Genomic DNA, 47,629 nt, shown 5'->3' on the forward strand with positions numbered 1-47,629 from the left:
GTCGGGCAAGGCCACGATGGCGTTCTCCGGCACGACGGCGAAGCGGGCGTGCATGCGCGGGCCGTCCAGCACGGGGGAATAGCCGACCACTCGTTGGCCCGCGCGAATGCGCCGTCCGTCGTTGGCCGCCCGGCCGGCGAAGTCGAAGCCGGTCAGCACGGGCCCCGCGCGGCGGAACTGCGCCACCTGCTTCGCCCAGCCGCCCGCCCGCACCTGGACGTCCATCTCGTTGACGCCGGCGACACTCACCTCGATGAGGATCTGGCCCCGCCCGGGCTTGGGGATCGGCGCCTCGACAACCCGCGAGGTCCGGGTCGCAGGATCGACAGCCAGGGCTCGCATGCTGCTCACGCGCCCGCCTCCACGGTCACGCCCAAGCTCTGCAGCCGAGCCATGGCCCGGAGCGGGTCCAGCACGCCTTCCGGAAACCAGAGGCCTGCAGCCGGCGGCGGCGCGCCGTCCAGGCCCAGCACCCGCTCGACGCCGAGGAGCACTCCCAGCGCCGTCAGATGCGCCTGGCCGTGCGGGTCGCTGACGACGATACGGCGGGACATGGATGCGCCCGCGGCGTCGCGGCCGGTGAGCTCGATGTAGAGGTCGTGCGAGGCCGCGCCGCCGGCCGCCGTCCCGCGGGATACGCCCGTCCCCAGGTCGAAGCGCGCATCGCGCGCGCCGGTCATGGCCGCCAGGGCCGGCGTGTCCAGCACGCCCATCGGCAAGGCGTCGAACGCCGGCTGGCCGGCTCGCGACACGGACCGACCGTTCTCCGAGGCCGGCACGCTCTCCCAGGCGCCGCTGCGCCGGATCAGCGCCGCGCCGACGAAGCCGCCTGCGTCGTTCGCGGTCATGGGGCCGATGGGGTCGGCGTAGTCGTAAAGCGCGGCCATGGCGACGCCGTCCACGCACGCGAAGTCTCGGGCTGTCGCCAGCGCCGCCAGGGTCAGCACGCCGGCCTGCCAGTGGCCCAGCATCAGCGCCGGCCGCTGGGCCAGCGCCGCCGCGGCGATGGCTGACGACGCCATGCTCTCGGCCGTCCGAACGATGCCGATGTGGCCTGCGCCGCTCCGGAGCGCCGCCATCAGCAGGTTGTCGCCGGGGTCCTGCAACGCGGCGACCACCAGGTCGACGGGCCCGAGGGCTGCGAGGTCCGGGGCGGGATCGGCGACGTCCAGCTTCGCCGTCGTGGCGCCGAGCTCTGCAGCCAGCGCCGCGCCCGCGTCGGGGTTGCGGCCAGCCAGCACCAGTTCGAGATCGTGGCCGGCCTCGCGCAGCCGCCGCGCGATCTGGCCGCCCACCAGGCCGTAGCCCCCCGCGATCAGCACCCTCACAGCGTCACCGCCATGCGGTACTCGGACGGGAAGCCGTGGTCGCGCGAGAGCTCGGGCGAGCGGATCTCGGCCAGGACCTGCAGGCCCATCGCCTGGTAGAACTGAACCGCCGGGTTGCCGGCCAGCACGTCGAGCTGCAGCTCGCGGTAGCCGGCGGCCCGGGCCCGCCCGATCGCCCTTTGCAGGAGGGCCTTGCCGATGCCCTTGCCGCGATGCTGCGGGAACGCCGACAGGGCATGGAGGTAGTAGACGTCGTCGGGTACGTGGGCGTTGAGGTAGCTGGCCTTGCCGGCCCGCACCGTCAGCCCCACCAGTTCGTCGTAGGTCACCTCGCCCCGCGCGATGAGGCCGGGCGCCAGGGCGGCGAGGTTCTTCTTGAAGGCGTCGAAGTTCGGGCCCGCGAAGCCGATCTCGATCCCCAGCAACTCGTCGCCGGCCGTCGCCGCGGTCGTGCAGGCCGCGCAGAACAGGGTGTCGGGCACGGTCCACGACGCGGCCACCAGCCGCTCCAGCAGGCCGCCGGTCCCGAACTGGTAGTCGTAGCTGACCGGCCCGGTGGCGCGGACCAGCCCCGCGACCAAGGGCGCGAAGCGGGCGGCCTGGCTTTCGTCCACCGGCGCCAGTTGAACGGCCTCGACGGTCATGCTTCCTTCCTTCCTGATGTTACGTTCTGTAAGTTACGATTAGTAAGTTACGGATCGTAGGTTTGGAGTCAAGCGTGTGACCGGACGGCGCATGCCGCGCGACCAGCGGCGTATCCAGCTCCTGGAGACCGCGGCAGCCATCGTGCGCGCCGAGGGGACCGACGCGCTGACCCTCGCCCGCGTCGCCGAACAGGCGGGCGTCACCAAGCCCATCGCCTACGAGCACTTCGAGACCCGCGCTGGCCTGCTGGTGGCCCTCTACCGCCACTTCGACGCCCGCCAGGCCGAGGCGGCGCGCGAAGCGCTGCGAAACGAGGCACGCACCCTGGACGACGCCGTGGCGATCCTTTCGGCGGCCTACGTCGACTGCACGCTGCAGGCCGGCAAGGAATTCGGCGCCATCGCCGCAGCGCTCTCGGCGACCGAGGAGATGGACGACTTCCGCCACGCCATGCGCGAGGAGTACGTCGAGCTCTACCGCGGGGCGCTGGCGCGCTTCGCGACCCTGCCGGCCAAGGGCGCCAAGACCCTGCTGCTGGGCGTCATCGGCGCCGCCGACACCCTCTCCCAGGCCGCCGCCGCCGGCCGCCTGACCCGCAAGGACGCCGTTGAGGCGCTGCGCCGGATCATGCTGGGCGCGCTGAGGTCCTAGGCCGCGGCGGTCGCTTCTGTCAGGCCGCCGGCGCGGCGCTCGGCGGCGGCGGCGATTTCGGCGACCAGGGCGGCGGGCGAGATGGGCTTGCCGACCACGCCGTCCATGCCGGCGTCGAGGTACGAAGCGCGCTGGTGGGCCAGCACGTTGGCGGTCAGCGCCACGATCAGGGTCTGCGCGGCGGCGCCGCCCAGGGCGCGGACGCGGCGGGTCGCTTCGACCCCGTCGATGCCCGGCATCTGGATGTCCATCAGGATCAGGTCGAATCCGCCGCGCTCGGCCGCCTCGACGCCCGCATAGCCGTCGGCCGCGGTCTCGACGTCGGCGCCCAGGTTCTCGAGCAGCTTGGTGGCGATCAGCCGGTTGGTTGCGTTGTCCTCGACGACGAGGACCCGCACGCCCTCCAGCACGGCGGACGTACTCTCGATCGTTTCGACCGGCGCCTGCGCTACGTCGGCGCGCACCTCGATCCAGAACGTCGAGCCCTGGCCCTCGCGCGACGTGAAGCCCACGTCGCCATGCATCAGCTCGGCGAGGCGGCGCGTGATCGCGAGGCCCAGGCCCGAGCCGCCGAACCGCCGGGTGGTCGAGACGTCGGCTTGGTTGAACCGCTCGAAGAGCCGCGCCTGGGCGGGCTTGGGGATGCCGACGCCGGTGTCCTCTATCTCGAACCGCAGCCGGCCGGGCGCGGGTTGCATCGTGCGCACCAGCACGTGGCCCGTCTCAGTGAACTTCACGGCGTTGCCGACCAGGTTGAACAGCGCCTGGCGCAGGCGGACAGGATCGGAGCGCACCCAGCCGACGCTCGGATCGCACTGGAAGATGATCCGCAGGTCCTTGGCGCGCGCCTGCGGCTCCAGCAGCCGCACGACACCCGACACCAGTGCGGCCGGATCGACCGGCTCGTCGACCAGTTCCAGGCGGCCGGCCTCGATCTTCGAGAAATCGATGACGTCGTTCAGCAACTCGGCCAGCATGGCGCCGCACGACAGCGCCTCGCCGAGCAGCGCGCGGCCGTCGTCCGTCAGGTTCTCGTTCTTGAGCAGGTGCAGCACGCCCATCACGCCGTTCATGGGCGTGCGGATCTCGTGGCTCATGTTGGCCAGGAACGCGGCCTTGGCCTCGGCGCCGGCCTCGGCCGCCCGCTGGGCCTCCTTCAGCGCCAGCTCCTGGCGCTTCAGCACGTCGCAGTCCTGGACCAGGCCCACGGCCTTCAGCCAGCGCCCGTTCCTGGTGACCAGCAGGTGGTGGAAGACGCGCACCCAGCGCTCGGTCCCGTCCGGGCGGACGATGCGCGCCTCGAAGCTCTCGCCCGACTGCTTGTCGCCCCGGTGCAGCGCGCGGAACGAGGCGCGGACGTGCGGCAGGTCGTCGACGTGGAAGCCCGGATAGCGGAGGTCGATCGCCTCGTTGTAGTCCGAGTTCTTCTGGCCGGTGATCCGCTCGAACTCGGGCGAGCACCAGAAGCTCTTCTTGATGTGGTCGATCTCGTAGACACCGGCCTCGGCCGCCTCGAGAGCCACGTTCAGGCGCGCGGCGTTCGACGCCACCTGGCGTTGCGCCTTCTTCATCTGCCGCTCACCCCGGCGGGCGGCGTCGCGGGCGGCTGCCAACTCGGTGATGTCCTCCGAGATGCCCGTGAGCGCATGCACGCCCTCGGCGACCTTCTCGGTGCGCACCGTCACCCGCATCGTCAGCCAGCCGTCGCGGCCGCGGATGCGGTGCTCGGTCCTCAGGGACTCGCCGCTCTGGACGCAACGCGCGAGCTCGGCGCGCAGGCGGTCGCGGTCGGTCGGGTGGACGAAGTCGTGGAAGCGGTCAGGGGTCCAGGCGTCGTCGTCGTCGAAGCCGATCAAGTCGCGGATCTCGTCCGACCACCAGATGGCGTTGGCAAGCGGGTCGAAGGTCCACATGCCGAGGCCGGCCTGGGCGCCCAGCAGCTTGCGGGTGCGCCGCGCCTCCTCGATCTCGTCGCGACGGGCGCGGTCGGCGGTGGCGTCGCGCAGCGACACGATGAAGGCCCCGTTCGCCATCCTGTGGCTGCGGGCGATGAACCATTGCCAGTCGCCGTCCGCGCGGCGGACGCGGATCTCGCTCTCGGACGATTCGCCCGACTGCATCGCGGTCACGCGCTGGCGGATGCTGGCGTGGTCGTCCGGATGATAGAAGTCCAGCAGGGGGCGGCCGACGAACTCGTCCTCGGTCAGGCCGGTCAGCTCGCACCAGGCGGGATTGACCAACTGGAAGACGCCGTCTCTTGCGACATGCATGAGGTCGCGGCTGTTCTGGAACAGCCACTGGATCATCTCGGCCTTGTCGGCGGCGCGTGTCGCGCTCTTCCGGGCCATTGAACCTCCCCCGAGGCTTGGTCCGGCATAACCGGACTCAAGGCGGCGAAGGCTTTACCGTCACAAACGTAAATTTTGAGTTGTATGTGAAAAACGCGCGACCTCAGGCCGCGCGCCTTCAGAACGCGCTCTCGCCCGTGATCGCCCGGCCCAGGATCAGCGCGTGCACGTCGTGGGCGCCCTCGTAGGTGTTCACCGTCTCGAGGTTCGCCGCGTGGCGCATCACGTGGTACTCGCCGGAAATCCCGTTGCCGCCGTGCATGTCGCGGGCGACGCGGGCGATATCCAGCGCCTTGCCGCAGTTGTTGCGCTTCAGCATCGAGATGGCTTCCGGCACCCACGCGCCCTCGTCGATCAGCCGGCCCAGGGCCAGCGCGCCCTCGAAGCCCAGCGCGATCTCGGTGGACATGTCGGCCAGTTTCTTCTGCACCAGCTGGCGCGAGGCCAGGGTGCGGCCGAACAGGCTGCGGCTCGACACGTAGTCCCGGCTAGCGTGCAGGCAGAACTCGGCCGCGCCCATGGCGCCCCAGGCGATGCCGTAGCGCGCCTTGTTCAGGCACGAGAACGGCCCCCGCAAGCCCTCCACGCCGGGCAGCATGGCGTCTGCTGGCACGTGCACGTCGCTCAGCGCGATCTCGCCGGTCACCGAGGCCCGCAGGCTGAGCTTGTTCAGGATCTTCGGCGTCTCGAAACCCTTGGTCCCGCGCTCGACCAGGAAGCCGCGGATCTTGCCGTCCAGCTTGGCCCACACCAGCGCCACGTCGCTGATCGGCGAGTTCGTGATCCACATCTTCGCGCCGTTCAGGACGTAGCCGTCCGAGACCTTCTTCGCGGTCGTGCGCATCGAGGCCGGGTCCGAGCCGCCGTCGGGCTCGGTCAGGCCGAAGCAGCCGATGATGCGGCCGGCGGCCATGCCGGGCAGGTACTTGCGCTTCTGCTCCTCCGAGCCGAACGCATAGATCGGGTACATGACGAGCGAGCTCTGCACGCTCATCGCCGAGCGGTAGCCCGAGTCGATCGCCTCGATCTCGCGGGCGATCAACCCGTACGCCACGTGGTTCACGCCGGCGCAACCGTACTCCTCGGGCAGCGTCGGGCCGAGGAAGCCCAACTCGCCCATCTCGGTCATGATCTCGCGGTCGAACCGCTCGTCGGCGAACGCCGAGACCACCCGCGGCAGCAGTTTCTCGCGGGCGTACTGGCGCGCCGCGTCCCAGACCATCCGCTCCTCTTCCGAGAGGCGCGAGGAAAGGTCGAGGGGATCGTCCCAGCGGTAGGTCTTCTGGGGCGCGCCGGCGTCGAGGGGCATGGTGGTCTCCTTCGTTGGCGGCGGGATATCGGGTTTTCAATCGCCCGTGTAGACGCCTTTACGCTTCTCGCGGAACGCGGCCTGGGATTCCTTCACGTCGTTGCGCGCGCGGCGCGCGAACTCCAGCCCGAGGCTCTCGTAGCGCAGGGCGTCCTCCAGGCCGGCGTCCTGGTTGTGCTGCAGCACCCGCTTGGACATCCGCAGAGCCAGGGGCGGCCAGCCGGCCATCTCGCCCGCGTAGGCGACGGCGGCGTCCAGCAGCTCGTCGGCGGCGACGACGCGGTTCAGGAGCCCGATCCGCAGCGCCTCCTCGGCGCCCACGGCGCGGCTGGTGAAGATCATGTCGGCGGCGGCCGCATAGCCCACCACGCGCGGCAGGTAGAAGCTCAAGCCCGAGTCCGGCGACAGGTTGCGCTCGATGAACACGCTCTTGAACCGGGCGTGCTCGGAGCCGATGCGCACGTCGCAGGCCATGGCGGTGGAGAGCCCTGCGCCGGCCGCCACGCCGTTGATGGCCCCGATCACCGGCTTGTCGAAGCGGGCCCACATCGAGGCCCAGCGGCCCACCCAGCCCATCTCGTCGATGCGCTCGTTCTGGTCCTTCCGCACGAGGCCGCCCTCGGCCATCACCGCCGCGCCGGCCTGCAGGTCGGCGCCCGAGCAGAAGCCGCGGCCCGCGCCCGTCAGCACCAGGCAGCGCAGCTCGTCGTCGGCGCGAGCGGCGTCCAGCACGGCGGCCACCTCGTCGCGCATGGCCACGGACAGCGCGTTCAGCCGGTCGGGCTTGTTGAGCGTCAGCACGCCCACCTGGCCGCGGCGTTCCCAGAGGATGTGCTCGAACACCTGCGTCCCGTCGGCCATGGCGTCCTCCCGCTTGCCTGCCCGCGACAGTCGCGCCGAACGGCGGGCAAGTCGAATCGGAGAAACAACCAACAAGCGTGACCGTGACAACCCCAAGATGAACCTAACCTGAAACCTGGCTTCAGGCAGATGGCAGCGGCGACATGCGAGCCCTTCGCCAACGCCGCACGTCGAGGGGACGCGCGGCCCGGACCCGGAGGGACGAGATGACGACCTGGCGCAAGATGCTGATGGTGGCCGCCGGCTTGGCGACGGCGGCGACCGTGATCCCGACGGCGGCCTTGGCCGACGGATATGGGCGGGGCCACCGCAAGCACCACCATCACCACCACCGCTACCATGAGCGGGTCTACGTGGAAGAGCGGCCCGTCTACTACCGCGAGCGCGTCTACGTGGAGGAGCGGCCGGTCTACCGCGAGCGCTACTACGAGCCTGCGCCGCGCTACTACCGTGAAGCCCCGCGCCGTCACTATCGCTCGAGCTGCCGTTCGGGCGGCACGACCGGTCTCATCGTCGGCGGCGCGGCGGGCGCCCTGCTGGGTCGCGAGATCGACGGCGGCCGCGACCGGACCGCCGGCACGATCATCGGCGCGGGCGCCGGCGCGCTGCTCGGCCGCGAGATCGACCGCACGGACCGCTGCTGACGGCGACACGGCCGGGCTCCGGAAGCCCGGCCGCAGTCAGCCTCAGAAATCGGCGCGCAGCGACACCCGGACTGCGCGCGGGGCGCCCGGCAGGATGTTGTTGTCGCCGTGGCTGGTCGGGAAGTAGCGCTTGTCGAACAGGTTCTCGATGTTCACCTGCGCTCGAACCTGGTCGGTCAGCCGCACGAACACGGCCGCGTCCACGCGCGTGAAGCCCGGCAGCGTCACGGCGTTCGAGATCGAGGCGAACATCTTGGTCTGATGGACGACGCCCAGGCCGAGGCCGAACCGATCGCTCAGATCATACTTGTTCCAGAGCGAGAACGTGTGCTCGGGCACGAGCGGGACCTCTCGCCCGGCGGGCGCAGCCGACGTGGTGCTGGTGATCTCGGCGTCTTGCCAGGCGTAGCCCGCGACCACCTCCCAGACGGCGGTGATGCGGCCGGCGAGGCCCGCTTCGAAGCCTTCGGTCCGCTGGGCGCCGGTCAGAACGACCTGTCCAGGCCGCGTCGGATCGGGTGCGGTCGTATTCTCCCGGTCGAGGCGGTAGAGCGCGGCGGTCAGGAACAGGTCGGGCGTGATCTCCCACTTCAGCCCCAGCTCCAGGTTCTCGAACTCCTCGGGCTCGAGCGTCTCACTGGTGGCGTTGAGGGATGAGAACTGGTCGCCCGAGCTCGGCAGGTAGGAGACGCTGTAGCTGGCGTAGAGCGAGACCGGCTCGATCGGCTTGAAGACGAGGCCAAGGCGCGGCGACCAGAGATCGTCCCGGCGCGAGAAGTCACGGCGGCCCGTCACCGAGGCGCGGCGATCGAAGAATTCCACGTCGAAGCTGTCGTAGCGTAGGCCGGCGATCAGTTGCAGCTGCGGTGTGATCTCGACCTGATCCTGGACGTAGGCGGCGGCGACCGTGGCCTTGACCCGATTGTTGGCATCGCCGCCGGTAGTGGTGAAGAAGATGGGCAGGCCGCGGCGCGTCGGGTCGCTGAACGGCTGGCCGGCCAAGGTGGTCGGGCCCGTCACCGTATTGAAGTGGCCGGTGCGGCGCAGGTTGGAGGTCTTCTGGCGGCCGAACTCCGCGCCGGCCAGGACGGTGTGTCCCATGCCGCCGAACTCGGTCTTCCAGACGATGTCGGTCTGGTTGAACAGGTTCTCGCGCGGGCCGTCGTTCTGGTAGGCCTGCAGCGGATAGGTGGCGGGCTGGCCGTCCGCTCCGGCCATGGCCGCGTTGCCCGGGAAGATGTTGGCGTAGAACTTGTCGTAGTCGCCGTAGACGGTGCGGTTGCGGATTTCCAGCGTGTCCGAGACCTCGTACTCGACGCTCAGGTTCACGAGGTCGACGTTGGTGCGGGCGTAGCTGCGCTCAGGATCGCCGAAGAAGGCGCCGCGCGGCGCGGGCGACGGCCTGCCCAGGAAGGACGGGACGCCGCGGTCGGTGGTGCGGTCGTCCTCGAAGTGCTCGTAGGCGAGAGACACCGTCAGCCCCTGGCCGTTGCGCCAGCCGACCGACGGGTTCACGCCCCAGCGCTCCAGGTTGACGAAGTCGCGGAAGCTCTCCGAGCGCTCGTACATGGCCACGACGCGGCCGGCGAAGCTGTCGCTGAGCGGCTGGCCGACGTCGACAGACGCACGGCGATGGTCCCAGGAGCCCAGTTCGAGATTGAGCGACCGCGCGTCGGACCAATCGGCCTTCTTGGTCACGCGATTGATCACGCCGCCCCCGCCGCCGCGGCCGAAGATCATGGCGTTGGGGCCTTTCAGCACCTCCACCCGCTCCACGTTGTAGAGGTCGCGGAAGTATTGGACGTCGTCGCGCACACCATCGACGAAGAAGTCCGCCGTGGTGGCGTTGCCGCGGATTGTGGGAGCGTCGCGGTGCCCCTCTCCCTGGCCCATGGTGATGCCCGGCACGTAGCGGAGCACGTCGGCCATGGTCTGCATCGCCTGATCGCGGATCAGCTCGTCGGTGACGACCGTGATCGCTTGCGGCGTATCGCGCAGCGCGGTGTCGGTCTTGGTCGCGGTGACCGTACGCTGGGCCCGGTAGGTATCGTCGCGCGGTGCGATCACCGTGACGCCGCTGACCTCGGCAGCGTCGCCGGCCTCGGCGGCATGCGCGGATGCTGAGCCCGAGGCAAACACCAGCGGCGCGAGTGCGATGACGACGGCGTGGCGACGGACTCTCACGGAAGACCTCGGAACGGATGAGATTGAAAGTAAGAAGCGTTCTTAAGAGCCGCGCTCTGCCTTGGCAATGAGAATTGGTTGCAACTAGACGAGGGGTGCGGCCAGGCCGTGCCGGATGGCCCTGCGACGCGCGCGTCGGCGCAGCCACATGACGACGCCGGTGATCCCCAGCACAGCAGGGGCCAGACCGCCCAGGAAGATCACCGTCTGCCAGACGATACCCATGCCGGCGCCGTCGTGGATCTTGCGCATCAGCGGGGAGATTTTGTCCTCGCCGCCGCTTCCCGGGCCCCCCGGGCCGCCAGGCCCGCCAGGCCCGCCGCGGCCGGCCTTCACCTCGCCCGTGGCGTCGACGACCTGCACGGTCTTCGCCCGCTCGGCGCCGGGCGCTTTCAGGCCCACGCGCCAGGCCGGGTCCTTGCCGCGGGTGGGGACGTTGACCTCGGTGACAGCCGCGCCGGGCGCCTCGGCCTGGGCGGCGGCGACCGCCTGGGCGAGCGTCAGCTTCGTCTGCGGCAGCGGCGGGGCGAAGCGGTTCGGCCCAGCGTTGCGCGGCGGCTGTTGCGGCAGCCCGAACAGTGCGCGGCTGGTCTGCGGGAAAGAGATGTAGACGCCGGTCAGCGACAGCACCGCCAGCGGCAGGCAGATCCAGAAGCCGATCGTGTGGTGCAGGTTGAAGAGGGTCGAAGCGCCCCGATGCCAGCGCAGGCCCTTCGCGAACCCGGCGTGCCGCGGCCACCACAGCCACAGGCCCGTGGCGCAGGACACGAACATCGCCCAGCCCAGCCAGCCCACCACCTTGCGCCCGATCTCGGGGATCAGCAGCGAGCCGTGCAGGCGGTGCGTCACCATGGTGAAGCCCTTGGCCACTTCGGCGGTGTCGAGGACCTTCGCCGTCGGCGGGTCGATCCAGGCGTTCAGTGTGCGGGGCCGCCCGCCGGGCCCGGGCGGCCCCGCCAGACGGCCTACGGCCACCACGGGATCGCCAGCTTCCTGCGGCAAACGGACCTGAGTCAGCGTGGCGCGGTCGCCGAACGCGGCCTGCGCGGCTTGCGCATAGTCAATGATGTGACGTGAAGCCGATGGTCCTGTTGTTGCGTACCTGTCGGCATACAGGGCCCGGTCGAGGGCATCATGCCAAACGAGGATGGAACCGGTGACGCTCAACGGAACAAGCGCGATCAAGAGTCCCGCGCCGATCCAGAGGTGCACGTCGAGCCAGAGCCGGCGCAGCCTCGCAAGCACGGTCATGGGAAGGCAACTCTCCAAGCGCGACCGCACGGCCGCCCTTCCTGCTAATGCGACGAATTCTCAAAAACAAGGGGAAGCGGGACAGCAACCCCTTCCGGAGGCGTCCGTTGACTATCCGGTAACCGGCGCAAACCAAGCTTCACCGCAGAACATGGATATCCTGAAGCCCTACCTGCTCCTGGCCTGTGTGGCCTTCACCATCGGGTTCGTGGGCTACTGGGCGCTGGGCCGCGCACTGACCCCGGCCTACGCGGCGGCTCCGGATGAATACCATGGCCCGATCACCACCTCCGCCCCCGACGCGCCCCTGGCCGACGCCAGGCGGATCTGATCCTCAAAATGAGCGTCATCCCGCGCCTTGTTCGCGGGATGACGAGCTTGAAGGGGTTCAGCCACCCCGCGCCACGAACCAGCCGTTCCTGAACCCCTCGTCGGCCTTGCCGTAGGCGAAGGGCCGGCCTTCCGGGGTCAGCACCGTGCCGCCCGCCGCTTCCAGGACCGCGTGGCCGGCGGCGATGTCCCATTCCATGGTGGGTCCGTGCCGCGGATAGATATCGCAGGATCCCTCGGCGATGCGGCAGAACTTGATCGACGAGTCCATCGGCTCGCGCAGGTCGAAGCCGTACTCCTGGGCCAGCTTGACGGCGGTCTCTTCCTTCATGGTGTGGCTGACCAGCGCGATGGCCTTGCCCGCCGGCCAGGCGCGGACGCGCACCGGTACGGCCGGACCGCCGTTGATCCGCTTCATTGCCTGGCCGTTGCTCGTGAACCACGTCTCGCCGGTGGGCGGGGCGCTGACGGCGCCGGCGACCGGGCGGCCGTCCTCGATCAGGGCGATGTTGACCGTGAAGTTCGGGTCGCCGCGGACGAAGGCCTTGGTGCCGTCCAGCGGGTCGACCAGGAAGAAGCGCGGGCCGATGGCGTCCGGCGTGCCGAACTCGCTGGCGTCCTCTTCCGAGATCACCGGCACGCCGGGGAACCTCTCAGCCAGGTGCTCCAGGATCAGCTTCTCGCCACGCTGGTCGGCCTCGGTGACCGGGCTCTCGTCGGCCTTGGTCAGCACCTCCACGCCCGACTTCCAGAGCGGCAGGATCAGGGCCGCGGCGGCCTCGCAGATCTCGGCCAGGACCAGGCCGACGTCGTTCTCGTTGCTCAATTCACCCTCGGGGATCGTCGCCCACGAACACCAGGGTCACGACGGCCACGTCGATCGTCTGCTTGCCCGCATTCTCGAAGTTCACGGTCACCTTGCGCCCGGCGACGGACTGGACCTGGCCCAGCCCCCAGTCGGCCTCCGTGGGGTGACGCACCAGGACGCCCGGCTCCAGGAACGGATCCCACGTCTCCATGCGCGGTGTCTTAGAGAGAGTGTCCCTACGGCGCAAAGCCGATTCCACTTTGACGGGTCTTGCTCTAGTCATTCCCGCCATGACCGAGACCGCCACGGCTGCGCCCGTTCGCCCCGCTGAGATCGCCGCCTATCTGGCCGCCCGGATGTGCCACGACTTCATCAGCCCCGCGAGCGCGATATCGTCGGGCCTGGACCTGCTGGACGACCCCTCGGCGCACGACATGCGCGACGAGGCGATGGGCCTGATCACGTCCTCGGCGCGCAAGCTGGCCGACCTGCTGTCATTTTGCCGCGTGGCGTTCGGGGCCTCGGCCTCGGCTGAGACCTTCGACGTGCGCGACCTCGACAAGCTGGCCAGCGGCGTCTTCGAGCACATGCGCGCCACCCTCGAGTGGGCGGTCGATACGCCTGCGGTGAACAAGCCCGCCGCCCGGGCCCTGCTCAATCTGGCCCAGATGGCCGGCGCGGCCCTGCCGACCGGCGGCGTGGCCAAGGTGCGCGCGGTGCAGGAGGGGAGTTCGCTGGCGATCGCCGTCGAGGCCACCGGTCCGCGTGCGCGGCTGCGCCCTGAGGTGCTGGCGGGCTTGCAAGGCCAGCCGCTTGGCGAGGGCCTGCACGGCCACTGGGTCCAGGCCTACTACACCCACCTCTTCGTCACCGACGCCGGCGGCCGCGTCTTCGCCGACGTCCAGGAAGAGCGGGTCATCTTCGCCGCGACCATCCCGGCGTAACGCGCCGCAGGCGCAATCATTGAAACGCGGAAAAGCGCGGAAGAGGCCTTGCCTGCTGACCTTCTGCGTTTTCCGCGGTTGATTCTATTCGGCGCTGGCGCGCCGGGGCGGCCGAAAAGCTTGCGCCGCCGTATCTCCGGGTGTTGCGATTGCAAGATGGGGCCTCGGGCCTAAGCTCAAGCTGATGTTCAAGTTCGCGAGGTGTGCGGCCGCCCTGGCCGCTGGGATCGTCCTGATGGCGGGCGGCGCCGAAGCGCGGCCCTTCACGGCCAAGGACCTCGCCCTGCTGGACAGGGTGGGCGACCCGCAGCTGTCGCCCGACGGCCGTTTCCTCGCCTACACGCTGCGCGCCACCGACTGGGCCAACAACCGCGGCGTCGGCACGGTCTGGGTGCTGGACCGCAGGAGCCCGCGGCTCCCGCGCGTGCTGGCGATCTCGGACAAGGCGGCCACGGCGCCGCGCTGGTCCTCCGACGGCCGCACCCTTTACTTCCTCTCGGCCCGCACCGGCCTGCAGCAGGTGTGGCGGACCGATTCCGACGGCGCAGCGGCGGTCCAGGTGACCAACCTGCCCGTGAACGTGGCCAGCTACCGCGTCTCGCCCGACGGCGGGACCCTGGTGGTGGCCGCCCACGTCTTCGCCGACTGCGACACGCTCGCCTGCAGCAGGCAGCAGGCCGAGACGCGGCGCAGCAATCCGGTGACGGCCCAGGTCTACGACCGGCTGCCGATGTTCATCTGGGACGACTGGCAGGACGGCGAGCGCTCGCAGTTGTTCGCCCTGAAGCTGGACGCCAACGGCGCCGCCTCGGCAGAGCCCGTGCGCCTGATGAAGGGCTTCGACGCCGAGGCTCCCGACAAGCCGTTCGGCGACGACCGCGACTATGCGGTCTCGAACCGCGAGGTGGTCTTCTCGGCGCTGGAGCCGGGCGCCCCGTGGGGGGTGGCCGCGCACTACAAGCTGTTCACCGCCCCGCTGGACGGTTCGGCCGCGCCCCGCGCCCTCGACGCCGGCGACACCGCCTCGTCCACCAAGCCCACGCTCTCGGCCGACGGGACCCGGCTGGCCTTCCTGCGCCGCAAGGAGGCGCGCGAGGACCTGCGTCCGGCGATCATGGTCCGTGACCTCCGCACCGGCGCTAGCTTCGAGGCCGCGCCGGGTTTCGATCGCTCGGCCGACGCCATCCGCTGGAGCCCCGACGGCAAGACGATCTACGCCACCATGGCCGACCGCGGCCGCACCCGCCTGTTCGGCATAGACGTGGCGCAGCGCCGGGTCACCGGCCTCACGGGCAGCGGCAGTGTGACCGCCTTCACCGCCGCCGGCGAGCGGCTGGTGGCGGTGCGCGACAGCCTGACCGGCCCGGGCCAGCTGTACGAGATCGGCCGCAATGGCTCGGAAGCGCTGCTCGCCCGCCACAACGCCGCGTCGATGAAGGAGTTCGAGCTGCCCCCCGCCGAGCAGTTCACCTTCAAGGGCTGGAACGACGAGACGGTCCACGGTTACGTCCTGCCGCCCCAGGGCTTCCAGCCCGGGAAGAAATACCCCGTCGCCTTCCTGATCCACGGCGGCCCGCACGGCAGCTTCGGCGATGCCTGGAGCTACCGCTGGAACCCACAGGTGTGGACCGGCATGGGCTTCGCGGTGGTGATGATCGATTTCCACGGCTCCAACGGCTACGGCGAGGCCTTCGCCAACTCGATCGTCAACCACTGGGGCGACCGGCCGCTGGAGGACCTGCAGAAGGGGTGGGCCGCGGCGCTCGCCAAGCATTCCTACCTCGACGGAGCCCGCGCCTGCGCGCTGGGCGGCTCGTACGGCGGCTACATGGTGGCCTGGATCGCTGGCGTCTGGAACGAGCCCTGGAAGTGCCTGGTGAACCACGCCGGCGTCATGGAGACCCGCACCATGGCGCTCACCACCGACATCCCGAGCTTCTCCGAGTACGAGAACGGCGGCCTCGTCTGGGACCGCAACGAGGACTTCGAGCGCTTCAACCCGCTGAACAAGGTCGCGAACTGGAAGGTCCCGATGCTGGTCGTGCATGGCGGGCGCGACTACCGTGTGCCGGCGTCCCAGGGCCTCGCCGCCTTCACCGCCGCCCAGCGCAAGGGCGTGCCCTCGCGGCTGCTCTACTACCCGGACGAGAACCACTGGGTGCTCAAGCCGCAGAACTCCGTGGAGTGGTATCGCAACGTCGAGGTCTGGATGCGTCGGTGGCTCGAGGAACCTCCGCCGAAGTAGGCCTGCGTTGGCCGGGCGTTAACCAACTGGGCGCGACATAGACGGGCGTAGTCCTGGAGCGCCCGTGAAGACCTGCCTCGTCGTCGACGACAGCCGCGTGATCCGCAAGGTGTCGCGCCGCATCCTCGAGGACCTCGGCTTCGAGGTGGCCGAGGCGGGCGACGGCGTGGAGGCGATGGCCTGGTGCACGGCCGTCATGCCGGACGTGATCCTGCTCGACTGGCAGATGCCGGTGATGGACGGCCTGCAGTTCCTGAAGCGCCTGCGCAGCGAGCCGGGCGGCGACGGGCCGAAGGTCGTGTTCTGCTCCGTCGAGAACGATCTCGACAAGATCCGCGAGGCGCTGGACGCGGGGGCCGACGAATACATCATGAAGCCTTTCGACGGCTCGATCGTGGCCGGCAAGCTCGAGTACCTGGGGCTGGCCGCGTGATCTCGGCCGCCGACCGCGCCTTCATCTCCGACCTCTGCCGGACCCGCGCCGGCCTGCAGGTCGACCCGGAGAAGGGCTACCTTATCGACAGCCGCCTGGGGCCGGTGGCCCGGCGCGAGGGCTACGCCACGCCCGAGGTGTTCATCGAATTCCTGCGCGCCGGGGCCGACGAGCGTATGGCTTGGGCGGCCGTCGAGGCCATGGCGCTGCCCGAAACCGAATTCTTCCGCGACCGCGCCGTGTTCAGCCACCTCGTGGAGGACGTCATTCCCGAGCTGGCGCGCGCCCGTGAAGGCCAGCCGGTGCGGGTCTGGAGCACGGCCTGCGGCACGGGGCAGGAGGTCTATTCGCTGGCCATGCTGCTGGCCGACAAGCCGGGGTTCGCGGGCAAGGTCGAGATCTACGCCTCCGACCTGTCGGAACGCAGCCTGGAGAAGGCGCAGTCGGGGCTCTACTCGCAGTTCGAGGTGCAGCGCGGCCTGCCGGCGCGCATGCTGGTGCGCCACTTCGAAAAGCGCGGAGAGTCCTTCGCCCTCTCGCCGAGGATCCGCCAGATGGTGCGCTGGCGCCGTGTGAACCTCGTCGACGACCTCGCCCGCTACGGCCAGTTCGAACTGGTGCTGTGTCGCAACATCCTGGGGCAGCTCGCCGACGCGGCGCGCCTCAAGGTTCACGATCAGCTGAAGTCGGCGCTCGCGCCCGGCGGCCGGCTGGTGCTGGGCCTCAAGGACGAGGCGGTCGACCTCGCGCCGGTGACGCCCGCGACCGGCGTCTTCGCGGCCGCGGCCTGAGGCGGCAAAGAGAAGGGCCCCGCCGAGACGAGGCCCCGTTCAAGCAACGCTCTGGATTTACTTCTTGGCGTCTTCCGCCGTGTCGGTGACCGCCTGGCCGGCGGACTCGACGTCCTTGCCGGCGCCGGAGACGGTGTTGCAGGCGGCCGTGGCCATGCTGGCGGCGAGGACCGCCATCAGAAAGATCTTACGCATCGGAGAGTCTCCCGGGGTTCAGCTTGGGTCCCGTGGCAACGGTTCAGGCGGCGGCGCGGTTCCCCCGGGCGGGCGGGGCGGCGCGCTCGGCTGACGGGGTGGGGAAGATGAGGCGGGCGGTGATCCCGCCCTCGGCGTTGCGGGCGAGCTCGGCCCGGCCGCGAAGCTGACGGGCGAAGGCTGTCATCAGCGTCCGGCCCACGCCGGTGGACACCAGCGCGTCCTCGCCGGCGTCGCCGTCGTCCGAGATCTCCAGCTCGGCCTCCTGGCCACGGACGGTGAAGTTCAGCTTCAGCACCCCGCCGCGCGCGGCGAAGGCGTGCTTCTGGGCGTTGGTGATGGCCTCGACGGCGAACAGGGCCAGCGGCGCCAGCCTGTCGGGGTCGATGACCAGCGGGTCGACCTTCAGTTCGGTGCGGACCGCCAGGCCGTGCGACAGCTCGCCGTTCACCAACTGGGCGGTGAGCTCCTCGAGGAACGGCCGCAGGTCGACGCGCTTGAGGTCCGGGCCCTGGTATAGCGCGCGGTAGATGAGCGCCAGGGCGGTGATCCGCTGGCGGGTGTCGCTCATGGCCGAGCGGGCCGCCGGGTCGGCCAGCGAGCGCTGCTGCATGTTCAGCAGGCTGGAGATGACCTGCAGGTTGTTCTTCACCCGGTGGTGGATCTCGCGCATCAGCGCGTCCTTCTGGGCGAGGCTGTCGCGTAGGCTCGCGTCGCGGCCCACGATGGCGTCGGCCATGTCCTCCAGCGTCTCGGCCAGCTCGCGGATCTCGGGCGGCATCTGCTCGGCCTGCACCGGCCGCACGCTGAGCCGGCCGCGCGCATAGAGCGCCGCGATCCGCTGCAGGTAGGCGATCCAGCGGATCACCACCCGTTCGGCCACCACCGACACCGCGATCAGCGCCAGGAGGAAGGTCAGCAGCGGGAAGACGATGCCGGTCAGCGGGTTCAGGCGCGCCCACGAGAGGATGCCGGGCGACTGGGCCGAGAGCACCACATAGACCTCGTCGCCGACCACCGGGGCTGCGGAATAGACCCGACGGCGGTCCTTGCCGTCGCGGCCGTACCAGACGAGCGTGCCGCGCGCCTCGACCTTGGCGCGCCAGTCGGTCGGCAGGCGCGGAAAGGCGCCGGGATCGGTGGTGGTGATGTAGCGGCCCGTCTTCTCGACCAGGCCCACCTCGGCGCCCTTGGGCAGGGTCGGGTCGGTCACCGGCGGCTGGAGGCTGGAGAGCGCGATCACCGCGGTGAAGGCGCCGTCGAACGCCCCGTCTGCGGCGGTGGCGCGCGCGGCGGTCAGCACAGTCGGCTCGTTGGCGTAGGCGAGGTTCGTCTCGCGAGTGACCGCGAAGTTGCGACCGCCCGCCAGTTCCTGGAACCACGGCCGCTGCGCGCGCTGGGGGTCCGCGGGCACCGAGCCCGCCGCGCAGATGACGCGCCCCAGCCGGTCGAAGCGGACGAGGTTCAGGTAGCCGGGGATGCGCGCCACCACGTCGCCCAGCCGCTCGGTGCACTGGTAGCCGACCGCGCCGGGGGCCAGTGTCTGCAGGAGGATGTCGGCGCTCTCCATGCGCGCCCGGGCGGTCGCGGCGCTGCGCTCGGCCGCGAACCCCAGGTTCTGCCGCAGAACCTGGCCCTCGCGCTGGAAGCCGATCGCCGACTGCAGCGCGCCCAGGAGCAGCACGGGAAGCAGCGCGGCCGCGAGGGCCGCGATCAGGCGCACCCGGATCGTGCTCAGAGAACTTCCGGGCAACCGGTCCTCCTGGCTAGCGGACGCTGCTTAGGCGCTCCGCGTCGGCCAGGATAGACCGCATGGCGTCGCCTGCGGAGGCGCCATCGCGCGCATAGGCGCCGTCCTCCAGGATGGCGTGCAGTGCGCGCCGCGCCCGGCTGACCCGACTCTTGACCGTGCCGACCGCACAACCGCAGATCTCGGCGGCCTCCTCGTAGGCGAAACCGCCCGCGCCCACGAGGATCAAGGCCTCGCGCTGCTCGGCCGGCAGCATGGCCAGGCCCTGGCGCAGCTCGTCCAGCGCCACGGGCGCCTCCGGATCGTCCACGGCCACCAGCGTGCGCTCGGCCGCTTCCTGGTCCAGCTGGCTCTGCCGCCAGGACCGGCGCTTCTCGGAATAGAACTGATTGCGCAGGATCATGAAGGTCCAGGCCTTCATGTTCGTGCCCATCTGGAAGCTGGCGCGCGCGTCCCAGGCCTTCATCATGGCGTCCTGCGCCAGGTCGTCGGCCGCGGTGGGATCGCCGCAGAGGGTGCGGGCGAAGGCGCGCAGGTGCGGGATCAGCTGCACCAGCTCGCGTTTGAACGTCGCGTCCTCCTCGGGTGTGCGGGGCGCGCGGGATGTAGCGGGGGCAGCTTCCATCAAGCCTTCTCCGAGCCGCGCTCGTCGGCCCGCCGCAATATCTCCAGGAACTCGTCCGGGACGTCCTCGTTGACGACCTCATCGAACATCTGGCGCAGGCGCACACCGATGGCCTGCTGGCGCAGGCGGGCTTCATCCAGGGCTGCGGATGCCTTGCGGCGCTCCGGTGACGGACGCTGTTCGATCATGTCCTCGGCGCTCCGCTCACGCGGAGTCCGCCCCCTCTCGTGGTCCTCGTCGCCGCTCAACGCCTTCGCCCTGCTCCGGGTTCCATCAACCTTGACCATCAGGATGCTGAAATCCGGGCATAATTGGAACCGGTTCCCTGAGGCGGCGTTTTCGGAGCATCATAGGGAAGCTGCCAGGGAGCGTCTTGCCCTGTGGGCTGCCCGGCATGTTGCAACACGGGAGGGGTCACCCTTGAGTCTTCTAGCCCGACTGGCGCCGCATCTTCCCTACGTGCGCCGCTATGCGCGCGCGCTCACCGGCGATCAGTCCACGGGCGACCACTACGTCCGGGTCGCGCTCGAAGCGCTGGCCGCCGGCGAGCGGACGCTCGCGGACAACATGACGCCACGTGTCGCGCTCTACCACGTCTTCCACGCCATCTGGTGCACCTCGGGCGCCCAGCTGGAGGGGCCGGCCGAGGACGACCTCACGGTCGACGACGCCACCCGCCGGCTGATGCGGATCGCGCCGCGTTCGCGCCAGGCGTTCCTGCTCACCGCCCTCGAAGGCTTCACGCCCACCGAGGCGGCCCAGATCCTGGGCGCCGACTTCCCCGAGGTCGAGCGGCTGATCGCCGAGGCCCAGGCCGAGATCGACGCCGAACTCGCCACCGACGTGCTGATCATCGAGGACGAACCTGTGATCGCCGCCGACATCGAGGCCCTGGTCACCGAACTCGGCCACAGCGTCGTCGACATCGCCGCGACCCGCACCGAGGCGGTGGACGCGGTGGCCCGCAAGACGCCGGGCCTGGTGCTCGCCGACATCCAGCTGGCCGACGGCAGCTCGGGTATCGATGCGGTGAAGGACATCCTGCAGCGCTACGACGTGCCGGTGATCTTCATCACCGCCTTCCCCGAGCGGCTGCTGACCGGCGAGCGGCCCGAGCCCACCTTCCTGATCACCAAGCCCTTCCAGCCGGAGACGGTGAAGGCGGCGATCGGCCAGGCGCTGTTCTTCCATCCGCGCAAGGCGAGCCGCCAGGCGGCCTAGTCCGGCGTACGGATTCAAGAAGGGCGCCGCTCTCCGGAGCGGCGCCCTTTCTGTTGGATGGCCGGATCCTAGGGCTTCTTCTGCGGGGTCGCCGGCGGAGGTTCGGGCGTGTCGAACGTCTGGGCTTGTTGCTGCGCCTCGAGCTTGGTGGGCTCGGTGGCCGCGAGCTCCGGCCCGCGCCAGGTCCAGGCTGCGAACAGGCCCAGCGCCGCGAGCAGGGTGCCGAACACAAGCACCCAGAAGACATGGCGGCCCCAGCGCCCCTGCCGCGCGCGCGTGGCGTTCAGGGTCGGCCGTTGGCTGTCGCGCGAAAACGTCATGGGACTCTCCTACTGGGACGGGAAGTAACTGAACGGACCGGTCCGGGGTTCGTTCACGCCGGCCGGCGTGGTGAGGTAGCCGATCAGCCCGCTGGCCAGCGCCAGGCTTGCGATCGCGCCCACCACGGTCCAGCGGCGCCGCGCGGCGTCGCGACGGACGCTGGGTCCGCGCACCAGCCGGAGGCCCTTGGTGGCGACGAGGGAACTGCGCATGGCAGACGCCCTTTCCTTCCGCTCGCGCCGCCCGGAGGCGGTGCGGCCCACGTCGCTAACGCGCATGGCGAAGCCGGCGTTCCGGCGCCGAGGCGGGGCGAAAAAACATGCCGAAAAAAGTGAACGGCGGTCGGAACGCTTACGGGGCGTGTGTGTTCTATGTCTGCGGAGGCGGCGACGCCCCCCCCGACTTGAGGCTGGCGAGCATGCCAGTCTGCCGTCTCCGCAACCCTTTTCTCGATGATGCACACCTGGGCGGGTCCTGAGGGACCCGCCCATTTTCTATGGGCCAATGCCTCGGGCGAGTCGCGGCGAAGCCGCACCTGTCAACCGCAGAGATCGCGGAGATACGCAGAGAGTTCCGGAGCGAACCGGTCCTCTGCGATCTATGCGGTTAGGATCGACGCGCCTGCGGCGCTACTTCGGCTTCGACAGCTTCAGCGTGACGTCGGCGCGGCGGCGGACGGGGGCCTGCTCGCCGTCCTTGTTCACTGCGCCCGCCTGGCCGGCGGCGGCGACCTCGAACTCTGCGGCCGGGAGCCCGGCCTTCTCGACGGCGTCTGCCACCGAGGCCGCCCGCTTCTTCGACAGCTCGAGGTTGCTCAGCGGGTCGCCGGCGGCGTCGGCCAGCCCCAGCACCCGCACGGCGTCCACCTTGCAGCCCTTGGCCTGGGCGGCGCTGGCGGAGATGACCCGGCGGCCCTCGCGGGTGATCTCGGCGTCGTTCGGTTCGAAATAGACCGGCACGGTCAGGTCCTGGCAGACCTTGGGTGCGCGGACGATCCGGTCGCGGGCGCTCTTCATGCTGGCGCAGCCGCTCAAGCCCATCGCCAGCACCCCCATCGCCAGCATGGGTCCGGCCACGATCGCGCTCTTGGTCATGAATCCCTCCAGCGAAAAGGGCGGCCGGATACCTCCGACCGCCCTTGTCTTACGCCTTAAGTCCGCCCGGCGTCAGCGGGGCGTGCCGTTCTCCCAGTAGTACCGGCCGGTGCCCGGGTCGTAGTAGTAATAGCGACCCGCGCGCTCGTCGTAGTACTGCCTGCGATTGGGCGAGGAGGCGCCGCAGCCGCCGTCTTCACGGCAGCCCTTCACGGCGCCCGCGACCGCGCCGACGCCGGCGCCGACTGCGGCGCCCGTGCCGACGCCCACGTCGCCCGAAACCGCGCCGATGGCTGCGCCGGTCAGCGCGCCAAGGGCGGCCCCGCCGACCGCGTTGCGTTCGGTGTTGCCGGTTGTGGTGCAGGCCGCGGCCAGAAGGCCGGCGCCCGCAATGGCGATAATAGGCTTCAACATGCCGAAGGCTCTCCTTTGGGGTGTCCCCTGAGCCGCACAACGCGCCGCCCTACGGCGCAGTTCCTATCTGGAACCAAGCCCCTCGGGCGCCGTTGCACCGGCGGCACATCATCCGGAGACCCGAGCCGTGACTTCCTACAGCGAACACGACCATGAGCGCAGGGACCTGCGCCAGGCTTACGAGCTGGGCCGCCGGGACGCCCGGCGGGCACGAAAGCGCCACCCCGTTCTGATGACTTTCACCATCGTCGCGGCCCTCATCGGCCTGCTCGTTCTGGCGCTGGCCGCCGTGAACGGCTCGTTCGGCAGCGCCGGCGTGGTGGTCGACCAGAACCTCGCAACCGCCGCCGACCGGGCCGAACCGGTGGTCCGCGGCGCCGCCGCCGGCGCCGGCGAGGCCGTTCGCGACGTGACCGCCACCGATCGGACCGAAGCGCCTGCCACCCGGTAAGCCGACCACGGGGGCCGCCCTCACCGAAGAACGTCCCCGCCTCGGCAAGGTCGAGGTGGTGATCAACGTCGCGTCCGGCGGCGTCGGCCCCGACGCGCCGGCCGAGATGGCGCGCCTGCTGGCCGAGTTGGGGATCCGGGCCGACATCCACGCCTGTGCCCCGAGCGAGCTGCGGAGCCAGCTGCGGGCCAGCCTGGACGCCGGTCCGGACCTCCTCGTCACGCTCGCCGGGGACGGCACGGTGCGCGCGGCGGCCGAGCTCGTCGGGCCCGACGGACCACTGATCGCGCCGCTGCCGGGCGGGACCATGAACATGCTGCCAAACGCCGTCTACGGCGGCCGGCCCTGGCCCGAGGCCCTGCGGCTGGCTCTGGAGGCCGGGCGCGAGCGCGACCTGGGCGGCGGTTGCATCGAGGGCCACCGCTTCCTCTGCGCCGCCATCCTGGGCTCCCCGGCGCGCCTCGCCCCTGCCCGCGAGGCGGCGCGCGAGGGCGAGTTCGGCGCGGCCTTCCGCCAGGTCCGCAGCGCCGTTGAGCGGGCGTTCACCGGCCGGCTGCGCTACCAGCTCGACGGCAGGCCGCGCGCCAAGGCCGAGGCCCTGGTGCTGATCTGCCCGATCGCCTCGAAGGTGATGCGCGCCGAGGAGCCGGTGCTGGAAGCCGCCGCCCTCAACGTCCGCGGCGCCGGCGAGCTCATTCGCCTGGGTCTGAACGCCCTGGTCCGCGACTGGCGCATCGATCCGGCGGTCGACGACCAGTTCTGCCGCGAGGCCCGGGTCTGGTCGGCCCATCGCATCCCTGCGATTCTCGACGGCGAGACGGTGACCCTGCCCAGCCTCTCCGAGATCCGCTTCGACCCCAAGGTCTGCCGGGTCCTGACCCCGCCGAAGGAGGACCGATGAAGGTCCGCCTCGCGCACCTGTCGGATATCCACTTCGGCGGCGAGAACGTCGGCGCGGTGGCGGGGGCGGCAGAGCGGATCCGGGCCGGGGGCTTCGACCTCACCATCGTCTCGGGCGACCTCACCCGCTTCGCCGAGAAGCCGGAGTTCGAACTGGCGGCCGCCTGGCTGGCCGACCTGCCCGGGCCGCGGCTGGTCACGCCGGGCAACCACGATGCGCCCTACCTGGCCTGGGCCGAGCGCATCGTCGCCCCCTTCCGCCGCTACGAGCGCTATATCGGCCCGGCGCCGGCCCAGGCCTGGCGGGCGCCGGGGGTAGCGGTGCGCGGCGTCAACACCGCCCGCGGCGCGCAGCCCCGACTGAACTGGTCCAAGGGGCAGATCTCGGTCCGTCAGGCCCGCGCCGCGGCCGCCTGGTTCGAGCCCGGCGACGGCCTGCGCATCGTCGTCGTCCACCATCCCCTGATCGAGATGATCGGCGGGCCGATGACGTCCAGGGTCTGGGGCGGGGAGGCGGCGGCGGCGGTGTTCGCGGAAGCGAAGGTGGACCTGGTGCTTTCGGGGCATATCCACGCCCCCTTCACCTGGCCCTATCCGCACGGCGACCGGCGGACCTATGCCGTGGGCGCCGGCACCCTGTCGGTGCGCGAGCGCGGTGTGCCGCCCGGTTTCAATGAGGTCGAGGTCGAGGACGGCTGCATTCGCGTCACCGCCCTCGCCTGGACGGGCTCGCACTACGAGCCCTATCGGAGCTGGGCGCTCGACAAGCGCCCAGCCTAGTTAAAGGGGTCCGGGCCCCACGCCGCGGCCGCGCACCAGGTGCAGGACCAGCGAGACGACGAACAGGACCAGGAAGACGAAGAACAGGATCTTGGCGATCCCCATCGCGGCGCCGGCCACCGAGGTGAAGCCAAGCACGCCGGCGATCAGGGCGACCACCAGGAAGGTCAAAGCCCAACCGAGCATGTCACAATCTCCGTTCACAGCCTTAAGCAGCTGCGGCTAAGGCAACGCTCGGAGGGGGCCGCCGTTCCGCGGCTATTTCGGAGGCTTGCTCGCGTTGCCGGCCACGAAGGCGCTGACCACGGCGGTGACGATGGCCGGATTGCGGATCAGTACGAAGGCGGCGGCCGCGCCCACGCCCAGCGCCGCGAGCGGATGCGATCTGGCGAGGTCGATCACCTGCTCGACAGGCGTCGGCGGCGGCGCGGTCGTCGACGCCTTCGGGACCACCTTGCGGGTCGCGAGCCACGCGGCGACCAGGGCCACCACGGCGAACGCCACCGCCACCGCCGCCGCGGCGCCGGCGGGCGACAGCCACTGCTCCGCCACCGCGTAGACGGCGTAGGACGCCGCCACGACGCAGACGGCCACAGCCGCCGCCACCGCGGCGACCGCGGCGGTCAGGTTCAGGACGCGGTTGATCAACGCCGCGAGGCGATCAGCATGCCGATCAGCACGCCGATGCCCAGCGCCGCCCCGGTGGCGGCGAGCGGGCGGGCGCGGATCTGTTCGCTGGCGATGCGGGCGGCTTCGTCGACCTGTTCGCCGGCCACGTCGGCATAGACGCGGCTTTGGGCGCGCAGCTGCTCCAGGCCCTGCTGGACGGTGGCTTCAATGCGCTTGGCGGCGTCGGCGATGGCCTTCTGCGCTTCGGCGGCGATCTTGGCGGCGCTGTCGGCGGCCGCGTCTTCGGTCGTCACTTGGCCGGCCTTGGCGGGCATGGGTCGTCTCCGGACTGGGAATGCTCCCGGATTGAGGAGCTGGACTAGAGGCTGCGCAACATAGGGCCTTGAACGTCCCGCCGCAAAGAGGCCCGCTAGAAGCCACGGAAGATTGCCTTTCTTGCCGGTCGCGTCACCGAAAGCATTTTTCTATGTTGGCTGCATGACTCGCGAATTGGGCGACCGTACCCGCCTTGGACTCGCCCTGCAGGCCGCAGGCCTCGGCGAGTTCGAGTGGGACTTCGCGCGCAACGTCTTCATCGTCAGCGAGCGCATGGCCGCGATCACGGGGATCCCGGCCGGCGAGCGCCCCGCGCTGGACGGCGCGGCGCTGGACGAATACGTCCATCCCGACGACCTCGAGGCGTTCCGCGAGCGCCGCGTGGCCGATTCGATGTCGGCCGACAGCTTCACCAACACCTTCCGCAACATCCGGCCCGACGACGGGCGCACCATCTGGGTGCGCGTCAGCGGCGTCATCGAGCGGGGGGCGAACGGCCATCCCATCACGCTGATGGGCATCGTCCAGGACGTCACCCAGCTGCGCCGCGAGGAGGAAGAGCGCCAGAACCTGATGGCCGAGCTGGACCACCGGGTGAAGAACGTGCTGGCCGCCGTGCAGGCGCTGGCCCAGCAGACCGCCAAGCGCACCACCTCGCTGGACTCGTTCCTCACCACGTTCGGCGGCCGCCTGAAGTCGATGGCCTCGGCGAACGAGCTCCTCACCGCGGCCCGCTGGCGCGGGGCCGCCATCGACCACCTGACCGCAGCTGAGCTGGGCGCCATCGCGCCCGGCCAGACGCGCTGGGAAGGTCCCGAGCTCTTCCTCACCCCGCGCGCCGCCAACGCGCTCTCGCTGGCCCTGCACGAGCTGGCCACCAACGCGGTGAAGTTCGGCGCGCTCTCGGTCGAGACCGGCCACGTCGACGTGCGCTGGACGGCGCGCCGCAACGGCGGCTTCGAGCTCACCTGGACCGAGTCCGGCGGCCCCACGGTCACGCCACCCATCCGTCGCGGGTTCGGCGCCACCCTCCTGGACCAGGTCACGCCCCGCGAGCTGAACGGCGACATCCGCGTCGAGTACCGCCCCGCCGGCGTCACCGTCCGGATCGAGGCGGGCCCCCAGGCGGTGGCCGAGCGGCCCGACGTGGTGCCCGAGGTCACGACGGCCCGCGTCACCGAGACCGTCCCCACCTCGCGCGGGCCCACCAGCCTCAAGGGCGCCCGGGTGCTGATCGTCGAGGACGCGGTGCTGCTGGCGCTGGAGCTGGAGACTGGGCTCTCCGAAGCCGGCGCCCAGGTCGTCGGCCCGGCCTACGAGCTGGAAGAGGCCATGGCGCTGCTGGGCCAGCCGATCGACGCCGCCGTGCTCGACGCCAACCTCAACGGCCGCTCGGTGACGCCGGTCGCGGAGGTCCTGCACCAGCGGAAGATCCCGTTCGTGTTCGCCACCGGCTATGGCGAGACCGGCGGCGCGCCCGGCGGCTTCGAGGCCCCTGTGATCCGCAAACCGTACGATGTCACCCAGGTGGCGGCCGCTGTCGCCGAGCTTCTCGCAGAACGCTGATTCCGTTCACTATAAGCTGCGCCGCAATGCCGCGCGGCGAGATCGCGCTGAGACAAGGCGCCACCTCTGCAAGTCGTTCGCAAGGCCCTATCGGTCTCGCCAAGGGGGCCCGCGGCGTATCCGCGGGGGCCGGGCCGGCGGCCATGGGGAATCGCCCGGAATCAGGCGACCCGCCCTCTGCGCTCGGTCCGCGGCATAGGTCGCGGGCCGGCCGCTCCCCTCGCCGCGAAGCGGCGTTCCATGAGGGGTTCTCAGATCACGCCCTTCGCGCGCAGCTCGCCGAGCCGCTCCGGCGTGCAGCCCGCCCGGGCCGTCAGCACCTCGTCCGTATGCTGCCCCAGCGCCGGCCCCGGCCAGCGGACGCGGCCAGGCGTCGCCGACATGCGCGGGAAGGCGTTTTGCATCCGGACCGTTCCGAACACCGGGTGTTCCACCGACACGATCGCCTCGCGCGCGGCGTACTGCGGGTCCTCCAGCATGTCGGGCGCGCGGAACACCCGGCTCGCCGGAATGCCCTGGCCCTCCAGCAGCGCCAGCAGGTCGCCCAGCACGAACCCGCTGGTCCACGCCGCGATGATCCCGTCCAGCTCGTGCTGGTTCACGCCCCGCGCCGCATGGGTCGAAAACTTCGGGTCGTCCTTCAGGTCCGGCCGCCCCATCGCCTCGGTCAGCCGCGCATAGACGTTGTCGCCGTTGCCTCCGATCAGGATCATCTCGCCGTTCGCGCACGGATAGGCGTTCGACGGCGCGATCCCGGGCAGGATCGAACCCGACCGCTCGCGCACATAGCCGGTCAGGTCATATTCGGTGACCAGGTTCTCCATCACCGCCAGCACGCTCTCGTACAGCGCCGCATCGATCACCTGGCCCTTGCCCGTGCGCTCGCGAGCGTGCAGCGCCATGGTGATGCCCATCACCGCGTGCATGGCCGCCAGGCTGTCGCCGATCGAGATCCCCGCCCGCGCCGGCGGCCGGTCGGGCTCGCCGGTCACGTGGCGCAGGCCTCCCATCGCCTCGCCGATCAGGCCGTAGCCGGCCCGCTGCGAATAGGGCCCCGTCTGTCCGAAGCCCGACACCCGGGCCATGATCAGCCGCGGGTTCTCCGCCGACAGCGACTCGTAGGAGAGGCCCCACTTCTCCATCGCGCCCGGCCGGAAGTTCTCGATCAAGACGTCGGCCTGGCCGATCAGCGTGCGCGCCAGCGCCTGGCCCTCGGGTTGGCGCAGGTCGATCCCCACCGACTTCTTGTTGCGCCCGATCACCGGCCACCACGGCGACAGCCCCTTGGGCAGGCTGCGGCCCCACTGCCGCATGGGATCGCCCGCCTTGGGGTCCTCCACCTTGATCACCTCGGCCCCGAAGTCCCCCAGGATCTGCCCGCAGAACGGACCGGCGATGAGCGTGCCCAGCTCGACGACCACCAGGTCGGCGAGGGGGCCCTGGGCGGTAGGTGCGGCGTCGGACATAGCCCACGCCTTAGCAGGGATGACGTAGCGCGGGGGAGACCCCGCCGGCGGGGATCGGGTCTGAGGCGGCTTTCGGGCGCCGCCTCAGACCCGCAACGGCGCCCGTTTGTGCACCCCGGCGCCGAACCGACGTCTCAGGCCGTCGCCACGCGCCGCCGCCGGAGGAGGGCGCCCGCGGCCCCGAAGCCCAGGATCATCATCGCCCAGGTCGACGGCTCCGGGATGGCCGCGTCGGTCCTGACCCTGAAGTTCGAGCCGTCCGCGAGCGACAGGTTCGGCAGCAGGTTCTGCTCGACGTCGGCCTGCGCCTCCGGGCTGATCGTGACGTTGAAGGTGTGGCTGGCGTCCGTGGCGCCGTAGGCGGCCCGCAGCACCGCCAGCCGCGCCCAGACGTAGAAGGTCTCGCCGGGATTGAGCAGGAAGGTGTCGGCGCCGGTGCAGGAGCTGGTGGTGACCGGCAGGTACTGGACGCTGCCGTCGGTCGCGCCGCCCTGCGGGGCCGGGTTCGCCAGCGCCAGCGCGCCGGGCGTATCGCAGGTGGCGGCGAACTGGCCGAACTGGCCGGGCCCGGTGGCCGACTGCCACCATTGCGCCGAGACGGCGGGGTCGAGGATCGCGCTGGTGGTGATGGCGAGCCCCGCGCTCACGACGCCCGGGTTGCTGGGGTGCGCAAAGAGTTGGTAGTCGACCAGGCCGGTGAAGGCGTCGAGCGGGATGACCAGCGCGTTGTCGCCCGTATTGGTGTAGCCCTGCACCGCCTGGGTGGCGGCGAAATTGACGGCGATCGTCAGCGGACCGCCCCCGAAGCCGGTCGCCCCGCCTGACGCCCCGCCCAGCGCGTAGGCCTTCAGCACCGGCAGGCCCAGCGTCCCGTCGCCGGCCTCGGCCGACGCCCAGGCCATGCCGTAGTCGTAGGGCGTGGCCGCGCTGTAGTCGTCGCGATAGACCGACGCGTTCGTGTAGTCGGCGTTGGTTTCGACGAAGCTCTCCCGGCGCAGCACGGTCGGCCCTGTCGGCTGGCCGCAGGTCGAGCCCGGGACGCACGTGCCGACCTGGGCGGTGGCGTAGCTCCAGGTCATCTCGTCGTCGGCGAAGGCCGCGCCGGCGAACCCGACGGCGCCCGCGAATGTAGCTCCGGCCAACAGCCGGATGGTCGTCCGATAGGCAATCATGTGAAATCCCCCTACGCGCTGGCGTCGCGGGGAGCGCCCAACAGGACGGCGCCCCCTAGCCAGCCTCGGGCTCGACGTTAAGCTTGGCGGAATTCATAGCCCATTAGACCGGATGGCCTACTCACGTGCCGTTGCTAGCAAGGGTTCGCGCCTAAGTGCTTCGCGTGACTGGAAAAGCCCGGCCGCCGATCGCCCCCGAAAGCCTCGCGCTCCGCGACCAGGTCCTGGTCAACGAAGCGCGGACGGAGATGAAAGGCAGCCTGGCCGCCTGGATCGGGCTGGCCGTCGTCACCGCCTTCCTGGCGTTCGAGTTTGCGGGCAAGGCCGAACCGGTCGGCTACGTCCTGTGGCTCGGCACGATCACGGCGTTCCTGACCGGCTGGCTGATCAGCTGGATCCGCTTCGTCCGGCGTCCGCCCGGCGACGAGGCGATCCTCGCCCACCTGATCCCCCGCGCCAAGGCGGGGATGACCCTGTGCAATATCGCCACCGCCGGCAGCGTCTGGGTGTTCCTGCCGGCCGCGGGCCCCGAGCTGCGGGCCCTGCTGCTCGTGCTCTACGCCTGGTACCTGATCGTCCAGTTCGCCGCGGCGACCGAGGCGACCCAGGTCCTGAAGAGCGCCGTCGTGCTGGTGCTCGGGTCGCTGATCGCCTGGCTGCTGGTCGCCCGCCCGCCCTATTTCCTGCCGCTGTCGCTGTTTCTGCTGCTGTTCGGCGCGACGCTGATCGCGATCCGGCGCTTCGTGCGCGAGGCGGTGACGACGGCTGACGCCGCCCGGCGCGAGCTGGCCGCCGCGCTCGTGAGCCTCGAGCGGGAGCGCGATGCGAAGACCCACTTCATCCGCGCCGCGTCCCATGACCTGCAGCAGCCGCTTCAGGCCGCGTCGCTGTTCCTCGACCGGGTGAAGCCGGGCGGGCGGGCGGGCGACCAGGCCCGGTCGCTGGGCGGGCTGCGGCAGGCCCTGACCGCGGCGCGCGCCCTGGTGGCTTCGATGCTCGAGCATCTGAAGCTGGAAGGCGGCGCGGTTCGGCCCGACATGACGGCGCTTGCGGCCGGCGAGGTCTTCGACCGCGTGCTCCTGACCCAGGGCCCGGCGGCGGCCGCGGCGGGCGTGCGCATCTCGACGGTCGGCCGACGCATCGCGCTGCGCGCCGATCCGCTGCTGCTGGCGCGCGCGCTCGAGAACCTGGTGGCCAACGCCATCCGCCACTCGGGCGGGCGGCGCATCCTCCTGGGGGCGCGGGCGCGGGCGGGCGAGGTCACGATCTGGGTCGTCGACGACGGCCGCGGTCTGGCCGCCGGCGACGCGGCGCGCATCTTCAGCCCCTTCGAACAGGGCGCGCACGTGGGCGAGGCCGGCGGGTTCGGCCTCGGCCTCGCCTCGACCCAGGGCCTCGTCGCGCTGATGGACGGGACCTGCGGCGTGCAGGCCGGCCTGACGCAGGGCGCGGCGTTCTACATCCGGCTGTCCCCCGCCGGGGCCGACCGCCAGGATGACGTGCGATGCGCGGCCTGATCTGCGACGACCACCCGCTGATGCGCGAAGCGCTGGCCGCGGCGATGCGCGATCGCTGGCCGGGCCTGGTCCTCGACGAAGCCCATGATTATCCGACCGCGTGGGCCCAGGCCGAGGCGGGGCCGGACTTCTGCCTCGTCGACCTCGGCATGCCCGGCGCAGACCCCGTGGCGGGCCTCGCCGAGCTGCGCGTCCGGGCCCCGAACTGCACGCTGCTGGTGCTGACCGGTCTCACGGATGCGGCCCTGCTGCAGGCGGTGCGGGCCTGCGGGGTCGCCGAGCTGTTCTCCAAGAACACCGAGGCCGACGTCCTGATCGACGCCATCGCGACGGCCGTCCCGGGCCTGCAGGCCATGGCCGCCGCGCGCCTGCCGCCGCGCCAGCAGGAGGTCCTGGGGCTGCTGGCCGAGGGCCTCACGAACAAGGAGATCGCCCTGAGCCTGGGCATCTCCCCGGCGACCGTGAAGATCCACGTCGCCCGCTTGACCAGTTGGCTGGGCGCCGTCAACCGAACCGACGCCGTCGCCCGCGCCCAGCGCGGCCGGCTGATCTAGCGGGGGACGCTGGCCATGTCTGGGCCTGCCGCTTCGCCACCACGTCCGTTCCTGACGCACCGCCATGGCGCACTGCCGCCATGCCCGCGCCGCTCCCCGACCGCAACGGCCTCAAGGCCGAGATCCTGCGCCGGGTGGCGGCCGGCGAGACGCTCAAAGCCGTCTGCGCCTCGCCCGGGATGCCGCGGCCGCGCACGGTCTATGGATGGACTTGGACCGACGCGAGCTTCGACGACGCGCTGGCTGAGGCGCTGCGGAAGGGCGAGTGGCTCCGTCACCGGGCCTTCGACGAGGACAAGGCGCGCGCGTTCCTGGCGCGGCTGGCGGCGGGCGAGCCGCTGACGCAGCTCGTGAACGAGCCGGCGATGCCCAACGAACTCACCCTGCGCCACTGGCGGATGGAGCAGGGGCAATTCGGCGCCGAGGTGCGGCGGTTGGTGCGCATGCACCAGGTCGCGCGGGGCGTCGCCAGGGGCCAGGCGCGGCTGGCGCGCTACCGGCCCTGGAACGAGGCGGAGGGCGACCGCGTGCTGGTCCGCGTGGGCCGCGGCGAACCGATCCCCGGCCTCTGCCGCGGCGATCCCGGCCTGCCCGAGCCCTGGCTCATCGAGCGCTGGCGGCGTGAGAGCCCCGAGTTCGCCCACGATCTCGCCCTGCACATCCAAACCGGCCGCCGCAAGCGCCCGAGCCGCCACGCAGCGAGGCGGCGCGAGGCGGTGGTCGAGGCGCTGATGATGGCCATCCTCAGAGGTGGCACGTTCAACAGCCTGCAAGGCCGGAACGGCTTCCCCACACGCCGCACCCTCGGCAGGTGGGTGCGCAAGGACCCGGAATTCGCGAAGGCCGTCGCCCGGGCCTGCCGCGACCGTGAGGACGCCCTGCTCGCCGCCCAGCTCGACATCCTCGACCGCGCCGGAAGCCTCCCGATGCGCAGCCTACGCCGTCTGCTGGCCCCGCTCCGCCGCCGCGTCGCGAGCCTGCGCACACGCCCGGGCTTCCGCCGCAGTCGGCGCGGCTGACTACGGCTCCTTCGCCGAGGTGAGCGAGGTGTCGACCATGATCTCGGCGGAGATGTCCTCGAGGGCGCCCTGGACCTTGTTCGCCGCAAGTCCCGCCGGCAGGCGCAGGCGCGCCTCCATGTGGAACAGCGGAGCGCCGGAGTGCGGCTCGGCGCGGATGCGGGTGTCGAGCGCCTCGATGTTCACATCGAGCGCGCTCAGGGCCGCGGTGACCAGCCGGACGATCCCGGGCCGATCCTGTCCGACCAGGCTGAGCTGGAGGACCTCGCCGCTCGCGACGGTCGCCTCGGCCGCATCGGCGATCCGGACGTCCAGGCCCTCGACGTCCACCGCGCGCACGGCCGCGCGCAGGTCGTCCACGCGGTCGCGGTCGATCGCGACCAGCACCGATCCGACGTAGAGCCCGCCCAGCCGGCTGAGGTGGCTCTCGAGCCAGTTCCCGTCGGCCGAGAGGACCGCGCGCGCGAGCGCTTCCGTGAGGCCCGGCCGGTCGCTGCCGATCACGCTCAAGATCACCGAAGCCACGCGTTCTCTCCCTGCCTTGCTGCGCCGGCCATGAGAGGAGCTTTGCGGCAGACCCTCAAGTGCGACGGCAGGGCCCGATCCGTGAATGTCGCGCCGCGCCGTCTCATTTCCGCAACCGACGGTGGCGCCGGGTCCTGGAAGGACCTCTCGCGTAACGGCAGAGGTTCAGGTTCGCTACCCGCGGAACGTGTTATGCAGAATTAGGTCGCGGGTTGTCGGGATTAGGAAGTGTTAGGATATTTCTGTCTTGAAGCCGTAATGAGCGGCGCCTTAGGATTGCAATCGTAGCGGGCAATTACTCGCGCGTAAGTACCCACAATCCTTCATCTTGGCCTGATCGCGCCGGCACGATCGGGACGCCTCAACACGCCGGCATGATCCCCGCATGAATACTCAAGTGGGGTGGAACTGGGGGTTTGCATGTCTGATGAATTCTGCCCACGCCAGATCATCTTCACGATCCCGGGAAATCCTGGCGTAAAGATCACAGCCACCGAGAACGACGGCGCGATCGACTTCATCGTCGACGTCCAGGAAGGCGCGTCCACGGCGGACCTGCGGGCGTTGTTCTTCCACTTCACCGAGTCGAAGCTGGCGGGGCTGACCTTCACCGAGACGGGGGGCACGAGCTTCCTGACCGAGACGAAGGTGCAGGCCAACGCCGTCATCGACCTAGGCGACAACGCGAACCTGAGCGGCGGCGGCCGCAAGCCCTTCGACATCGGCATGGAATGGGGCACGCCGGGAACGGCGAAGGATGACCTCTTCCAACCGCTGACCTTCACCCTGTCCCGCGCCGAGAACGACCTGACGCTCGACGACATCGGCGGCAAGCAGTTCGGCGCCACCCTGGGCAGCATCGGTGGCCCGGGCGGCCCGCGGAGCGGCGCGTCCAAGATCACCGGGACCGCGCCCTACGCGCCGGACGCCAAGGACGACACCTTCAACGGCTTCGAGGACGGCGCCGCCGACGCGAATTCGCCCTCCAAGACTCCGGTCGCGATCAAGCTGAACGTGCTGGCCAACGACACGGACGGCGACGTCGGCCAGGTCCTGACCATCCTGAACCAGTTCCATGATGGGCCGGAGCACGGCACGGTCACCACCGACGGCCAGTTCATCTACTACACGCCCGACCTCGACTGGGCCGGCACGGACAGCTTCGAGTACTGCGTGACCGACAGCGCCGGCGGCCAGGACCATGCCGTCGTGACCGTCAACATCGCGCCGGTGGCCGACGACCCGCTGATCACGGTCACGGTCAGCCAGGGCGACAACATCAACCAGATCCTGTTCGAGGTGACGGCCACCCAGGACGACGCCGACGGCTCGGAGTTCATCGACTTCATCAACGTGACCGCGCCCGGCGGTCTACCTCTCGGCGCCACGGTTTCGCCCGGCGCCGTCAACCCAGGAACGGAGCCGAACTCGATCACGCAGGTCTTCACGGTCAACACGGCCGCGGCGACCGACTACGACTTCGACCTCGTCTTCGGCGCGGTCAGCAAGGAAAAGATCGGCGGCGACACGGAGTCCAACTCGGTCACCAAGGACGTCGTCATCGAGTACAACGAGAACGACTTCTCGAAGACGTACACGATCGACGACGCCAGCATCTGGAGCACGGGCGACGCCTTCATCTTCAACTACGACGACTTCATCGGGCTGGACGAGACGTTCCAGGACGACGCCGGCGACCCCGACGTGATCGACACCTACTATGACGTCTCGGTGCACGTGAAAGCGGGCTTCGACGTCCACTTCAATCTCAACGGCGGCAGCGTCGACGCCAGCATTCCCGTCGATATCGGTATCGACACCACCTACAACAAGACGACCGACAACCTGCTGATCTCGTCGTCGCTGGCGCTGGGGGCGGGCGGCTCGTTCGCGACCACCGGCCCGGGCGGAGCGTTCAAGCTGGACTTCGTCTGGCAACTCGACGGCTACGCCAAGGCCGAGATCGCCGGCGTCGACATCATCATGGAGACGTTCGACCTCGGCGACACCTACAATATCTTCGACCTGGACAGCACGGACCTGGCGTTCTCGTTCGACGCGCTTCCGGGCGTTGTGACGATCGACTTCGCCTGGCCGACCTTGAACGTCTCCAACCCGGGCGGGCTCGACGGCTCGGGCCAGAGCAACGACTTCCTGACTGCCACCCTCGACGCCGACGCCCTGGCCAACCTCCTGCTGGGCGGGGCGCTCACGTTCCTCGACCCCGAGCCGCTCAATCCTGACAACTTCGAGCTGGCGGACGTCGACATCATCGGCGCGGCGAGCTTCCTCCAGGCGTTCGCCTTCGCGATCGGGGCGGGGACCAAGGTCAATCTCGTGCTCGAAGACGGCTTCACGACCGAACTGACCTTTGGGACGGACCTGCTCATCACCAACCTGTCTAGCCACGAGCTCGACAACGATGCGGACGACATCGTCTCGTTCCACTTCGAGCTGATCCCGAAGGTGAACCTGGAGAACGACACCGACGTCGAGTTCGACTTCGACCTGACCTACGCGATCGGCAAGAACCCGCCGGTCATCGACGGCCCGATCTTCGGCGACACGGTGGATATCGGCTCGTTCACCCTCGACGTGTTCAACGACACGTTCGCGGTGGCCGGCCTCACCAGCCAGACGGTGAACTTCACGGTGTAGCCTTCCTGGCCCCAGGCCGCCCCGCATCGGCGCGGCCTGGGGTCTCAGGCGTCCGTGGTCTCATCCAGCAGCGCCACCGCGCCGCTCCCGGCCAGGGCGTCGGCCAGGGTGGTGCGGTCCAGGATCACCGAGACTTCGTTGCGCACCCGGGCCATCACCTGGCGCAGCGCGCAGGCCGCCTCGTCCGGGCAGTCTTCGCAGCGCTTGTAGAAGTTGCGGCTGGCGCAGGGCAGCAGCGCCAGCGGCCCGTCGGTCAGGCGGATCACCTCGCCGAAGGTGACGAGGTCGGCGGAGCGCGAGAGGCGGTAGCCGCCGTTCCAGCCGCGGGCGGCCTCGACGATGCCGGCCTTGCGCAGGTCGGTCATGATCGCCTCGAGGTACTTCCGCGGAATGCGCTCGGCCTCGGCGATGGCGCTCACGCCGATCTGCTCCGGGTCGCGCCGGGCGAGCAGCAGCAGGGCCTTCAGGGCGTAGCGCCCGCGTTGCGAAAGCATGGCCTTCACTGCCCCTGATCCGCCGGCGCGATCAACCGGCTTCGGCGCCGCACCGGTCCGACCCTGCCGCAGCGCGGGGGTTCACAGCGGGGGTGCGGCGGCCTAAAGGGCGCCCATGGCCGAGTTCGCGCTTGCCCCGCCGCCCGTACCCGTCGTGCCTGTGGAGGGCGAGGCGGGAGGCTTCCCGGTCCGCCGCATCCTCTGTGTCGGGCGCAACTACGCCGCCCACCGGCGCGAGATGGGCGGCGACGACCGCGACCCGCCGTTCTTCTTCTGCAAACCGGCCGACGCGGTTGTGCCGCCGGGCCGCGATCCGGCCTATCCGCCGCGCACGGCGAACCTGCACCATGAGATCGAGCTGGTGGTGGCGATCGGCAAGGCGGGCCGCGAGGTGGCCGTGGAGGACGCGCTGGAGCTCGTCTTCGGCTACGCCGTCGGCGTCGATCTGACGCGCCGCGACCTGCAGTCGGCGGCCCGCGAGAAGGGCCAGCCCTGGGACGCCTCGAAGGGCTTCGACGACAGTGCTCCGATCTCGGCCATCCGCCGCTGGAGCGGGCCGCCGCCTCTGGGCCGCATCGCCATCTCGGTGAACGGCCAGGTGAAGCAGGACGCCGTCGTCGCCGACATGATCTGGAACGTGCCCGAGATCGTCTCCGAGGCCTCGAAGCTGTGGGCGTTGGCGCCCGGCGACCTGATCTACACCGGCACGCCCGAGGGCGTGGGGCCGCTCGTGAAGGGCGACGCGGTGGAAGGCGAGGTCGAGGGCGTGGGCCGGCTCGCGTTCCGGATCGTCTGATGGCCTACACTCTGCATTCCGCATGGCGCGCGACGGCGCCCTACCGCGTGCGCATCGGCCTGGCGCTGAAGGGCGTACCGTACGGCTACCACGCCATCGACCTGCTGGCGGGCCAGCAGCGCGAGCCGGAGTACCGGGCCGTGAACCCGCAGGGCCTGACGCCGGCCCTGGACCTGGGCGACGGCACGATCCTGACCCAGAGCCTGGCGATCCTGGAGTGGCTGGAGGAGACCCGGCCCAACCCGCCGATCCTGCCCCGCTCGGCGCTGGACCGGGCGATGGTGCGCCGGATGGCGGGGATCATCTGCTGCGACATCCACCCGCTAAACAACACCCGGGTGGGCCGCAAGCTGACCGAGCTGGGGGTGCCGCCCGAGGTTCAGATCAAGGATTGGATCCACGCCTGGATCCGCGACGGCTTCGACGCGCTGGAGCCGCTGGTCGCGAAGCACTGCGGACAGTTCGCCTTCGGCGACAGCGCCACGATCGCGGATTGCTGCCTCGTGCCTCAGGTTTACTCCGCCCGGCGCTTCAAGCTGGACGTCGCGTTGTGGCCGGCCCTGGTCGGCGCCGCCGACCGCGCGGCCGAGCACCCCGCCTTCCAGGCGGCGCACCCCAATAAGCAGCCGGACGCGAAGCCCCTCTGATGCCGAAGACCCTCGACGACCTGAAGGCGAAGAACCGGGCCTGGGCGGCCGGCAAGGTTGCTGTCGACCCCGGCTTCTTCCGCCGCCTCGAAGGCCAGCAGGCGCCCGAGTACCTGTGGATCGGCTGCGCGGACTCACGCGTGCCGGCCAATGAGATCGTCGGACTCGATCCCGGCGAGCTGTTCGTGCACCGCAACGTCGCCAACCTAGCCCCGCCGCAGGACGCCAACTACCTGTCGGTGCTGCAGTTCGCCGTCGACGTGATCCAGGTGAAGCACATCCTGGTGGTCGGCCACTACGGCTGCGGCGGCGTGGCGGCGGCCGTCGATGGCCAGCGCCGCGGCCTCGTCGACCACTGGCTGCACCCGATCCGCGAGGTGCACCACATCCACCGCCACGAGCTGGAGGCGCTGCCCGACGAAAAGGCGAAGTGGGACCGCCTCGTCGAGCTGAACGTCATCCGCCAGGTGAAGAACGTGGCCTCCGACGTGTTCGTGCAGGAGGCCTGGGCGCGCGGGCAGTCGCTAAGCGTCCACGGCTGGGTCTACACACTGGGCAACGGCCTGGTGACCGACCTGGACGTGACCGTCTCCGGCCCCGAAGACCTGGCCGAGTTCGTCGATTGACGGTGGCGGCGCCCCGCCCTCATTTCGCCGCCAGCAGGTGGCTTTGAGCCGACGAGGGAACGTCTAGGAACGACTGAATGAAACTGAAACTGATGGCCGCCGCCGCTGCGGCCGTTCTGGCGTGCGCGGCGCCTGCGATGGCCCAGCCGTCGGCCGCCGACGCCAAGGCCTTCGTCGAGAGCGCCGAGGCCCAGATCGACAAGGCCAGCGCCTTCGCCAATCGCGCCCAGTGGGTGCGGGCCAACTTCATCACTGAAGACACCCAGTGGCTCGAGGCGAAGGCCAACGCCGAGCAGAACGGGCTCCTGGCGCGGCTGGCCGTCGCGGCGGCGAAGTTCAACGGCGTGCAGGCCGATCCCATCACCGCCCGCAAGCTGAAGCTGCTCAAGCTCTACGCGGTGGCGCCGGCGCCCAACCGGCCCGGCGCGGCCGAGGAGCTGGCGGGTCTGCTGACCAAGCTGGATTCGACCTATTCGACCGGCAAGTTCGCCTTCAAGGGCAAGCAGATCACCCTCAACGACGCCGAGGACGTGCTCGCGAAGTCGCGCGACCCGGCCGAGCTGAAGGCGGTCTGGGAAGGCTGGCACGACACCGCCAAGGTGATGAAGCCCGACTACGCCGAGTTCGCGACCCTCTCCAACGAGGGCGCCAAGGGCCTGGGCTTTGCGGACACCGGCGCCCTCTGGCGCTCGAACTACGACATGGAGCCCGATGCCTTCGCCGCCGAGACCGACCGGCTGTGGAAGCAGGTCGAGCCGTTCTACCGCAACCTGCACTGCTACGTTCGCGCCCGCCTCTCCGAGAAGTACGGCGAGGCCGTCCAGCCGCGCACCGGCCCGATCCGCGCCGACCTGCTCGGCAACATGTGGGCCCAGCAGTGGGGCAACATCTACGACGTCGTCGCCCCCAAGACCGCCGCCTCCAGCTACGACCTCGACAAGCTCCTGGTCGACAAGGGCTACGACCCCGTCCGGATGGTGAAAACCGGCGAGAACTTCTACTCCTCGCTAGGCTACGCGCCGCTGCCGGAAACCTTCTGGCAACGCTCCCTGATCACCCGCCCCCAAGACCGGGAAGTGGTCTGCCACGCCTCGGCCTGGAACCTCGACGACAAGAACGACATCCGCATCAAGATGTGCACGAAGGTGAACGCGGACGACTTCCGGACCGTCCACCACGAGCTGGGCCACAACTACTACCAGCGCGCCTACCAGAACCAGCCGACCCTCTTCCGCAACGGCGCGAACGACGGCTTTCACGAGGCGATCGGCGACTTCGCGGCGCTGTCGGCGTCGACGCCCACCTACCTCAACCAGATCGGCCTGCTCGAGAAGGTCCCGGGGGCCGAGGAGGACATCCCGTTCCTCCTGAAGACGGCGCTCGACAAGATCGCCTTCCTGCCGTTCGGCCTGCTGGTCGACCGCTGGCGCTGGGACGTCTTCGCAGGCGAGACCACGCCCGACGAATACAACAAGGCCTGGTGGGACCTGCGGCTGAAGTACCAGGGCCTCAAGGCGCCGGGCGAGCGGTCGGCCGACGCCTTCGACCCTGGCGCGAAATACCACGTGCCGGGCAACACGCCGTACACGCGCTACTTCCTGGCCCACATCTACCAGTTCCAGTTCCACCGGGCCGCCTGCCAGCAGGCCGGCTGGAAGGGCCCGCTGCACCGTTGCTCGGTCTATGGCCAGAAGGCCGTGGGCGAGAAGTTCAACAGGATGATGGAGCTCGGTCAGTCGCAGCCCTGGCCGCAGACCCTGGCGGTCTTTTCGGGAGAGACCCGCACCGACGCCAGCGCCGTGGCCGACTACTTCAAGCCGCTGAACACTTGGCTCGTGCAGCAGAACAAGGGCGAGAAGTGCGGGTGGTAGGCGCGCTCTGCGCGCCTACTTCAGCTTGATCTCGGCCAGGCGCTCCTGGAGGTACTCATCGGCCGTGATGGGCGTCGGGTACCGGTCCGGGTGCTGGGCGTCGACGCAGTTGGGCAGCGTCTTGATCAAGTAGTCCGAGTTGAAGTGCAGGAAGAACGGCGTCGAGTAGCGCGGGAAGCCGCGCCGCTCGGGCGCCGGGTTCACCACCCGGTGCGTCGTGGACGGCAGGCGGTGGTTGCACAACCGCTGCAGCATGTCGCCAATGTTGCAGACCAGGCTGCCGGGCGGCGGGTTGATCGCGATCCAGCGGCCGTCGTGGTCCTTCACCTCCAGCCCCGCCTCCTCGGCGCCGAGCAGCAGGGTGATCACGTTGATGTCCTCGTGCGCGCCGGCGCGGATGTGCGGGCCGTCCTTGGGCACCGGCGGATAGTGCAGCAGGCGCAGGATCGAGTTCCCGACGTCGACCTTGTCGTCGAAGAAGTGGCGGTCGAGGCCCAGGTAGACGGCGATCGACTCCAGGACCTTCAGGCCCATGGCGTCCAGAGCGTTGTACAGCCACTGCACCTTCGCGTGGAACTGCGGCAGCTCGTGATCCGGCCAGACGTTGTCGGCCATGTGGTCGCGGAACCGGTGCCCCGGCGGCAGGTCGCGGCCGACGTGCCAGAATTCCTTCAGGTCGTAGTGAGCGTGGCCCTTGGCGGTCTCGATGCCGAACGGGGTGTAGCCGCGCTGGCCGCCGACCCCCAGCTTGTATTTGAACTTCGTCTCCTCAGGCAGCGCGAAGAACTGCTTCATCTGGTCGATGGCGTCGTCGACCTTGTCCTGCGGCATGCCGTGGTCGGAGATGACGGCGAAGCCCCAGCGGGCGTAGCTGTCGCCGAGCCGCTGGGTGAAGGCTTCGAAATCCCTGGAGAAAAGCTCGAACGAGACGGGCTCGATGTGGTCCTGGAGGGCGTGCGCTTGGCTCATGGGCGCGTTCTACACCCCCTTGTTGCAGGCCTCCAGACCTAGCCCTCGCCCGCCACGCGCCGGCGCGGCTCGGCCACGACCGGGTCGTTGTCGGCCTCCTCGGCCTCTTCCTTGCGCAGCCGGCGCATCTCCTCGGCCAGCAGCTTCTCCATGGTCTCGCGGCTGTCGCGCACGGCCATGGCGTAGCGCTCCTCCTCGCCGTAGACGGGCGCGAGCTTCTTGAAGAGCTTCATGTCGTGCTCGCGGAAGACCGTGACGGCCCTGGCCGCCCGCCGGTCCGAGAGACCCAGCCGCAGCAGCGCCTTCTTGCCGAACAGCAGCGCGCTCTCGAACGTTTCGCGCACGATGTCGTCGCCGCCCACGCGCACCAGCTCATAGGCGTGGCGGCGGTCGAAGGCGCGGGCGATGATCGTGAGGTTCGGGAAGTACTCGGTCGCCGACTTCACCAGCTCGACGGCCTTGTCCTTGTCGTCGATGGCCACCAGCAGCAGCCGCGCCTTGTCGGCCCCCGCGGCGCGCAGCAGGTCCAGCCGGGTGGCGTCGCCGTAGTGCACGCGCCAGCCGAAGCGGCGGATGGTGTCGATCTGCTCGATGGACGAGTCCAGCAGCACCACCTTGAAGTCGTTGGCGGTCAAGAGGCGCGTGGCGATCTGGCCGAAGCGGCCGAAGCCCGCGACAATGGCGTCGGGCGCGCCGTCGTCGAATGGCAGCCTCTCGGGCTCGGCCAGCCCCGCGGCCCGGTTCAGCACCAGCTTCTCGTAGAGCGCGAAGGCCAGCGGCGTCAGCGCCATGGAGAGCGCCACGACCGCTGTCGCCAGCGCCGCGTCCCCAGCGGTCAGCACCTGGGCGGCCGCCACGAAGCCCAGCAGCACGAAGGCGAACTCGCCGCCCTGCGCCAGGGACACCGCGATCGTGCCCGCATCGCGCCGGCTGCGGCGGAAGGCCATGCCGACGGCCCACATGGCCAGGAACTTCGCGGCCATCAGCGCCAGCGTCAGCGAGACCACCAGCACCGGCCGGGCGGCCACTAGGCCGAGGTCCAGGCCGGCGCCGACGGTGATGAAGAACAGGCCCAGCAGCAGCCCGCGGAACGGCTCGATGTCGGTCTCCAGCTCGCGGCGGAACTCGCTCTCGGCCAGCACCACGCCGGCCAGGAAGGCGCCAAGCGCCGGCGACAGGCCGACCAGCTCCATCAGCGCGGCGACGCCCACCACCAGCAGGAGGGCCGAGGCGGTGAAGATCTCGCGCAGCCGGGCGGCGGCGATGAAGCGGAACATCGGCCGGGTGAGGTAGCGGCCGCCCACGACCACGACCCCCACGGCCGCGAAGATGGCGAGGATGCGCAGCCACTCGGGCTGGCCGGCCAGGATGCTGTGGCCGTGACCGCCCGCGGCCTCGGCGGCGCCGGGCGTGAGCGCGAGCAGCGGCAGGAACGCGAACAGCGGGATCACCGCCAGGTCCTGGAACAGCAGGACGCCGAACGCCGCCTGGCCCACCGGCCCCTGCCGCAGGCCCTTCTCCTCGAGGTTCTGCAGCACGATCGCGGTGGACGACATGGCCAGGATCAGTCCGATCGCCAGCGCCACCCGCCAGTCGGCGCCCAGGAGCAGTGCGACGGCGCCCACCGCCGCGGCGCTCGCGACCATCTGCGCCGCGCCCAGGCCGAAGATCGAGGTGCGCATCTCCCACAGGAGCGCCGGGCGCACCTCGAGCCCGATGAGGAACAACAGGATCACCACGCCGAACTCGGCGAAGGCCATCACGTCGCCGGCGTCGCCCACGAGCGCCAAGGCGAACGGGCCGACGATCACGCCGGCGATCAGGTAGCCCAGGACCGAGCCTAGCCCGAGCCGCTTGGCGATAGGCACTGAGATGACTCCCGCGGCCAGATAGACCAGGGCCTGAAGGAGGAGGGAGTCGGCGGTCATGCGGGCAACATCATCGCCTGATCCGTGGGTGTGACCGCAATATCATCAATCGATGAATTTTTTCGCGGAGCCATTCTCAACCGGTGTTTTGCGGCGTATTGGGCGACCCATGGCTGACAAGGTTCGCAAGGACGCGGTCGAGGCGCTGCAAGGGCTGCTCTTCGACGGCATGACGATCATGGCGGGCGGCTTCGGGCTGTGCGGCATCCCCGAGACCCTGATCGCGGCGATCCGCCAGGCGGGGGTCAAGGACCTGACGGTTGTGTCGAACAACTGCGGCGTCGACGACTTCGGGCTGGGCGTGCTGCTGGCCGGCGGCCAGATCCGCAAGATGATCTCGAGCTACGTGGGCGAGAACAAGCTGTTCGCCGAGCTCTACCTGTCGGGCAAGCTGGAGCTGGAGTTCAACCCGCAGGGCACGCTGGCCGAGCGCATCCGGGCCGGCGGCGCGGGCATTCCGGCATTCTTCACCAAGACCGGCGTCGGCACCCTGGTGGCCGAGGGCAAGGAAGTCCGCGAGTTCGACGGTGAGCTCTACGTAATGGAGCGCGGCCTCACCGCCGACCTGTCCATCGTCAAGGCCTGGAAGGGCGACGAGGAAGGCAACCTCGTCTACCGGATGACCGCGCGGAACTTCAATCCGATGATGGCGACCGCGGGCAAGGCCTGCGTCGCCGAGGTCGAGGAGATCGTCCAGACGGGAACGCTGGACCCTGACAACATCCACACGCCCGGCATCTTCGTCGACCGGATCGTCGAGGGGGTGCACGAGAAGCGCATCGAGCAGCGCACCGTCCGCAAGTTTGAGGGAGCCGCGTAATGGCCTGGACCCGCGACCAGATCGCCGCCCGCGCGGCGCAGGAGCTGCGCGACGGCTACTACGTGAACCTCGGCATCGGCATCCCGACCCTGGTGGCCAACTACATCCCGGCCGGCATGTCGGTGACGCTGCAGAGCGAGAATGGCATGCTGGGGATGGGCCCCTTCCCGCTCGAAGGGGAGGAGGACGCCGACCTCATCAACGCCGGCAAGCAGACGATCACGGCGCTGCCGTCGAGCAGCTACTTCTCCAGCGCCGACAGCTTCGCGATGATCCGCGGCGGGCACATTGACCTCTCCATCCTGGGCGCGATGCAGGTGGCCGAGAACGGCGACCTCGCCAACTGGATGGTGCCCGGCAAGATGGTGAAGGGCATGGGCGGCGCCATGGACCTGGTGGCGGGCGTCAAGCGCGTGGTCGTGGTCATGGAGCACTCGGAGAAGAGCGGCGCGCCCAAGCTGCTCAAGGCCTGCACCCTGCCGCTGACCGGCCAGGGCGTGGTGGACATGGTCATCACCGACCTCGGCGTCTTCGACGTCAGCCGCGGGCGAAAGCCGATGACCCTGCTGGAGTGCGCGCCGGGCGTGACGGTCGAGGAGATCAGGGCCAGGACCGAGGCGTCGTTCGAGGTGGCTGAGAAGGCGCCGGCGTAATTCCCTCCCTTAATGGGGAGGGTGGCGAGCGAAGCGAGACGGGTGGGGAAGCGTAGACCCTCACCGGTCTCAGCACTCAGACCCACACTCCCCCACCCTGGCCGTTCACGCGGCCTGTCCCTCCCCATTAAGGGTGGCTTTGGATGGAGGCCTTGAAGCCGCCACGGCGATGCTCACGTATGTTCCGGTAATGGCTTGCCGGGCGGGCAAGACGTGAGGAATGCTTTGTCCATGAAATCCCTGCTCATCGCCGCCGCTGTGCTGGCGGTCGGCTCCGTCGGGACCGAGGCGTCCGCGGCCAACAAGACGGCGGTCTTCGCCGGCGGTTGCTTCTGGTCGGTGGAGAAGTTCTTCGAGGCCACGCCGGGCGTGATCAATGCCGTGTCCGGCTACGCGGGCGGCACGACGGCAAACCCGACCTACGAGAACCACAAGGGCCACCTGGAGGCCGTGAAGGTCACCTACGACCCAGCCAAGATCACCTACGCCCAGCTGGTCGACCGCTTCTACCACAACATCGACCCCACCGATCCGCGGGGGCAGATCTGCGACACGGGCCCGTCCTACCGCACGGCCGTGTTCGCCGCGAACGCCGAGGAGAGGGCGGTCGCCGAGGCCGCCAAGGCCAAGTACGCCAAAGAGCTGGGCGCGACGATCACGGTCACGACGCGCAACGCCGCGCCGTTCTGGAACGCCGAGGGCTACCACCAGGACTTCGCCAAGAAGAACCCGGCCCACTACGAGCGCTACCGCATCGGCTGCGGCCGCGACCGGGTGCTCAAGGTGGTGTGGGGCGCCCAGGCGGGACGCTAGCCGGCAGGCCACTGACGGGATCGCGTGGGCTGGGGCGGAAGCCCTGGCCTGTGAACATCTCGATCTTGCGCTTGTGGCGGCGGTCGAGCCAGACGCTGCCGATCTCCAGACCTGACGCGGCCTCGAAGTCGGCCTCCATCTCGGCCCGCCGCCAGCCCTCGTAGGACACCATCAGCACGCGCCCGCCGATCTCTGCGGTGAGCGGCGCCGCGGTTTCGGCCTGGTTGCGCGGACCCTCCATCAGGAGCCAGCTCACCAGGGGGACGCCCAGTTGCCGCAGCCGGTCGCGGCCGTAGTAGGCGGTGGCGTAGAACAGGAAGCGGTTGTTCACGGCGATGGCGGTCAGCCCGGGCTCCAGCGTGGCGCGGTTGAGGATCATGTCCGCCGTCTGCGACCAGCCGCGGGCCCGCTTGAGCCCGTTGGCCAGGCCGACCTTGTCGGCCAGCGCCGGCGAGGTCACCGCGGCCAGGAAGAACGCCGCCACCGCGCCCTGGATCGCCAGCGCCGCGATCAGCCAGCGCCGCGCCCGCCAGCGCATCAGCCAGGCCGCCGCCAGGATCGATCCCGCCAGATAGCCGGCGCCCGACCAGTTGGCGTTCGCGCGGCTGATGAAGGCCTGGCCGGTGACGATCACCAGCGGCGGCAGGGTGAAGCAGAGCAGGGTGAAGTCGGCGGGCGAGAGCCGCTTGCGCGCGATCGCCAGGCCCACGCCCACGATCAGCACGCCCAGCGGGATCGGCCCGAACACGCCGAACTGCGAGAGCAGGAACAGGCCCGCCTCGCCCAAGTTGAACAGCTGCACCCCGCTCCAGGCGGCGTTGGCGGCGGTGTGCTGGAAGGTGGCGAAGTCGTGCGTCGCGTTCCAGGCGAGGTTCGGGGCCAGGACCGCCGCCAGCGCGATGGTCGCCCCGGCCGCCACGGGCAGGCTCCAGGCCCGCCGCGCGCCCGGCGAGGCGACGGCGTGAACGGCGACGCCGATGACGAAGTAGACCGCCGCGTACTTCGACAGGAACGCCAGCCCCAGCGCCGCGCCCAGGCCCACCGCTAGCAGCAGCCGTCGCCGGGCGTCGGTCGCCTGCAGCAGTGTCACATAGGCCAGGATCGACAGCCCCAGGAAGAACAGCAGCGGCGCGTCGGTGGCCGCCACCAGGGCCGAAAGCTGGATGCCGGGCATCAGGCCATAGAGCGCCGCCGCCACCAGCCCCGTCGCGCCGTCGTAGAGCCGCCGCCCGATCAGGAACACCAGCACCGTCGCCCCGGCCTGGAACAGGCAGGCCGACAGCCGCACCCAGGCCTCGGCGTCGCCGCCGACGGCGGTGGTGGCCCAGATCGCCCAGGCGATGACCGGGGGTTTCGAGTAGTAGCCGAAGTCCAGCGTCCGCGACCAAAGCCAATACTGGGCCTCGTCCGGGTAGAGCTCGAGCGGGGTGCTGAACAGCGCCACCAGCCGCGCGACCGTCAGCGCCGCGGCGAGCAGGACAGCGGCGCGCAGGTCGCTCATGGGCCGGATCGACCTCTCGTTGTAAGGCATATTGTGTTCCAGAAGCGGCCGGACCCTAGCCCTTGGGGTCGAGATCAGCCACCCGTATCGCTAGAATTCTGGGCGTTCCACCGAGGGGGGTGATGCACATTCGCCTCAGTGTGACAGGGACGCGCCGACCGTCGCAAAACAGTCACCAACAGCCTGACTTTTGGAGCTATAGGGCGGCAAGAACCGACACGCCGGCTTAGGGGCAAGCGCGTGCGGCAGTCTTCGGAGAGGGGTATCTTCATGCGATCCATGCACCGACTCGCCTGCGGGGCGGCGTTGGCCATCCTTGCGTCGGCAGCGTCCACGGCCGTGTATGCTCAAGCCACGACGGGCGCCATTCGCGGGCAGGTCACGGACCAGACCGGCCAGGCGGTCGGCAACGCGACCGTCACTGTGACCCACGTGCCCACCGGCTCGGTTTCGACCTCGGTCACCGGGCCCGACGGCTTCTATTCCGTTCGCAGCCTGCGGCCGGGCGGCCCTTATCGGGTGTCGGCTACCGCGGCAGGCTTCACCACGGGCGGCGTGAACGTCGG

At 70.1% G+C, this 47,629-nt stretch carries 51 protein-coding genes and 1 pseudogene; 24 read left to right on the forward strand and 28 right to left on the reverse strand.

Annotated elements, in window-relative coordinates; translation table 11 throughout:
* The 3 genes from VGD44_RS12305 to VGD44_RS12315 form a co-directional block, all read right to left on the reverse strand.
* Positions 1-342: alcohol dehydrogenase catalytic domain-containing protein (locus VGD44_RS12305; protein ID WP_414694648.1), on the reverse strand; the 342-nt coding region annotated here is incomplete at its 3' end.
* A 5-nt stretch (positions 343-347) separates the two neighbouring features.
* Positions 348-1,328, reverse strand: coding sequence for a hypothetical protein (locus VGD44_RS12310; protein WP_331087370.1), 981 nt, complete (start codon positions 1,326-1,328; stop codon positions 348-350).
* Positions 1,325-1,972: a GNAT family N-acetyltransferase gene (locus VGD44_RS12315; RefSeq protein ID WP_331087372.1), complete on the reverse strand. Its 648-nt coding sequence runs from the start codon at positions 1,970-1,972 to the stop codon at positions 1,325-1,327. Before VGD44_RS12315 ends, VGD44_RS12310 begins: the two co-directional genes overlap by 4 nt.
* A 76-nt stretch (positions 1,973-2,048) precedes the next feature.
* Here VGD44_RS12315 and VGD44_RS12320 point away from each other — a divergent pair, with 76 nt between their 5' ends.
* Positions 2,049-2,624, forward strand: a complete 576-nt coding sequence (locus tag VGD44_RS12320; protein WP_331087374.1) for a TetR/AcrR family transcriptional regulator — start codon at positions 2,049-2,051, stop codon at positions 2,622-2,624.
* Here VGD44_RS12320 and VGD44_RS12325 read toward each other — a convergent pair.
* The 3 genes from VGD44_RS12325 to VGD44_RS12335 form a co-directional block, all read right to left on the reverse strand.
* Positions 2,621-4,972: a PAS domain-containing hybrid sensor histidine kinase/response regulator gene (locus VGD44_RS12325; protein WP_331087376.1), complete on the reverse strand. Its 2,352-nt coding sequence runs from the start codon at positions 4,970-4,972 to the stop codon at positions 2,621-2,623. The two genes, VGD44_RS12320 and VGD44_RS12325, sit on opposite strands and share 4 nt — an antisense overlap.
* Positions 4,973-5,090: 118 nt before the next feature.
* A complete protein-coding gene (locus VGD44_RS12330) occupies positions 5,091-6,281 on the reverse strand; it encodes an acyl-CoA dehydrogenase (RefSeq protein WP_331087378.1) in 1,191 nt (396 codons plus the stop codon).
* A 36-nt stretch (positions 6,282-6,317) separates the two neighbouring features.
* A complete protein-coding gene (locus tag VGD44_RS12335; protein ID WP_331087380.1) occupies positions 6,318-7,142 on the reverse strand; it encodes an enoyl-CoA hydratase/isomerase family protein in 825 nt (274 codons plus the stop codon).
* A gap of 206 nt (positions 7,143-7,348) precedes the next feature.
* Here VGD44_RS12335 and VGD44_RS12340 point away from each other — a divergent pair, with 206 nt between their 5' ends.
* On the forward strand, positions 7,349-7,786 hold the full coding sequence (locus tag VGD44_RS12340) for a glycine zipper 2TM domain-containing protein (RefSeq protein WP_331087382.1): 438 nt from the start codon (positions 7,349-7,351) through the stop codon (positions 7,784-7,786).
* A 42-nt stretch (positions 7,787-7,828) separates the two neighbouring features.
* Here the strand turns inward: VGD44_RS12340 and VGD44_RS12345 are convergent, their stop codons facing one another.
* The gene (locus VGD44_RS12345) at positions 7,829-9,970 is read right to left on the reverse strand and encodes a TonB-dependent siderophore receptor (protein ID WP_331087384.1); all 2,142 of its coding nucleotides are present in this window, start codon (positions 9,968-9,970) and stop codon (positions 7,829-7,831) included.
* Between the two features lie 84 nt (positions 9,971-10,054).
* Positions 10,055-11,221 (reverse strand): PepSY-associated TM helix domain-containing protein, encoded by a 1,167-nt coding sequence (locus tag VGD44_RS12350; RefSeq protein WP_331087386.1) that lies wholly within the window; start codon positions 11,219-11,221, stop codon positions 10,055-10,057.
* 151 nt (positions 11,222-11,372) lie between these two features.
* On the opposite strand from VGD44_RS12350, the gene VGD44_RS12355 reads away from it, so the two are divergent.
* The gene (locus VGD44_RS12355) at positions 11,373-11,552 is read left to right on the forward strand and encodes a hypothetical protein (RefSeq protein ID WP_331087388.1); all 180 of its coding nucleotides are present in this window, start codon (positions 11,373-11,375) and stop codon (positions 11,550-11,552) included.
* A 57-nt stretch (positions 11,553-11,609) separates the two neighbouring features.
* Here VGD44_RS12355 and cysQ read toward each other — a convergent pair whose 3' ends face one another.
* Positions 11,610-12,377 (reverse strand): 3'(2'),5'-bisphosphate nucleotidase CysQ, encoded by a 768-nt coding sequence (gene cysQ, locus VGD44_RS12360; RefSeq protein ID WP_331087390.1) that lies wholly within the window; start codon positions 12,375-12,377, stop codon positions 11,610-11,612.
* Position 12,378: 1 nt separating this feature from the next.
* Positions 12,379-12,570: a DUF3553 domain-containing protein gene (locus VGD44_RS12365; RefSeq protein WP_331087391.1), complete on the reverse strand. Its 192-nt coding sequence runs from the start codon at positions 12,568-12,570 to the stop codon at positions 12,379-12,381.
* Between the two features lie 79 nt (positions 12,571-12,649).
* Here VGD44_RS12365 and chpT point away from each other — a divergent pair, with 79 nt between their 5' ends.
* The 4 genes from chpT to VGD44_RS12385 all read left to right on the forward strand — a co-directional run bounded on the left by chpT (position 12,650) and on the right by VGD44_RS12385 (position 16,772).
* Positions 12,650-13,303: a histidine phosphotransferase ChpT gene (gene chpT, locus VGD44_RS12370; RefSeq protein WP_331087393.1), complete on the forward strand. Its 654-nt coding sequence runs from the start codon at positions 12,650-12,652 to the stop codon at positions 13,301-13,303.
* Positions 13,304-13,487: 184 nt separating this feature from the next.
* Entirely contained in the window at positions 13,488-15,548 is a 2,061-nt protein-coding gene (locus VGD44_RS12375; RefSeq protein ID WP_331087395.1) for a S9 family peptidase, read from the forward strand.
* 64 nt (positions 15,549-15,612) lie between these two features.
* Positions 15,613-15,981, forward strand: coding sequence for a response regulator (locus VGD44_RS12380; RefSeq protein WP_331087397.1), 369 nt, complete (start codon positions 15,613-15,615; stop codon positions 15,979-15,981).
* Complete coding sequence (locus VGD44_RS12385) at positions 15,978-16,772, forward strand: protein-glutamate O-methyltransferase CheR (protein WP_331087400.1); 795 nt, start codon at positions 15,978-15,980, stop codon at positions 16,770-16,772. Before VGD44_RS12380 ends, VGD44_RS12385 begins: the two co-directional genes overlap by 4 nt.
* 57 nt (positions 16,773-16,829) lie before the next feature.
* On the opposite strand, the gene VGD44_RS12390 is transcribed toward VGD44_RS12385, so the two are convergent.
* Genes VGD44_RS12390 through VGD44_RS12405 form a run of 4 tightly spaced genes read right to left on the reverse strand, consistent with a single transcriptional unit; the run spans position 16,830 to position 19,530 of the window.
* Positions 16,830-16,967: an entericidin A/B family lipoprotein gene (locus VGD44_RS12390; RefSeq protein ID WP_331087401.1), complete on the reverse strand. Its 138-nt coding sequence runs from the start codon at positions 16,965-16,967 to the stop codon at positions 16,830-16,832.
* A gap of 43 nt (positions 16,968-17,010) precedes the next feature.
* Positions 17,011-18,720, reverse strand: a complete 1,710-nt coding sequence (locus tag VGD44_RS12395) for a sensor histidine kinase (RefSeq protein ID WP_331087403.1) — start codon at positions 18,718-18,720, stop codon at positions 17,011-17,013.
* 13 nt (positions 18,721-18,733) lie between these two features.
* Positions 18,734-19,342: a sigma-70 family RNA polymerase sigma factor gene (locus VGD44_RS12400; RefSeq protein WP_331087405.1), complete on the reverse strand. Its 609-nt coding sequence runs from the start codon at positions 19,340-19,342 to the stop codon at positions 18,734-18,736.
* Positions 19,342-19,530, reverse strand: coding sequence for a NepR family anti-sigma factor (locus tag VGD44_RS12405; protein ID WP_331087407.1), 189 nt, complete (start codon positions 19,528-19,530; stop codon positions 19,342-19,344). The genes VGD44_RS12400 and VGD44_RS12405 overlap by 1 nt, the downstream gene beginning before the upstream one ends.
* A 232-nt stretch (positions 19,531-19,762) precedes the next feature.
* On the opposite strand from VGD44_RS12405, the gene VGD44_RS12410 reads away from it, so the two are divergent.
* A complete protein-coding gene (locus VGD44_RS12410) occupies positions 19,763-20,563 on the forward strand; it encodes a response regulator (RefSeq protein WP_331087409.1) in 801 nt (266 codons plus the stop codon).
* 68 nt (positions 20,564-20,631) lie between these two features.
* Here VGD44_RS12410 and VGD44_RS12415 read toward each other — a convergent pair whose 3' ends face one another.
* The 4 genes from VGD44_RS12415 to VGD44_RS12430 all read right to left on the reverse strand — a co-directional run bounded on the left by VGD44_RS12415 (position 20,632) and on the right by VGD44_RS12430 (position 22,392).
* Positions 20,632-20,883 (reverse strand): hypothetical protein, encoded by a 252-nt coding sequence (locus VGD44_RS12415; protein ID WP_331087411.1) that lies wholly within the window; start codon positions 20,881-20,883, stop codon positions 20,632-20,634.
* A 9-nt stretch (positions 20,884-20,892) separates the two neighbouring features.
* Complete coding sequence (locus VGD44_RS12420) at positions 20,893-21,096, reverse strand: hypothetical protein (RefSeq protein ID WP_331087413.1); 204 nt, start codon at positions 21,094-21,096, stop codon at positions 20,893-20,895.
* Positions 21,097-21,513: 417 nt separating this feature from the next.
* Positions 21,514-21,978, reverse strand: a complete 465-nt coding sequence (locus tag VGD44_RS12425; protein WP_331087415.1) for an OmpA family protein — start codon at positions 21,976-21,978, stop codon at positions 21,514-21,516.
* Positions 21,979-22,050: 72 nt separating this feature from the next.
* Positions 22,051-22,392 (reverse strand): YMGG-like glycine zipper-containing protein, encoded by a 342-nt coding sequence (locus VGD44_RS12430; protein ID WP_331087417.1) that lies wholly within the window; start codon positions 22,390-22,392, stop codon positions 22,051-22,053.
* 127 nt (positions 22,393-22,519) lie between these two features.
* On the opposite strand from VGD44_RS12430, the gene VGD44_RS12435 reads away from it, so the two are divergent.
* The 3 genes from VGD44_RS12435 to VGD44_RS12445 are packed head-to-tail and all read left to right on the forward strand — an operon-like array spanning position 22,520 to position 24,523.
* On the forward strand, positions 22,520-22,843 hold the full coding sequence (locus tag VGD44_RS12435; RefSeq protein WP_331087419.1) for a hypothetical protein: 324 nt from the start codon (positions 22,520-22,522) through the stop codon (positions 22,841-22,843).
* A gap of 58 nt (positions 22,844-22,901) precedes the next feature.
* Positions 22,902-23,744, forward strand: a complete 843-nt coding sequence (locus VGD44_RS12440; RefSeq protein ID WP_331087421.1) for a diacylglycerol/lipid kinase family protein — start codon at positions 22,902-22,904, stop codon at positions 23,742-23,744.
* The gene (locus tag VGD44_RS12445) at positions 23,741-24,523 is read left to right on the forward strand and encodes a metallophosphoesterase (protein WP_331087423.1); all 783 of its coding nucleotides are present in this window, start codon (positions 23,741-23,743) and stop codon (positions 24,521-24,523) included. Before VGD44_RS12440 ends, VGD44_RS12445 begins: the two co-directional genes overlap by 4 nt.
* On the opposite strand, the gene VGD44_RS12450 is transcribed toward VGD44_RS12445, so the two are convergent.
* The 3 genes from VGD44_RS12450 to VGD44_RS12460 all read right to left on the reverse strand — a co-directional run bounded on the left by VGD44_RS12450 (position 24,524) and on the right by VGD44_RS12460 (position 25,467).
* Positions 24,524-24,709, reverse strand: a complete 186-nt coding sequence (locus VGD44_RS12450; protein ID WP_293481988.1) for a DUF1328 domain-containing protein — start codon at positions 24,707-24,709, stop codon at positions 24,524-24,526.
* Positions 24,710-24,781: 72 nt separating this feature from the next.
* Positions 24,782-25,171, reverse strand: coding sequence for a hypothetical protein (locus tag VGD44_RS12455; protein WP_331087428.1), 390 nt, complete (start codon positions 25,169-25,171; stop codon positions 24,782-24,784).
* Positions 25,168-25,467 (reverse strand): glycine zipper domain-containing protein, encoded by a 300-nt coding sequence (locus VGD44_RS12460; RefSeq protein WP_331087430.1) that lies wholly within the window; start codon positions 25,465-25,467, stop codon positions 25,168-25,170. The genes VGD44_RS12455 and VGD44_RS12460 overlap by 4 nt, the downstream gene beginning before the upstream one ends.
* Positions 25,468-25,642: 175 nt before the next feature.
* On the opposite strand from VGD44_RS12460, the gene VGD44_RS12465 reads away from it, so the two are divergent.
* A complete protein-coding gene (locus tag VGD44_RS12465) occupies positions 25,643-27,034 on the forward strand; it encodes an HWE histidine kinase domain-containing protein (protein WP_331087432.1) in 1,392 nt (463 codons plus the stop codon).
* Between the two features lie 251 nt (positions 27,035-27,285).
* Here VGD44_RS12465 and VGD44_RS12470 read toward each other — a convergent pair whose 3' ends face one another.
* Positions 27,286-28,500, reverse strand: coding sequence for a CoA transferase (locus tag VGD44_RS12470; protein WP_331087434.1), 1,215 nt, complete (start codon positions 28,498-28,500; stop codon positions 27,286-27,288).
* 134 nt (positions 28,501-28,634) lie between these two features.
* Positions 28,635-28,730: pseudogene (locus VGD44_RS26520) on the reverse strand (PEPxxWA-CTERM sorting domain-containing protein); the annotation flags it as partial.
* A 1,106-nt stretch (positions 28,731-29,836) separates the two neighbouring features.
* On the opposite strand from VGD44_RS26520, the gene VGD44_RS12480 reads away from it, so the two are divergent.
* The 3 genes from VGD44_RS12480 (at position 29,837) to VGD44_RS12490 (ending at position 32,762) form a co-directional block, all read left to right on the forward strand.
* Positions 29,837-31,189: a HAMP domain-containing sensor histidine kinase gene (locus VGD44_RS12480; protein ID WP_331087438.1), complete on the forward strand. Its 1,353-nt coding sequence runs from the start codon at positions 29,837-29,839 to the stop codon at positions 31,187-31,189.
* Positions 31,177-31,743 carry a response regulator transcription factor gene (locus tag VGD44_RS12485; protein ID WP_331087440.1) on the forward strand — a complete coding sequence of 189 codons (567 nt, stop codon included), beginning with the start codon at positions 31,177-31,179 and terminating at the stop codon, positions 31,741-31,743. The genes VGD44_RS12480 and VGD44_RS12485 overlap by 13 nt, the downstream gene beginning before the upstream one ends.
* An 80-nt stretch (positions 31,744-31,823) precedes the next feature.
* A complete protein-coding gene (locus VGD44_RS12490) occupies positions 31,824-32,762 on the forward strand; it encodes a hypothetical protein (protein WP_331087442.1) in 939 nt (312 codons plus the stop codon).
* Here VGD44_RS12490 and VGD44_RS12495 read toward each other — a convergent pair whose 3' ends face one another.
* Positions 32,763-33,287, reverse strand: a complete 525-nt coding sequence (locus VGD44_RS12495) for a glycine cleavage system protein R (protein WP_331087444.1) — start codon at positions 33,285-33,287, stop codon at positions 32,763-32,765.
* Positions 33,288-33,707: 420 nt separating this feature from the next.
* Between VGD44_RS12495 and VGD44_RS12500 the strand changes: the two genes are divergently transcribed.
* Positions 33,708-35,945 carry an Ig-like domain-containing protein gene (locus tag VGD44_RS12500; protein ID WP_331087446.1) on the forward strand — a complete coding sequence of 746 codons (2,238 nt, stop codon included), beginning with the start codon at positions 33,708-33,710 and terminating at the stop codon, positions 35,943-35,945.
* 44 nt (positions 35,946-35,989) lie between these two features.
* Here VGD44_RS12500 and VGD44_RS12505 read toward each other — a convergent pair whose 3' ends face one another.
* On the reverse strand, positions 35,990-36,439 hold the full coding sequence (locus VGD44_RS12505; RefSeq protein ID WP_331087448.1) for an Rrf2 family transcriptional regulator: 450 nt from the start codon (positions 36,437-36,439) through the stop codon (positions 35,990-35,992).
* A gap of 115 nt (positions 36,440-36,554) precedes the next feature.
* Here VGD44_RS12505 and VGD44_RS12510 point away from each other — a divergent pair, with 115 nt between their 5' ends.
* From VGD44_RS12510 to VGD44_RS12525, 4 genes are all read left to right on the forward strand, one after another.
* Positions 36,555-37,235, forward strand: a complete 681-nt coding sequence (locus VGD44_RS12510; RefSeq protein ID WP_331087450.1) for a fumarylacetoacetate hydrolase family protein — start codon at positions 36,555-36,557, stop codon at positions 37,233-37,235.
* Positions 37,235-37,882, forward strand: a complete 648-nt coding sequence (gene maiA / locus VGD44_RS12515) for a maleylacetoacetate isomerase (RefSeq protein WP_331087452.1) — start codon at positions 37,235-37,237, stop codon at positions 37,880-37,882. The genes VGD44_RS12510 and maiA overlap by 1 nt, the downstream gene beginning before the upstream one ends.
* The gene (locus tag VGD44_RS12520) at positions 37,882-38,508 is read left to right on the forward strand and encodes a carbonic anhydrase (protein ID WP_331087454.1); all 627 of its coding nucleotides are present in this window, start codon (positions 37,882-37,884) and stop codon (positions 38,506-38,508) included. Before maiA ends, VGD44_RS12520 begins: the two co-directional genes overlap by 1 nt.
* Before the next feature lie 77 nt (positions 38,509-38,585).
* On the forward strand, positions 38,586-40,379 hold the full coding sequence (locus VGD44_RS12525) for a M2 family metallopeptidase (RefSeq protein WP_331087456.1): 1,794 nt from the start codon (positions 38,586-38,588) through the stop codon (positions 40,377-40,379).
* A gap of 15 nt (positions 40,380-40,394) precedes the next feature.
* Here VGD44_RS12525 and VGD44_RS12530 read toward each other — a convergent pair whose 3' ends face one another.
* Positions 40,395-41,348 carry an isopenicillin N synthase family dioxygenase gene (locus tag VGD44_RS12530; RefSeq protein ID WP_331087458.1) on the reverse strand — a complete coding sequence of 318 codons (954 nt, stop codon included), beginning with the start codon at positions 41,346-41,348 and terminating at the stop codon, positions 40,395-40,397.
* Positions 41,349-41,386: 38 nt separating this feature from the next.
* Complete coding sequence (locus VGD44_RS12535; protein ID WP_331087460.1) at positions 41,387-43,276, reverse strand: monovalent cation:proton antiporter-2 (CPA2) family protein; 1,890 nt, start codon at positions 43,274-43,276, stop codon at positions 41,387-41,389.
* Positions 43,277-43,385: 109 nt separating this feature from the next.
* On the opposite strand from VGD44_RS12535, the gene VGD44_RS12540 reads away from it, so the two are divergent.
* From VGD44_RS12540 to msrA, 3 genes are all read left to right on the forward strand, one after another.
* Complete coding sequence (locus VGD44_RS12540) at positions 43,386-44,096, forward strand: CoA transferase subunit A (protein ID WP_331087462.1); 711 nt, start codon at positions 43,386-43,388, stop codon at positions 44,094-44,096.
* Complete coding sequence (locus tag VGD44_RS12545) at positions 44,096-44,749, forward strand: 3-oxoacid CoA-transferase subunit B (RefSeq protein WP_331087464.1); 654 nt, start codon at positions 44,096-44,098, stop codon at positions 44,747-44,749. Before VGD44_RS12540 ends, VGD44_RS12545 begins: the two co-directional genes overlap by 1 nt.
* A gap of 231 nt (positions 44,750-44,980) precedes the next feature.
* Positions 44,981-45,562, forward strand: coding sequence for a peptide-methionine (S)-S-oxide reductase MsrA (gene msrA / locus VGD44_RS12550; protein WP_331087466.1), 582 nt, complete (start codon positions 44,981-44,983; stop codon positions 45,560-45,562).
* On the opposite strand, the gene VGD44_RS12555 is transcribed toward msrA, so the two are convergent.
* Positions 45,528-47,063 (reverse strand): glycosyltransferase family 39 protein, encoded by a 1,536-nt coding sequence (locus VGD44_RS12555; RefSeq protein ID WP_331087468.1) that lies wholly within the window; start codon positions 47,061-47,063, stop codon positions 45,528-45,530. The genes msrA and VGD44_RS12555 overlap by 35 nt on opposite strands.
* Positions 47,064-47,333: 270 nt before the next feature.
* On the opposite strand from VGD44_RS12555, the gene VGD44_RS12560 reads away from it, so the two are divergent.
* A partial coding sequence (locus VGD44_RS12560) for a carboxypeptidase-like regulatory domain-containing protein (protein ID WP_331087470.1) occupies positions 47,334-47,629 on the forward strand: 296 nt, incomplete at its 3' end.

Source organism: Phenylobacterium sp., from assembly GCF_036402295.1.
GTDB lineage: Bacteria > Pseudomonadota > Alphaproteobacteria > Caulobacterales > Caulobacteraceae > Phenylobacterium.

What these genes read in the sequence shown, in the direction of transcription:
- VGD44_RS12315 (WP_331087372.1), bottom strand. Translation starts at nt 1,972, where the DNA reads ATGACCGTCGAGGCCGTTCAACTGGCGCCGGTGGACGAAAGCCAGGCC.
- VGD44_RS12325 (WP_331087376.1), bottom strand. Translation starts at nt 4,972, where the DNA reads ATGGCCCGGAAGAGCGCGACACGCGCCGCCGACAAGGCCGAGATGATC.
- VGD44_RS12330 (WP_331087378.1), bottom strand. Translation starts at nt 6,281, where the DNA reads ATGCCCCTCGACGCCGGCGCGCCCCAGAAGACCTACCGCTGGGACGAT.
- VGD44_RS12335 (WP_331087380.1), bottom strand. Translation starts at nt 7,142, where the DNA reads ATGGCCGACGGGACGCAGGTGTTCGAGCACATCCTCTGGGAACGCCGC.
- VGD44_RS12340 (WP_331087382.1), top strand. Translation starts at nt 7,349, where the DNA reads ATGACGACCTGGCGCAAGATGCTGATGGTGGCCGCCGGCTTGGCGACG.
- VGD44_RS12350 (WP_331087386.1), bottom strand. Translation starts at nt 11,221, where the DNA reads ATGACCGTGCTTGCGAGGCTGCGCCGGCTCTGGCTCGACGTGCACCTC.
- VGD44_RS12355 (WP_331087388.1), top strand. Translation starts at nt 11,373, where the DNA reads ATGGATATCCTGAAGCCCTACCTGCTCCTGGCCTGTGTGGCCTTCACC.
- VGD44_RS12365 (WP_331087391.1), bottom strand. Translation starts at nt 12,570, where the DNA reads ATGGAGACGTGGGATCCGTTCCTGGAGCCGGGCGTCCTGGTGCGTCAC.
- chpT (WP_331087393.1), top strand. Translation starts at nt 12,650, where the DNA reads ATGACCGAGACCGCCACGGCTGCGCCCGTTCGCCCCGCTGAGATCGCC.
- VGD44_RS12375 (WP_331087395.1), top strand. Translation starts at nt 13,488, where the DNA reads ATGTTCAAGTTCGCGAGGTGTGCGGCCGCCCTGGCCGCTGGGATCGTC.
- VGD44_RS12390 (WP_331087401.1), bottom strand. Translation starts at nt 16,967, where the DNA reads ATGCGTAAGATCTTTCTGATGGCGGTCCTCGCCGCCAGCATGGCCACG.
- VGD44_RS12400 (WP_331087405.1), bottom strand. Translation starts at nt 19,342, where the DNA reads ATGGAAGCTGCCCCCGCTACATCCCGCGCGCCCCGCACACCCGAGGAG.
- VGD44_RS12405 (WP_331087407.1), bottom strand. Translation starts at nt 19,530, where the DNA reads ATGATCGAACAGCGTCCGTCACCGGAGCGCCGCAAGGCATCCGCAGCC.
- VGD44_RS12415 (WP_331087411.1), bottom strand. Translation starts at nt 20,883, where the DNA reads ATGACGTTTTCGCGCGACAGCCAACGGCCGACCCTGAACGCCACGCGC.
- VGD44_RS12420 (WP_331087413.1), bottom strand. Translation starts at nt 21,096, where the DNA reads ATGCGCAGTTCCCTCGTCGCCACCAAGGGCCTCCGGCTGGTGCGCGGA.
- VGD44_RS12425 (WP_331087415.1), bottom strand. Translation starts at nt 21,978, where the DNA reads ATGACCAAGAGCGCGATCGTGGCCGGACCCATGCTGGCGATGGGGGTG.
- VGD44_RS12430 (WP_331087417.1), bottom strand. Translation starts at nt 22,392, where the DNA reads ATGTTGAAGCCTATTATCGCCATTGCGGGCGCCGGCCTTCTGGCCGCG.
- VGD44_RS12445 (WP_331087423.1), top strand. Translation starts at nt 23,741, where the DNA reads ATGAAGGTCCGCCTCGCGCACCTGTCGGATATCCACTTCGGCGGCGAG.
- VGD44_RS12450 (WP_293481988.1), bottom strand. Translation starts at nt 24,709, where the DNA reads ATGCTCGGTTGGGCTTTGACCTTCCTGGTGGTCGCCCTGATCGCCGGC.
- VGD44_RS12460 (WP_331087430.1), bottom strand. Translation starts at nt 25,467, where the DNA reads ATGCCCGCCAAGGCCGGCCAAGTGACGACCGAAGACGCGGCCGCCGAC.
- VGD44_RS12470 (WP_331087434.1), bottom strand. Translation starts at nt 28,500, where the DNA reads ATGTCCGACGCCGCACCTACCGCCCAGGGCCCCCTCGCCGACCTGGTG.
- VGD44_RS12485 (WP_331087440.1), top strand. Translation starts at nt 31,177, where the DNA reads ATGCGCGGCCTGATCTGCGACGACCACCCGCTGATGCGCGAAGCGCTG.
- VGD44_RS12490 (WP_331087442.1), top strand. Translation starts at nt 31,824, where the DNA reads ATGCCCGCGCCGCTCCCCGACCGCAACGGCCTCAAGGCCGAGATCCTG.
- VGD44_RS12500 (WP_331087446.1), top strand. Translation starts at nt 33,708, where the DNA reads ATGTCTGATGAATTCTGCCCACGCCAGATCATCTTCACGATCCCGGGA.
- VGD44_RS12505 (WP_331087448.1), bottom strand. Translation starts at nt 36,439, where the DNA reads ATGCTTTCGCAACGCGGGCGCTACGCCCTGAAGGCCCTGCTGCTGCTC.
- VGD44_RS12510 (WP_331087450.1), top strand. Translation starts at nt 36,555, where the DNA reads ATGGCCGAGTTCGCGCTTGCCCCGCCGCCCGTACCCGTCGTGCCTGTG.
- maiA (WP_331087452.1), top strand. Translation starts at nt 37,235, where the DNA reads ATGGCCTACACTCTGCATTCCGCATGGCGCGCGACGGCGCCCTACCGC.
- VGD44_RS12520 (WP_331087454.1), top strand. Translation starts at nt 37,882, where the DNA reads ATGCCGAAGACCCTCGACGACCTGAAGGCGAAGAACCGGGCCTGGGCG.
- VGD44_RS12525 (WP_331087456.1), top strand. Translation starts at nt 38,586, where the DNA reads ATGAAACTGAAACTGATGGCCGCCGCCGCTGCGGCCGTTCTGGCGTGC.
- VGD44_RS12530 (WP_331087458.1), bottom strand. Translation starts at nt 41,348, where the DNA reads ATGAGCCAAGCGCACGCCCTCCAGGACCACATCGAGCCCGTCTCGTTC.
- VGD44_RS12535 (WP_331087460.1), bottom strand. Translation starts at nt 43,276, where the DNA reads ATGACCGCCGACTCCCTCCTCCTTCAGGCCCTGGTCTATCTGGCCGCG.
- VGD44_RS12540 (WP_331087462.1), top strand. Translation starts at nt 43,386, where the DNA reads ATGGCTGACAAGGTTCGCAAGGACGCGGTCGAGGCGCTGCAAGGGCTG.
- VGD44_RS12545 (WP_331087464.1), top strand. Translation starts at nt 44,096, where the DNA reads ATGGCCTGGACCCGCGACCAGATCGCCGCCCGCGCGGCGCAGGAGCTG.
- msrA (WP_331087466.1), top strand. Translation starts at nt 44,981, where the DNA reads ATGAAATCCCTGCTCATCGCCGCCGCTGTGCTGGCGGTCGGCTCCGTC.
- VGD44_RS12555 (WP_331087468.1), bottom strand. Translation starts at nt 47,063, where the DNA reads ATGAGCGACCTGCGCGCCGCTGTCCTGCTCGCCGCGGCGCTGACGGTC.